We start from the raw sequence: 42,318 nt of genomic DNA on the forward strand, positions 1-42,318 counted from the left end.
TCCAGATCGGCGACGGCCGCGGCATGGCCGAATCGCTCGGCATTCCGGTGGTTTACGATTTTCGCGCGGCTGACGTCGAACAGGGCGGCCAGGGCGCGCCGTTCGTGCCGATCTATCACCGCGCGCTCGCACTCAGGGCGGGGCTGCCGCTACCCGCCGTCTTCGTGAACATCGGCGGCATATCCAACATCAGCTATATTCCCGAAGGCGGCGAAGAGGACATGATCGCCTTCGACGCGGGGCCGGGAAACTGCCTCATCGACGACTGGACGCTCCGCCATACCGGCAAGCCCTATGACGAGGATGCGAAACTCGCTCTGTCTGGAAGGGTAAACGGCGACGTGCTGCAAAGGCTGCTGCAAGACCCGTTTCTCACGAAGCCGGTGCCGAAATCGCTCGACCGGCTTTCCTTCAAGCTCACAAAGGTTGAGGGGCTTTCGCCCGCCGACGGCGCGGCTACGCTTACGGCGTTCACGGTCGCCTGCATTGCCGCCTCGCAGCATTTCCTTCCCGAGCGCGCGAAGACCTGGATCATCTGCGGCGGCGGCGCGCATAACCCGTACATCATGGCGGGGCTGCGCCGGGTGCTGGGCGCAGGCGATCCGTCGCCCCTCGTCCAGACCGCCGACCAGGCCGGGTTCAGCACAAACTTCATGGAAGCGCAGGCCTTCGCCTTCCTCGCCGTGCGCCGCCTGAAGGGCCTTCCCGCGAGTTTTCCGAAGACGACAGGCGCGAGCGGGCCTGTCGTGGGCGGCGTTGTGGCCGACCCCACGCAGCGTTGAAATGATGAACAGCCGATCTGCTCAGGAAGGCGCTGATCGCCCTTCCCTCTCGCTCCACGGCGGATTTGCAATGCGTATGTCCGGCCTGAACCGGGGACGGTCGCTTTACACGAGTTGTAGCGCGGGCACGAGATAGGCGCCGGAAAGCAACGCGGGCGCCGGCAGGTAGCCGCGCAGGAACAGCGAGAACGGTCCCGTTTCCGGCGCGGGCAACCAGTTGGCGAGCTTCGCCGGATCGCTCGGCTTGTCGCGCGAAATCCAGATGTCGAGCGAGCCGTCCGCGCCCTTGACGAGGCCCTTGGTGCGGTCGCCGATGGAATAACGATCGATCGGGTTCTTGAAGAAGAAGAACTGGTTGTCTGGCGTCGCTTCGTAGATGCTGAGCGACCAGAAGGCCCCGACCGGCGGAAGCTGCCCCGCCGGAAAACGCAGCAGCAGCGATTTGCCCGGTGCGAGTTCGGCCTGCTCCGGCGTCAGGCGCGGCTGAAGATAGATCGCCTCGCGCGGGGGCAAGGCGGCAAGCCCCGCAACCGCCACCTGCGCCCGATAAAGATAGGCTTGGTGGTAATCTCCGAGGTCGTAGCGCGGATAGCGCCAACCCTGCGCGATGCGGCCGATATCCCGCGTGTTCGTAAGTTCGACGGAAGCGGCGAAGATGCCGGACTTGATTTCATCGACCTGAGCTTGCGAGAAGCGTCCCGGATCGAACCCGCCTTTCGGAGAAAGGCCGAGTGGGGCGATGGTTCGCAGGATGGCATCGTCCGTCGCAGGCGGTGCATTGTCGCTCAGCAACGCCTGCACGGCTGAGAAATACTCGTTCCAACCCGCATTCCGCGCGACCGCGGGCGTTGTGCTGCCCTTCGCGACCGGAGCTTCGAGGCTGAAGCCGTCCTGCACGGCGTGCGCAGCGGCGAGATCGTCCGGGCCATCCACAAGCAGGCGAACGAGCAGCCACACCCAGCGCGTGGGCGCACGGATAGCGCGCGGATCATCCGTTGCCGCTTCCGGCCCGACAATCGTGAAGGTACCGCCGTCGCGCCCGGTCGACTGCGTGCCGAGGATGGCGAAATTGTTGGTATAGAAGTCCAGCAGAGCAACTGAAACGTAGCGGCTTCCCGTCTGCGGGATCGTCAGTTTGGCCGGACCGTTCTTGAGATCGAGCCACGCGACCGAATAAAGCGTGTCGTTGTTCGGCGTGGTGATGAAACGGTCGTTATAGTCGCTCAGAACACGTTTGTGCGTCAGCGTGTTGACCGGCGATTGCGACAGCGCGCGGGCGCGAGCGCGGGCGCTTTCGATGAGCGGCAGACCGTAGATGAAAGCATTTTTCGAAGCCTCTGCAAGTCCCGTCCCGGCCTTCGCTTCACCGCGCGCGACGCCGGAGCCCGCCGCGGAAAGGGCGGGCGCGACGAGCGTGGCAGCTGCCAGCCCCAGGAGGTGACGCCTGTTAACCGCGAATGGCCCTGAATTCTCTATTGTCATTGCGCCCTCTGAACGACCTCATTCCCACCAGTCGGAAAGGGTGCCCGTCGCCTGGCCGGGCGACCCTCGACTTGAAATATCATTTTATTTATAGCACTGGTCAACCTTGCATATAGAATTATTTTTCGCCTTTTTTACCAAATCGTCCACGCAATCCGCGTCGCGAAAGACCGGCGTTCCGCGCGGAGTCGAAAAGGAGGCATCCTGCGTGCCGCGGCTTGTTTCCAGCCGAAACTCCGCTAACTTCCATGGTTTCGGAGACGCTCATCATGAAACCGACACACGATTCGAAAGGCCCGTCGCAGCGCCAGCTCCGCGCGGGCGAACTGCTGCGCCATGCGCTGGCCGAGATTTTCCGGCTCGAAGACATCGAGGATGCGGAGCTTCAGGGCCAGATCATCACCGTCGCCGAGGTGCGGGTGAGCCCCGACCTCAAGCACGCCACCGTTTTCACCAGCGCGCTCGGCGGCAAGCCGGGCGATGTCATCGCCAAGGCGCTCAACCGTCATGCGCGTTTTTTGCGTGGCGAGCTTGCAAGGCGCATCGAGTTGAAATATGTCCCGGAGCTTGTATTTCGGGCCGATCACGCACTCGATGCGGCGGAGCGCATCGACGAACTGCTGCGCTCTCCTGACGTCGCCCGCGATCTCAAATAAAACTTCAAGAGAAGCGACAAAGCGATGGCGCGCCGCAACAAGGGCAACGAAATCAATGGCTGGCTTATTCTCGACAAGCCGCAGGGGCTGACATCCAATCAGGCGCTCTCGCGCCTCAAACGCCTGTTCCACCCGAAGAAGGTCGGCCATGCCGGCACGCTCGACCCGCTGGCGACCGGTGTGCTGCCCATCGCATTCGGCGAAGCGACGAAGACGGTTGCCCATGTGGTCGATTGCGAGAAGTCCTACGACTTCACCATCCGCTGGGGCATCGAGACCGACACCGACGACGCCGAGGGCAAGCCTGTCCGCACGAGCGACGCGCGTCCGACCGTGGAGCAGGTGCAGGCCGCGCTCCCGCAATTCATCGGCGACATCATGCAGACGCCGCCCTGCTATTCCGCGATCAAGGTCGACGGCGAACGCGCCTACGACCTCGCGCGCGACGGCGAAGTGGTCGAGTTGCAGCCGCGACAGATCTCCGTCTACGAGCTTGAAATCGAGGAGACGGTCTCGCCGGACCTCACGCGCCTTTACTGCGATTGCGGCAAGGGCACCTACGTGCGCTCCATCGCGCGCGATCTTGGCCGCGCGCTCGGCTGTTTCGGCCACATCGCGGCGCTGCGGCGCACGAGCGTCGGGCCATTCCATGAAGAGAATGCGATTTCGCTGGAAACGCTCGAAAACCTGAGCAATAGTGCGGATGGCTTCGGTGCTCTTCTGGGCACGATCGCTCCTGTCGAGACGGCGCTGGACGGCATCCCGGCGCTCGCCGTGAACGGAGACGATGCGGCCAGGCTGAAGCGGGGGCAGTCCATCCTCATAAGAGGGGCGACCGCACCAATCCTGAAAGGCCCGATCTTTGCGACCTCTCGCGGGGTTCTCATCGCCATTGGCGAAGTAGAGCGCGGCGAAATGCATCCGATCCGGGTTTTCAACATCCCCGCATAAGCCTTTTCAGGCACACAAAAACAAACGGAGATAACCGATGTCGATTACCGCAGAGCGCAAATCCGCGCTGATCACCGAATACGCCACGAAGCCGGGCGACACCGGTTCGCCGGAAGTTCAGATCGCCGTTCTTTCCGAGCGGATTTCGAACCTCACCGAGCACTTCAAGACCCACAAGAAGGACAACCACTCGCGCCGCGGGCTTCTGAAGCTCGTCAGCCAGCGCCGCCGGTTGCTCGACTATGTGAAGGGCAAGGACGAAGCGCGCTATCGCGACATCATCGGCCGCCTCGGCATCCGCCGCTAGGCATCCTTCGCCGAACGCTGAATTGGAATGCCGGAGCGGCCCGCCGTTCCGGCATTTTTCGTTTGAAGGAAGGGCCGCTTAAGTCGCTTCGATAAAAAGCTTGCGCCCGTTCAACGGCTGAACCGGCCGCGCGTTGTTCGGAAACAGAGCCGCAAAGCGGGCAATCTGTTCAGCACGCCAGACGGCATGATCGAGATCCCGTCGCCGGCACAGGCGGCTTCCGTTTCCTCCAATAAGCTTCTAGTTTCGCGGAGGGTCACGTCGGCGTCTTTTCCGGTCAACGAACGTTTCCGTGAGCCGAAAGCCCCGCGCAACCGGAAGCGATGCACATTTCTCCGCTAGGAGCCGGGCCAAATCTGCGGTAAGTGTGGCCTCGCGCAGAAACAAATGACGCAAATGAATATGAGCCGGGGGAAGGGCCTCCGGCTTGAGCTGTTGGAAAAGAATAAAGATGTTCGATATCTTCCGCGAAGAAGTGGAATGGGGCGGCCGCAAGCTGACGCTCGAAACGGGGCGCATTGCACGGCAGGCCGATGGCGCGGTTCTCGCGCATTATGGCGAGACGAGCGTGCTCGCAACCGTGGTCGGCGAAAAGGACGCGGACCCTTCGAAGGATTTCTTCCCCCTCACCGTCAACTATCAGGAAAAGGCCTACGCGGCCGGCAAGATTCCCGGCGGCTATTTCAAGCGCGAAGGCCGCCCGACCGAGCGCGAGACGCTCGTTTCCCGACTCATCGACCGCCCGATCCGTCCGCTTTTCGCGAACGGCTTCAAGAACGAGACGCAGGTCATCGTCACCGTGCTCAGCCATGACATGGAGAACGATCCCGATATCCTCGCCATGGTCGCCGCTTCGGCCGCGCTGACGATTTCCGGCCTCCCCTTCCTCGGCCCGATCGGCGCTTCCCGCGTCGGCTATTCGAAGGGCGAGTATATCCTCAACCCGACATCCGACCAGATCAAGGCGAGCGACCTCGACCTCGTCGTCGCCGGCACGAGCGACGCCGTGCTGATGGTCGAATCCGAGGCCAAGGAACTCTCCGAAGAAATCATGCTCGGCGCGGTGGTCTTCGGCCAGCAGGGCTATAAGCCGGTCATCGACGCCATCATCGGCCTCGCCGAACAGGCGGCGAAAGACCCGTGGACGGTCCCCGAGGCGAAGAACGAGTTCGAGTCGAAAGTGAAGAAGCTCGTCGAGAAGGACCTGAAGAAGGCCTTCCAGATCGCGGCGAAGCAGGAACGTCAGACCAAGGTCGCCGAAGCGAAGGCAAAGGCCATCGCCGAACTCGTGACCGAGGAAACGACCGCCGCCGAAAAGAACAAGATCGCCGAAGCCTTCAAGGAAATCGAGAAGCACGTCGTTCGCTCGAACATCCTGAAAACCGGCAAGCGCATCGACGGCCGCGACCTCAGGACCGTCCGTCCGATCCTGAGCCAGGTCGGCGTGATCCCGCGCACCCACGGCTCGGCGCTGTTCACGCGCGGCGAGACGCAGGCGCTCGTTGTCGCCACGCTCGGCACCGGCGAGGACGAGCAGTGGATCGACTCGCTGGAAGGCACCTACAAGGAATCCTTCCTGCTGCATTACAACTTCCCGCCCTATTCGGTCGGCGAGACGGGCCGCATGGGTTCGCCCGGCCGCCGCGAAATCGGCCACGGCAAGCTCGCCTGGCGCGCGGTGCACCCGATGATGCCGGAAAGCGACAAGTTCCCCTACACGGTGCGCGTCGTGTCCGAGATCACCGAGTCGAACGGCTCGTCTTCCATGGCGAGCGTGTGCGGCGCGTCGCTGTCGCTGATGGACGCGGGCGTGCCGATCAAGGCGCCGGTCGCGGGCATCGCGATGGGCCTCATCAAGGAAGCCGACGGCGTGGCCGTTCTCTCCGACATCATCGGCGATGAAGACCACCTCGGCGACATGGACTTCAAGGTGGCCGGTTCCGCGAATGGCGTGACCGCGCTCCAGATGGATATCAAGATCACGGGCATCACGACCGAGATCATGAAGACCGCACTGGAGCAGGCCAATGAAGGCCGCCTGCACATCCTCGGGGAGATGGCGAAGGCGCTCGGCAGCGCTCGCGGCGAGCTTGGCGAATTCGCCCCGCGCATCGAGACGATCACCATCCCGACCGACAAGATCCGCGAAGTGATCGGTTCGGGCGGCTCGGTCATCCGCTCCATCGTGGAAGAATCCGGCGCCAAGATCGACATCTCCGACGACGGCACCGTGAAGATCGCAGCCGCGAACCTCAGCTCGATTCAGGACGCGATCAACCGCATCAAGTCCATCGCGTCCGAGCCGGAAGTCGGCGCGATCTACAAGGGCAAGGTCGTGAAGATCGTGGAGTTCGGCGCGTTCGTGAACTTCTTCGGTTCGCGCGACGGCCTCGTGCACATCTCGCAGATGGCCGAACGCCGCCTGAAGCATGCGTCCGAAGTCGTCAAGGACGGCCAGGAAGTCTACGTGAAGTGCCTCGGCTTCGACGAGCGCGGCAAGGTCCGCCTCACGATGAAGGGCATCGACCAGACAACCGGCAAGGAAGTTGCCGCCGCCGCTCCGGCGGAACAGCCCGCTGGCTGAGGCTGAACGACATACGAAAACGAAAAGCCCCGGCATGCCCCGGGGCTTTTTTTGTTTGCCAAGCCATCGATACAATTTTAACTTATGGGCTTGAACGTAGCTATTGATTGAACAACGGAGTTCGTCCGTGTCTGACCGTTCTTTCGACCATGATATTCGATATTATTTCGACACCGCGTCGTTTCTTGTCAAATCTGCGGAGGATGTTGACCGTCAGTTGTCTGAAAAGATCGGCGCGAATTTCAATCTCTTCGATGTGTTTCGACTGAATTACGAAATCGACATCTCGTATATCCTCCGCAACCTCCTCGACCCGAACGGCAGCCACGGACAAGGCGCACGGTTCCTCGAAGCGTTTCTTGATCAATGCAACGAGCAAGCCCCGGCGATCAGGGGTTGGGCGGGCGATCTATCGAACGTGTCTGTTATTCCTGAATTCAGGACGCAGGCGGAGCGCAGGATCGACCTAGTGATTAAACTACCCGGCGACCGATACATCGGGATCGAGAACAAGCCCTTTTCCGCCGAGGAAAGCGAGCAACTCGACGACTACGCGACAGAACTCGACCTTCGAAGTGAAAACAATTTCTATCTCATTTATCTCTGCGGCCATGCCGGATTGCCTTCGACGCTGAAGCTCTACGCTTGGTTGAAAGACGACGGCCAAGGTGAACGTCGTTTTGTCGACATGCGTTACAATAGGCATGACGAAGGCCCCTCACTCAAACTCTGGGCAACCCGATGCGCGCAAATTGCGGACGCCGACAAGCTGCGGATATTCATGCGTGATTTTTCCGAATGGCTAAGCAAAAGATTTCGTGAATTACCGGATGGAGGTCGATGAATGTACGATGAAAAAATCAGTCCTGGAGGACTATATATTCGGTCCAGCCAAAGACAGAGCTTTGAAAATTGCTTTGCTGACGCGAGACATTCGGGGGAGTATCGAATCTCGCATAGTAAACGAATTTGTTTCTAAATTAGAATCAAACCTTTGCGATAAAGGGCTTCCTAGTATATTTTATTGTCCGACAGATTTTTCAAAAAAATATCAGAGTATTAAGTGGAGATCGCCTCAATGGGGAAAAGGATGGTATATTGGCATCGGCTTTGACTTCCCTAATTATCGGCAAGGTGGGTGGGGTTTTTGCGCTCCAAATACAAGCGCAGCTAATCACCCAAATAACACAGAAGGTTCCCATGCATTAGACGGAAGCATCCGAGAAGTAATTATTTCTGAAATTCGAAAGAGAAATTTTAGGGGCGGCTTGCCGAAAGAATGGTCTTGGTGGCCTGCGTTTTTTGAGGTTAGCGGCCTACAGAACTGGCTCGAGACCGAATGTCTGCTCAAGCTTGCCGGAGTTGAGCTTCACGACGGGATGCCTTTTGTCGACTGGCTCGCAGGTGATCTCGAATTGTTGTATCGCACCGTCGACAAAGTGCTTTCCGAACACGCCCAGTCGCAACCCTAAACCGGCAGCGGCACGCCCGTCGCCCTGAACGCCGCCTCCTGCCGCGCGCCGACTTCGTCGCGGCGGAAATCCTCGATCACCTCGTTGAAGGCGCGATAGAAATTCATCTCGGTCTGAAGGTGCAGGAACACCGCGCCAAGCCCGATCGCGGCGCGGTCCATGAACACGAACTCGCGCGGCACCTTCACCGGCCCCTTCTCGCGCAAGCCCTGATGCACGCGGAACACCTCCCGGCGGCCATATTCGTTCGGCGCGACGCCCTCCGCCACCGAACGCACGCGGTCGTCGAGCAGCGGGCCGTAGATGAAGCCCGCCCAGATATTGAGAATGTCGATGAGTTCGTTCGACAGCCCCTTGAAGCCCCACGTCTCGTAGGCGTGCACGATCAGCGCGCGGTCGTTCGTGCGCAGGCCGTTGTAAAGGTCGATCACGCCGCCGACGAATTTCGGCTTGAAGGTGCGGATGCAGCCATAGTCGAGCAGGTTGATGCCTGCCGCGCGGCCGTCGCCATCCTCGAAAATCGTGTAGTTGCCGAGATGCGGGTCGCCGTGGATCACCGCGAAATGGCTGAACGGATACCACCAGGCGCGGAAAAGCGCGCGCGCGATGGTGTTGCGCTCTTCGAGCGGGCGCGTCTTGTAGTCGAGGAGCTTGCGGCCGTCGAGCCACGTCATGGTGAGAAGCCGCTTCGTCGAGAGGTCCGGCAGAAGCTCGGGCACGCGGATGCGCTCGTCGCCCGCGAACATATGCGCGTAGAGCGCCATGTGCCGCGCTTCGAGCGTGTAGTCGAGTTCCTCGCGGAGCCGCTCGCCGATCTCTCCCACCATCTCGGTCGGGTCGATGGCCGCGTCCATGCGCTTGTAAAGCCCCATCACGATCTGAAGCTGGTTCAGGTCGGCTTCGACGGCGGATTGCATCTCGGGATACTGAAGCTTCACCGCGAGCGGACGGCCGTCGAGCGCGCGCGCCTTGTGCACTTGCCCGAGCGAGGCGGCGGCGGCGGCCTCGTGGCCGAATTCGGCGAATTTCGCCTGCCAGTCGGGGCCGAGTTCCGCGCTCATGCGGCGGCGGACGAACGGCCAGCCCATCGGCGGCGCCTGGTTCTGAAGCTGCGCGAGTTCGGCCGCGTATTCCGGCGGGATCGCGTCGGGCACGGTCGAAAGAAGCTGCGCCACCTTCATCAGCGGCCCCTTGAGGCCGCCGAGTGCCGCCGCGAGCGATTGCGCGTTCTTCTGCCGGTCCGCGCCGCCTGTGAGATACGCCGCGCCGAGCCTCGCCGCCACGCCGCCGACATTGGCGCCCACGCGCGCATAACGCTGCACGCGCTGGGTGAGCCGGTTGCCCTCGCGGTCGTCGCCGCCCGGCAGCGTCGTGTCGAGCTTCGGCAGCGTCGCCGCCTCTTTCGATGTGTCGGGCTTGTCCTGCATCGCCGCTTCTGTCGCTCCCTGAAGGCAGATAGGGCGGCCTGACAAAAAGACCAGAGCCGCCTTCGTTCTTGCGGTGATGCCGCGTCTAGATGTGCGGGCCTTCCTCCAGCGTCTCAAGCTCGGAGATCATGTCCTCGATCACCGACAGGCCCATCGACCAGAAGCCGGGGTCCGTCGCGTCGAGGCCGAACGGCGCGAGAAGCTCGGTATGGTGCTTCGTGCCGCCCGCGCGCAGCATGTCGAGATAGCGGCCCTCGAAGCCTTCAGGCGCGCGCTCGTAGGCCGCGTAAAGCGAGTTCACGAGGCAATCGCCGAACGCGTAGGCGTAGACGTAGAACGGTGAATGCACGAAGTGCGAAACGTAGGTCCAATAGGTGTCATAACCTTCGTTCATCAGGATCGCAGGCCCAAGGCTCTCGCTCTGCACCTGAAGCCAGAACGCGCCGAGCTGATCGGACGTCAGTTCGCCCTGCCGCCGCGCCTCATGCACGAGCAGCTCGAACTGGTAGAACGCGATCTGGCGCACGACGGTGTTGATCTTGTCCTCCACCTTCTGGGCGAGGAGCGCGCGCTTCTCGCGCGGATTCTCCGTCTGGTTCAGGAGCGCCTTGAAGGTCAGCATCTCGCCGAACACGCTGGCCGTCTCCGCGAGCGTCAGCGGCGTGTAGGCCATGAGCGCGCCTTGCGCATTCGCCAGCACCTGATGCACACCATGGCCAAGCTCATGCGCGAGCGTCATCACATCGCGCGGTTTGCCGAGATAATTCATCATGATGTAGGGATGCGCCGAAGGCACCGTCGGATGCGAGAACGCGCCGGGAGACTTTCCGTCGCGCACCGGTGCATCGATCCAGTTCTTCCTGAAGAAGCCGTCTGCCACCTCGGCCATCTTCGGCGAGAAGCGGCGATAGGCGGCGATAACGGTCGAATGCGCGTCTTTCCAGGCGATGACCGGTTCCGGGTCGCGGGTGATGGGGGCGTTGCGGTCCCAGTAATTCAGCGTATCCACGCCGAGCCACTTCGCCTTGAGCGCATAATAGCGGTGCGACAGGCGCGGATAGCTCGCGCGCACGGCCGCGACGAGCGCGTCAACCACTTCCGGCTCGACGCGGTTCGCGAGGTGGCGCGAGGAGGCGACATCCGGGAAGCCACGCCAGCGGTCGGAGATTTCCTTGTCCTTCGCGAGCGTGTTCATGACGAGCGTGAACAGCCGCACGTTCTCCTTCAGCACCTTGCCGATCGACTGCGCGGCGGCCGCGCGGCGCTCGGGGTTGGCGTCCGAGAGAAGATTCAGCGCGGGTTCGAGCGTCAGCGTCTCGCCGTCCACGTCGAAGCGGAGCGCGGTCAGCGTCTCGTTGAAAAGGCGGCTCCAGGCGGCGGGGCCGGTCATCGCCTTTTCGTGGAAGAGCCGCTCGATATCGTCGGCGAGCTGATAGGGACGCTCCTTGCGCAGGTCGGTGAGCCACGGGCGATAATGGCCGAGCTTTTCGTTTGCGAGCGCCCGGTCGATCACCGCGTCGTCGATGCGGTTCAACTCCAGTTCGAAGAACAGAAGCTCCGTGCCGATCACCGTGAGCTTGTCGCGCACATCGCCGAAAAGCTTGGCGCGTGTGGCGTCGCCCGTGTCGGTGACGTAGTTCAGGTAGGAATAGGAGCCGATGCGGCCCATGAGGTCGGAGAGGCTTTCATAAGCAGCGAGCGCGCCCGCGAGGGCCGCCGGGTCGCGTTGCGCGAGATCGGCGAGTTTGCCTGCGTAGGCCGCCTTGAATTCTCCGGCGCGGGTCTTGGCGGTCTCGATGTCGGATGCCAGTTTCGCCTCATCCGGATAGAGATCGCCGAGGTTCCAGCCGGGGATTTCCTCGGCCTTCTGCGGCGCGACTTCGAGAAATCCGCGATCTGCCTCCAGAGCGCCCACCGGTTGCGTTTCCATCGCCCGCAAAGTCGAAAACATGCGCCGTCCTTTCGTGACCCTTTCCCTTTCCATTTGGCCATTTGAGCGGACGGGTCAACCGTCATCGGCGCTTTCGTCACCGGAAAGAGAGCGTCGCGCCTCCCGCGCCGGATCGCCTTAAGGGTTTGTTCAGGTTTCCGTTGTGCTAACCGCAAGGGCGTGTTGTTCGGCTTCTTTTCCACATATGTGGAAATTCATCGCGACACCAATCATTTAGCTTGAGCGATGCGCAAATGTCATAACGAGTTCGCGCCGCGCCTTCTTTTTCTCTCATTTCATTCGTAACGCTTTGTTTACCAAATGGGGCTTATCTACTAAGGCGTGTGCTTTTGCTGACATCAACCCGGCGGCACCGCAGTCGAGTAGAGAACACCAGCGCTCATGGGCGCGAAACAGGGGTTCAACTGGTGAAAGTTGTTGCGTTTGGCGGCGTACGCAGCCTGTTGACGGCTGCGATGGTTTCGTTATGCGTTGCGTTCAGCTTCCTTGCGACGGGAGTTTCCGCCGAGGAACGCACGATCTCGATGTACAACATCCATACGAAGGACACGATCAAGATCACCTTCAAGAAGGATGGGCGCTACATCCCTGAAGCTCTCGAAAAGCTCAACTACTTCATGCGCGACTGGCGCCGGAACATGACCATCAAGATGGATCCGCGCCTGATCGATCTCATGTGGGAGTTGCATAACGAACTCGGCTCGAAAGAACCGATCCACCTCATTTGCGGCTATCGCTCATCCGGCACGAACGAGCTTCTGCGCCAGACGCGCGGCGGACAGGCACGCAACAGCCGCCACATCACTGGGCAAGCCGCCGACCTCATGTTCCCCGACGTGCCGCTGAAACAGCTTCGCTATTCGGCGCTGGTGAAGGAGCGCGGCGGCGTCGGATACTACCCCGAATCCGGCCTTCCCTTCGTGCATGTCGACACCGGCAATGTCCGCCACTGGCCGCGCATCACGCGCCCGGAACTCGCGGTGATCTTTCCGGGCGGCCGCTCTCAGCATGTCCCCGCCGATGGCCGCCCGCTGACGCCGCAGGATTCGCGTTTCTATCTCGCGCAATGGAAGGAAAGCGGCAAGGAACTGCCCTGGGTCATCACGCATAAGCGCGCGTCCGGCACCATGCTCGCGAGCCTCGTGCCAACCGATGCGCCGCTGCTTCGCCGTGCAAGTCTTTCGATGCCTGAAGCAGCCCCGGCCGCTCCTGCGAAGGTGGAGAAGGCCGCGCCGAAAGACGCCGAGCGTCTGCATCCATCGATCATGCGCCTCCCGCAAACGCTCGCGAAGCCTGACAGCCTCGCCCGCGATCCCGAGGAACTGCCGGAGATTGCCGAGGAAGGCGAGGAGCAGGAAGACGACATTGTCTTCGAGCCGCTTCCCTCCGACACCCTTCTGTCCGAGAAGTCGCTCGCCTACGACATTCTGAAGGGCGAGACCGCGCAGCCGCCCGTCTTCCAGAACGTGAAGCTTCTCATGACATCGCCGTCTGCGATCACGGGCGAGGATTTCGAGCACGGTCTTCAGATCGAGGCGCTTTACGAAGCACATGTATTCAAGGGCCCCGCGATTCAGGTCGCGCTGCGCAGGAGCGCGGCGAGGCTAGCCGCCGCCAATGCGGGCGTTTCGCAAGCGAGATAGGCACTCGCGGGAAACGCATTGCAGGCGGGGGCCGGCTGGAGCAGCTCCGAGAAAAGCGCGAACCGGCTTTCCGTCCGGCATCGAGCTGAAACAGCGGGTCTGTGGGCCTCCTTTTAACCGGATGCGTTGCAGCGCCGAATTTTCATCGTGCCCGCGCCGGATTTCCGACGACGGTTGCACCCTCCGCCACATCGCGTGTAACGACGCTGCCCGCCCCGATCACCGCACCGTCGCCGATGGTAACGCCCGGCAGGACGATCGCGCCCCCTCCGATCCACACATCGCGGCCGATCCGCACAGGAAGGCCGCGTTCCAGTCCGCTCGCGCGCGTTGCGGCATCGCGAGGATGGTCGGCGGCGAGAAGCTGAACGTTAGGTCCGATGAGCGTGCGCTCGCCGATCGAGACGCGCGCCACGTCGAGGATGACGCAATTGAAGTTCACGAACGCCCCCGCACCGAGGCTGATGTTCGTGCCGTAATCGCAGAAGAACGGCGGCCGAATGAACGCGCCTTCGCCGACGAAAGAAAACCTCTCGGCGAGCATTGCATGAAGCTCGGTGGAGCTTGCCGCCATGGCCGCGTTATAGCGTTGCATCCATTGCGCCGCAGCTCGCCGTTCGGCGTCGAGTTCAGGATCTGTGGGGTCATAGAGTTCACCCGCGAGCATCTTTTCCTTGTCGGTCGGCATCAACTTCCCTCTGTGGTAATGCTTTTTGCTGCGCCGCCGTACGGATTTCGGCCAGCGTTCGGCCGGGGCTGATCGCGTCGGGATCGATGCGCAATTCGAGGATCGAGGGAAGGCCCGACGCGCGCGCCATCTCGAAGGCGGCGGGAAAATCTTCCGTGCGCTCGACCACCGCGCCATGACCGCCGAACGCGCGCGCATAGGCGGCAAAGTCGGGATTCCTGAGCGACGTTCCAGACACGCGTCCCGGATAATGCCGCTCCTGATGCATGCGGATGGTTCCATACATGCCGTTGTTCACGACGATGACAATCACGGCCGCGCCATATTGCACGGCGGTGGCGAACTCCTGCCCCGTCATGAGGAAATCGCCGTCGCCCGCAAACGTGACGACCGTGCGGCCCGGATGCACGAGCTTCGCCGCGACGCCCGCGGGCACGCCGTAGCCCATCGAGCCGGAAGTCGGGGCGAGGCCGGTGCCGCACTCGCGGTAAGTGTAGAAGCGATGCACCCAGGCGGCAAAGTTGCCCGCGCCGTTCGCGATGACCGCGTTGCCCGGAAGCGTCTCGCGCAGCCAGGCCACCACTTCGGCCAGCTGGAGGGCGCCCGGCGTCTTCTCCGGCGCGACCCACGCTTCATAATCCGCGCGCGCAGCCTCGCGCCACGCGGTCCATGCAGAGCCGTCGAGCGGCTTCATGTCTTCCAGTGCATCCGCGAAGGCATGGGGTCCGGCGTTGATGGCGAGGTCGGCCTGATAGACGCGGCCCAGCTCTTCCGCACCCGCGTGGATGTGGATGAAAGGCTGCTTCGGTTTCGGGATGTCGAACAGCGTGTAGCCCTGGCTCGGCATTTCGCCGAGGCGCGGGCCGAACGCGATGATGAGGTCGCTGTCGGCGATGCGCCGTTTCAGCGCCGGGTTGAGCGACATGCCGAGATCCCCCACGTAACACGGGCTCGTGTTGTCGAGATAGCTCTGGCGGCGCAGCGATGAGGCCACGGGCAGCCCCGTGCTTTCCGCGAACGCCTTCACCTTGAGCGCGACATCCTTGTCCCAGCCTCCGCCGCCGACGATCATCAGCGGGCGCTCACAGGCAGCGAGCCGCTTGCGAAACTCCGTCATTTGCGCGGGGCCTGGCGACGCCTCCACACGGCTGTAAGGCACGGCGTCGGCCACGGAGACCCGCTCGCGCAGCACATCCTCGGGCACCGCCAATACGACCGGCCCCGGGCGCCCGCTTGTCGCGGTGGCGAACGCGCGCGCCACATATTCCGGGATGCGAGCCGCCTCCTCGATCTCCGCCACCCACTTCGACACCTCGCCGAACATGCGGCGGTAATCGATCTCCTGAAAAGCCTCGCGGTCGCGCATGGAGCGGCCGACCTGCCCTACGATCAGGATCATCGGCGTCGAGTCCTGCCGCGCCACGTGAAGCCCGGCACTCGCGTTCGTTGCTCCCGGCCCGCGTGTGACCATGCAGATGCCCGGCTCGCCCGTGAGCTTGCCATAGGCTTCGGCCATCATCGCCGCGCCGCCTTCCTGCCGACACACGATATACGGCATGTCGCGCTCGTGATCGTAAAGCGCGTCCAGCACCGCGAGATAGCTTTCACCGGGTACACCGAAAATCATCCGCGCGCCGTGCAGGCGAAGCTGATCCGCCAGAATTCGACCGCCGCTCCTCGATGTTTGCGACACGCAACCTCCGATTTCTCGCCGTTGTGTCGTATATTTCGGAGAGTATCGCGCGTTTGCAACATGGCGCCGCTAATGTGGCTAACCGCCTGGAGGCGCGCCGATCGGATATGCATAGAATATCGATCAAATCAGATGGTATTAAAAGGGGCGATGGTTCCGCCGCCTTCCGGCCCCCGGCTGGAGCTTCAGCCGTCCTTATTCCTTGCCGTCGGGCGTTAAGCGCGGGTAACAAGGCAATTAACAGAATCTAAACCACGAACCGGCTAGGTTGCGCACTTGCCTTAAGCGCGCCTTCGCCAACAGGAGGCATCCATGAAATTCTTCGTCGATACGGCCGATGTAGCCGAAATCCGCGATCTCGCCGAAAAGGGACTGCTCGACGGCGTGACGACGAACCCGTCGCTCATCGCCAAGACAGGCCGCAACTTCCTTGAAACGATCCGCGAAATCTGCGCCATCGTGTCCGGTCCCGTCAGCGCGGAAGTTTCGTCCACCGATGCCGAGACGATGATCGCCGAAGGCCGCAAGCTCGCGCGCATCGCTGAAAATGTCACCGTGAAGGTGCCGCTCACCTGGGACGGCCTCAAGGCGTGCCGCACGCTCGCGAATGAAGGCACGATGGTGAACGTGACGTTGTGCTTCTCGGCCAATCAGGCGCTGCTCGCCGCGAAAGCGGGTGCGAGCTTTGTGTCGCCGTTCGTTGGCCGCCTCGACGACATCGGTGAAGACGGCCTGGGCCTGATCCGCGATATTCGCCAGATCTACGACAACTACCCGGATTTCGGCACGGAAATCCTCGCCGCCTCGCTGCGCAGTCCGCGTCACGTGACGGAAGCGGCGCTTGCGGGCGCCGACGTTTCCACCATTCCGCCCTCCATCATGAAACAGCTCGTCAATCATCCGCTCACCGAGAAGGGTCTCGCGACCTTCGTCTCCGACTGGGCGAAGACGGGCCAGACGATCCTCAACGATGACGACCTGCGGACCGTCTGAGGCGTGTTACGAGGAGCGCTCCGCGCTTCAGCCCTCTCCCGCCGAGGGAGAGGGCGTTTTCGTGCCCGACGATCAGCACCGCGATGACGATTATGGCCCCGAAACATTCGCGGCGCCCGATGTTCGCGACGCGGTGGCCGGATGGCTCTCATATCTTCGCGATGCGCGCCGTTACGCCGACAACACGCTCGAAGCCTACGAGCGAGACGCGCGACAATTCCTCACCCATCTCGCCGGGAAGGACGCAAGACCGGTCACGCTCGCGCGGCTGAACGCGCTGACACCTCACGACTTCCGCGGCTTCCTCGCCGACCGGCGCGACGACGGCGCGCAAAGCCGCTCGCTCTCGCGCACGCTTTCGGCGCTGCGCTCGTTCTTCCGCCTGCTCGAACGCACCGGAGCGCTGCAAAACCGCGCCATCCTCGCCGTCGCCCTGCCGAAGCTGCCGCCGCGCCTGCCGAAGCCCGTCACCGAGGCGAAGGCGAAGGAGGTTGTCGACGAAGCGGCGCTCGACGGTGAGCTTTCCGCGCATCCATGGACGGGCGCGCGCAATCAGGCGGTGCTTCTTCTCCTGTACGGCTCGGGCCTTCGCATTTCCGAGGCGCTCGCCCTCAACCGCAAGGATGCGCCGCTTGGACCGCGCGACGTCCTTCGCATCAAGGGCAAGGGCGGACGCGAACGCCTCGCGCCGGTGCTTCCCGTCGCGCAGACCGCCATCGCCGATTATATCGAGCAGTGCCCGCATAATCTGGAGCCGCAAGGGCCGCTGTTCGTCGGCGTGAAGGGCGGGCGGCTCAATCCGCGCATCGTGCAGCTTCTGCTCGCGCGATTGCGCACAAACCTCGCCCTGCCCGCGACCGCGACCCCGCACGCGCTGCGGCATTCCTTCGCAACGCACCTCCTGAGCCGTGGCGCGGACCTGCGCGTGATCCAGGAATTGTTGGGGCATTCCAGCCTTTCGACTACCCAGGGTTACACGGCTGTTGACCGCGACCGCCTCTTTCAGGCTTACTCCAAAGCGCACCCGCGGGCCTAAGTTGTGTACACTTGGCTCGCGCGAACCTTAACGACACGTCTCGGCTGATCGAATCGCGTATGCGCGCCGGAGGTGTCTCGTAAAGAGAGGGCGCGATGGGCATCATACTGACGGTCGCCAACCGCAAGGGCGGCGTGGGCAAGTCGACGATCACAACCATGCTCGCGCACGGCTTCGCCGCGACGGGCGAGCAGCGCGTGCTGGTGGTGGATCTCGACACGCAGTGCAATTCGTCGATCATCCTGACCGGCGGCGAGAAATGGGATTGGGCACGGCGCGACCGTAAAACCATCGCCGACTTCGTCAATGAGCGCTACGACAGGCCGCGTCTTGTGCCGGACGAGTTCATTTTGCACGACGTCGGCGACATCGAAGCGCCGGTCGGGCAACTTTCGGTTCTTTGCGGCTCGCTCGATCTCGAAGACGTGGAAAATGAGCTGCTGCACAACCGCGCGCGCGCCGGGCAAGATCTGCACGCCGCCGAACAGGGCATCGTCTCTCGGTTCGGCGCCATGCTCGAAGAGTTCGCCGACGCGTTCGATGTCGTGATCTTCGACTGCCCGCCCGGCCTCTCGTTCTCCGCGCGGGCGGCGCTCCGGATTGCACACAAGGTCATCGTGCCGTTTCGTCCGGACTTCGTGTCGAGCTACGCCATCGACCGGATTTCGACCGTGATCGAAGAAGGCAACGATCTTCGCACCGTGTTGTCCGTTCCGAAGGAGAAGCGCCGCTATATCGGCCTCGTGAATTTCTGGCGCGACGGCAATTTCCAGCGCCTGCATTACGGCAACGTGGCCGCCGCGCATCCGGTGATGCGCACCGCGATCCCTGAGGACGACAGCATCGCCGAAGCGTTCGAGTATCGCGGCGAGCCGCTTTCCCTCGACGAGAAGTACGGTTCGGCTGCGAGCGTCGTGCGCGCGCTCTGCGGCGAAACGGTCGATTCGATTATTCTGCGTTATGAGCGCGAGGCCGCCGCATGACCGAAGTGCAGACGAATGCCCTGATCCTGAAGCTGCGCGTGCTGTTCGATACCATCGCAAAGGAAGCCGAAGCGAACCCGACTTTCGCCCGGAAGGTCGAAGCTTCGCTTCACGGCATTCTCGACCGCGCAGCGGTCGTATCCAACGCGGAAAGCATCGCCCGCCGGTTCGCGCCGTCGCGCAGCGCACCTCAGTCGCCGCCGCCGCCGTGGGCACCCCCTGCCCCGTCGTCCTGGAGCCCGCCCGCGCCGCCGTCTCGCGCCACGCCTCCGCGGTCGGCGTGGTCTCCTCCCGCTCCGCCCCCCAGAACCACGCCGGACGGCCCTTCCATGCTCGACGGCGTAACGTTCGACCCCTTGGAATGCCACATCGAGGCGGCGGTCATGGGCGGGCGCGAACAAGAGGCACGCGCCTTTCTCGGGCGGCTCGACCGTTCGCAGCTTGAAGAAGTGGTGAAGGCGCAGCGCTTGCCCGGCCAGCGCTCGCTCACGCAGGCCATTCGCGATGCGGAACAGGCGTCAGCCGTCGACGCCATTGTGGACAGCGCCGCCGAGCGCGTAAAGAGGCGGTTTTCGGCTATCGGGTGAGGCGGTATCGCTCTCCTTGTCAGGAGCGCGAAGACGCACGCGTGCCAACGAGATAGGCAAACGGCGGCGCTCGCCGCCGTTTGCCTTGCAGGCGAAGTTTTACTTCAAGGGCTCGTAGCTCGAACTGCCGCCGAGCCGATAGTTGAGGCCGATCTTGGCGGTATGGAACGACGTTTCCGGCCCTTCGATCGTATTGCCGGCGGCGCTGGACAGATCCTCCTTGCCGAAGTCGACATACTGATATTCGCCCTTCAGCGACCAGTTCTGCGAAACCTTGTATTCGATGCCGCCACCAGCGGTCCAGCCGGTGCGCGTATCGTTGTTGTCGAACAGGACGCCCGCGTAGTCGAGCTTCTGGTTTGCGCCGCCGTAGGCGAAGCCGCCCGTACCGAAGAGCAGCGTGTTGCCGAAGGCATAGCCGAGGCGTCCGCGCAACGTTCCGAACCAGTCGGTGCTTTCGCGGCTCGTATATGCGCCGCTCCCGTCGGAGCCGCTGGATTTACCGTTCAGTCGCCCGGCCTGAATGTCGGTTTCCAGACCGTAGACGAAATTTCCGCTCTGGAAATTGTAGCCGATCTGACCGCCGCCGAACCCGCCATCGACGTCGCCGCGCGCGCCCTTCTCGCCTGAAGGAAGGTTGATCGAATCGTCACCCGCTCCCCAGGCGTAGCCGCCGTTGACGCCGACATAGAAGCCCGCCCAGGTATTGGGCTGAACGACCGGCGGTGGCGGTGCGTATGTGGTGGGTGCCGGCGCGCGATACATGTCGGCGGCGTTGGCGCCAAGCGGTCCTGAGATCGCGGCGCCGATGAGCGCAAGACAGAGAGACCGATAACGAACTGTGTGCATTTCCGAAAATCCCCCTCAGCGGAGCGCGCCCGGAAGGCCGCTCCCTTGATGTCGGATGGTTAAGGGTTGCTGAAAACAACAGCCGAACTTGGGCGATGGCAAGGCACGAGCAAGGTTTCGAGACAAGGCGAGGGTTCGCGGGAACCGAAGGCGGAGCCGATGCAGCAAAAACTTTGCAGGAAAAACAGAGGCATAACTGCCGCCGACCCCTGTGTGCGCCTCGCATGGCGGGCGGCCTGTCATGCCACCCGCCCGCGCATGACGTTACGCACCTGATCCGTGCGGTGTGGCAGACGGCTCCACCGGAGCGCCGTGACGGTCGAGGGCGGCGTGAAGCTTCTCCATGTCGAGCTGACCTTCCCATCGCGCGACGACGAGTGTCGCCACCGCGTTGCCGATGAAATTCGTCAACGCGCGGCATTCGGACATGAACCGATCGATACCGAGGAGCAGCGCCACACCGGCCACCGGTATCTCCGGCACGGCCTGCAAGGTGGCCGCAAGCGTGATGAAGCCGCCGCCCGTTACCGCCGCCGCCCCCTTCGAGGTGAGCATCGCAACGCCGAGGATCAGAAGCTCGTGGGACAGCGTGATATGCGTGTTCGTCGCCTGCGCGATGAACAGCGTCGCGAGCGTCATGTAGATGTTGGTGCCGTCGAGGTTGAACGAATAGCCGGTCGGCACGACAAGCGAGACGACAGGCCGCCCCGCACCCGCCGCCTCAAGCTTCTTCATAAGGAGCGGCAGAGCGCTTTCCGACGACGACGTGCCGAGCACGATCAGCAGTTCCTCGCGGATGTAGCGAAGCAGCTTGAAGATGTTGAAGCCGACGAGCTTCGCGATGATCCCGAGCACGATCGAAACGAACAGGAAGGCCGTGAGGTAGAACGTGAAGATCAGGAAAAGAAGATTGCCGATCGACTTGACGCCATAGGCGCCGACCGTGAAGGCCATGGCGCCGAATGCGCCGATGGGCGCGAACCGCATGATGATGCCGACCATGCGGAAGACGACCTTTTCACCGTAGCGCACCGCTTCCAGAACCGGTTCGCCTTCCTTGCCGAGCGCGCTGATCGCGATGCCGGTCAGGATCGCCACGAACAGCACCTGAAGGATCTCGCCGCTCGTCAGCGCGCTGAAGACGGTTTCCGGGATGATGTGGATGATGAAATCCACCATCGAGGTGTGCGCGGCGTTGCTGGTGATCTTTGAAACGGCGTTCGTGTCGAGAGTGGCGGGGTCAATATTGAAGCCCGCCCCCGGCTGGAGGGTACGCGCCACGATAAGGCCCACGACGAGCGCGAAGGTGGACACCACCTCGAAATAGATCAGCGCCTTGCCGCCGACGCGGCCGACGCGCTTCACATCGCCCATGGCCGCGATGCCGACCACCACGGTGCAGAAGATCACCGGCGCGATGATCATCTTGACGAGTTTGATGAACCCTTCGCCGAAAGGCTTCATCGCAGCGCCGAGATTGGGGAAGAAGTAACCAAGCAAAATGCCGATGGCGACGGCGATCAGAACCTGGACGTAGAGTATCTTGTAGAAAGGTTTCTTCTGCATTGGTTTCCGACCGCGCGAACACTCGCCCGGAAATCTCGTTTCCAGGCGGCTTTGTGCCGGGCGGCTCCCGCGAAATCTGTTCGATTGCGCCGTCTGCTGACGACGCGCTACCCCGATCCCATTCAGGCGAATGGCGCGGCACCCCATACACCTATGGGCGGCGACTTAACAGCGATAAAAATGCGAATGTCGCATCTCGTTTAGTCAGCTTTTTCTTCGCGGATAAACTTAAGCCACCGAAAACGCGCGAAACAGGGTTCGGCGGTCACCATCCATGACTAAACCGCAATGGCGCATCGACTCAAACGCAATGCCCGCAGGAACCGTTCGCGTTCCAGAAGCTGCGGCTGGCGAAATCTTTCTGCGCGGCCACGCGCGACTCGAAATGAACCAATACGCATGGCGCCGCGCGCACGAAAGAAAATATCGCGGCGTCGGGCCGGGAGGCGCGGCTTCGCCACGGGCAACAAGCGTCGCCCATCGCGAAGCTGGCCGCCGCTTCGCCGTCAGGCGACGTTGGCAAGCCGTTGAAGCGCGGCTTTCAGGCGTTCGGCAGCGGCTACCGCCTCGGCGCGGCGCTCGCGGTTATCCTCCAGAACTTCTTCAGCCGCTTTCGCCACGAACTGCTCGTTCGCGAAGCGCGCGTCGATCTTGGTGATCTCGGATTCGTGCTTGCCGATTTCCTTCTTCAGCCGCTCGCGCTCGGCCGCGATGTCGATCACGCCCGCCAGCGCCAGCGCCATCGTCGCCTCGCCCAGCACGAACTGCGCGGAGCCTTGCGGCGGCACATCCGCGAAGCCGATGTCCGACAGCCGCGCCATGCGCTTCAGGAAAGCCTCATAGCGGGCCGCGCGCGCCTTCGTGTCGTCCGTCGCGCCGGTGAGCGTGAGCGGCAGGAGCGTTGCGGGCGGCACGTTCATTTCAGAGCGCAGCGAGCGGATTTCGCTGATGAGGTCGATCACCCAGTCGATCTCCGCGAGCGCTGCGGCGTCCGTGTCGCGCGCGGGGGTCGGCCACGGGGCGAGCGCCAGCAGCGACGTGCGCGCGGGGCCATCTTCGCCCGTCACCGTCCAAAGCTCCTCGGTGACGAAGGGCATGAACGGATGGAGCAGCTTCAGGATTTCGTCCAGCGCCCACGCAGCGGTGGCTTGTGTCTCGGCCTTGGCGGCTTCATCCTCGCCCATGAACACGGGCTTGGCGAATTCGAGATACCAGTCGCAGAAGCGGTTCCACACGAAGCGGTAGACCGCGCCTGCCGCGTCGTTGAAGCGGTACGCCTCGATGGCTTCGGTGACGGCGGCGGCGGTCGCCTGCGCCTCGGCATAGATCCAGCGGTTGAGCGTGAGCTTCGCGGCGGCGGGGTCGAAGCCCTCCTTCCGCACGCAGCCGTTCATCTCGCAGAAGCGCGCCGCGTTCCAGAGCTTCGTCGCGAAGTTGCGATAGCCCTCGATGCGCTGCATGGAGAGCTTCACGTCGCGGCCCTGCGCCGCCATCGCCGCCATGGTGAAGCGCAGCGCGTCGGCGCCGTAATTGTCCATGACGGAGAGCGGATCGACGACATTGCCCTTCGACTTCGACATCTTCGCGCCTTTTTCGTCGCGGACGAGCGCGTGAATGTAGACGTCGCGGAACGGCACCTCCTTCTCGAAGTGCAGCCCCAGCATCATCATGCGGGCGACCCAGAAGAAGATGATGTCGAAGCCGGTGACGAGCACCGATGTCGGGTAGTAGCGCTTGAGTTCCGGCGTCTCGTCGGGCCAGCCGAGCGTCGAGAACGGCCACAAGCCGGACGAGAACCACGTGTCGAGCACGTCTTCATCGCGCGCAAGCGTCGCGGCCTTGCCGTAGTGTTCGCGGGCAAGCGCCTGCGCCTCCGCCTCGTCATGCGCAACGAAGATATGGCCGTCAGGCCCATACCATGCCGGGATCTGATGCCCCCACCAGAGCTGGCGCGAGATGCACCACGGCTGGATGTTTTCGAGCCACTGGAAGTAGACGGTGCGCCAGTTCTCCGGCACGAAGCGCGTCCTGCCTTCGCGCACGGCGGCGAGCGCGGGCTGCGCCAGCGTCTTCGCGTCGACGTACCACTGGTCGGTCAGGTACGGCTCGATGACGACATTCGAGCGGTCGCCATAAGGCACCTTCATCAGATGCGGCTCGATCTTCTCGACGAGGCCCAGCGCCACGAGATCGGCGACGACGCGTTTGCGCGCCTCGAAGCGGTCGAGCCCCCGATACGCCTCCGGAATGGAATACACCGCCGATGGGCCAACCAATCCATCATCGTCTGAATGTATGACATTGGGATTGTTCGGATCCGGAGCGCGATGCCCCCATGAAAAATCATCGAAAACTGACGTCTTCAATGTCCCATCAGGGCGCAAGAGGTTGATCGGCTCGTCCATCCCGGTGGCGGCCTTGATCTCAGCGCGGTGCCGCTTCCACACCTCGAAGTCGTCGGTGTCGTGCGCGGGCGTGATCTTCACCGCGCCGGACCCCTGTTCCGGGTCGGCGTGCTCATCGGCGACGATGGGGATTTCGCGGCCCACCAGCGGCAGGATCACCGTCTTGCCGATATAAGGCTTCCAACGCTCGTCCTCGGGGTTCACCGCGACGGCCATATCGCCCAGCATCGTTTCGGGGCGCGTGGTGGCGACGACGACGAACTTGCGGTCGAGCTTCTCCGCGTCCTTGATCGGATATTTGAAATAGTAGAGATGGCCGCTCGGATCGCGGTCGATGACCTTGGCGAAGGCGACCGCATCGAAGGGCTTTTCCTCCGCCGTCTTTTCGGACCACGTAAAATTGCCCTTTTTCTCGACCGATATCACCTCAAGATCCGAGATCGCGGTTTGCAGCTTCGGGTCCCAGTTGACGAGCCGCTTGTCCTTGCGGATCAGGCCGTCGTTGTAGAGGTCGACGAACACCTTGACGACGGCGCGCGACAGCCCTTCGTCCATGGTGAAGCGCTCGCGCGACCAGTCGCACGACGCGCCGAGCCGCTTCAATTGGTTGACGATGGTGCCGCCGGAATGCTCCTTCCACGCCCAGACGCGGCGCAGGAATTCCTCGCGCCCGAGGTCGCGGCGCGACGGCTCCTGCTTCTCCATCAGCTGGCGCTCGACAAGGCTTTGCGTCGCGATGCCCGCATGGTCGGTGCCGGGCTGCCAGAGCACGTCGCGGCCGCGCATGCGGTAGAACCGCGCGAGCACGTCCTGAAGCGTGTTGTTCAGCGCGTGGCCCATATGCAAGGAGCCCGTCACGTTCGGCGGCGGAATTACGATCGAATACGGCTCCGCCTTCGGATTGACTTCGAGCGCTTTCCCGGCGCGGAAGGCTTCTGCGTCCTCCCAGGCTTTGGACATGCGCGGTTCGATGGCGGCGTGATCGTAAGTTTTTTCCAACATTGGCGTGAGCGCCTGATTTTATGAGCTTGAAGGTCCGGTAGATGTAGAAAAACGGCAAGCGCGCGGCAACCGCTAAAGCGGGCCGCGCCGGGTTGCCTTGTGCATCGCGAGTCGAAAGCCGCGAGGATGCGAGCGAAGGCGAGCCAGCGCTCGCCTATACCTGATCGTCCGCTTTCGGGAAAACACCGCGTGCCGCGATCTCGTCGCGGATGGCGCTTTCGAGGATGCGCGGCATGTTCTCGTTGAGCCACTGCACCAGCATCGGACGCAGCATCTCACGAACGGCGGCTTCGAGCGGTCCCGTTGCGGTCGGCGGAACCGCGGCAGCCGGAGACGGCGCGGGCGCCTGCACGTGCGCTTGTTGCGCGGGTAGCGCTTGCGATGGATAAGACGGCGACGGCTGCTCCGCGCCGATGAAGCGGGCCTGCGCGAGCGGCGGCTCCGCCTCTTCAACGACGGGTTCCGGCTCCGGTTCGGACGCAGCCGCTTCGGACGCGGGCTCACTGTCAAACGAGGTGGAAGCCAGTAGCCAAGGTGCAAAATCGGGGCGAGGACCACGCTGAACCGGGGCGTCGAAATGGTGCTCCGGCTCCTGTTCGAAATGCGCCTGGTGAAAATGCTCTTGTCCGACGCTGCGGTCATCGGGCGCGCCAGCTTCGTCGGCCTGTGCCTCCTCCGACGGCAGATCCTCGGACCGTGCCTCCCCGATCTCGCGGAAATGCTCCGTTTCGGGAGACACAGCCTGCGCGATCTCGGTCTCGGCATCCTCCGACTGCACGGGGTCGGCAGCCTCTGCCGAAGCATCGGGCGCTGCATCTTCGGTCTTCAACGGCGCTTCCTGCGCGGTCATAGGCTCGAAAGCGGCAGCTTCGCGGCCCTCTGCCTCCTGATCCTCTTCGTCGTTCACGTCGTGGCGGAAATCGTGGCGCAAGACTTCGTCGAGCAGGCTCGGAAGGGGCTGCACGGTCTTGCCAGCGCTCTGGCGCTCCATGGCGCTGGCGAAGCTTTCGGTCACCTCGGCCTTCCGGTCGTCCGCAAGCGTCTCGAAATCGACCTCGCCGGCCTGCGCGAGTTCCTCGGCGTCCATCGCCTCGACGGCGTCGCGTGCCAACCGCTCGGCGAGGACGGCCATTGCCGAATCTTCCGGCCCGGTGGCGGCATTCGCCTCCGGCTCCGGCGCGGCAGCGGCCTGGGTCTTCGGAGTTTCCTCCGCGCGCGGCTGGATATCCTGCGGAATGAGCGGCACCGGACCTGCGGCGGGAATGGGCATGTGAATGTCTTCGGCCCATCGCTTCTGCGGCCTCGGCGCGGTGGCGTCGGAGGCCGTGCGCGGTGTGACGGGTGCGGCCGGGATGGGGGTTGCGGCGGGCGCGCCAGGCAGCTCCCGCCGCGACCAGATCGAGCGCGGAGGCGCCTGCACCGGACGCGGCTGAACGTCATGCGAATCGCCCCCCGAACCGGGTGTTTCGCGACGATATGGCTCCGCGCCGGTCGTCTCGGCCCGCGGCGTTTCGAGATGCGCGGCAACGCGCTCCATTGGCGACATCGCCTGCGCGCTCACGGGATGAACCGCCGGGCGCTCTTCCCGCGCGGCAACGGGTGCTTGCGCAACGGGTTCCGCCTTCTGCGCTGGCCGGTGATTTGGCTCAGTCCCGGCCGAAACCGAAGGCGCTGCCCGCTCCACCGGAAACACAAGTTCCTCGGTGAGGTCGAGAACGTCGTCTTCGACGGGCCTGACGGGAGATCCGGCTGATGTGGGACGCCCGCTCTCGGTTGCAGACGGTTTGCCGTCCTCAGAGATAATCGAGCGGATGGAGGCGAGAATCTCCTCCATCGACGGTTCGGGAGCCTGATCTGCGCGGTTCATGCCAATCACCCTGTACGAGCGCGCCCGCCTTTGAGCGGGCACGTTTCACCTATGCCTGAATCACCGCTGGAAACCAGCCGCATCAGGCTAGTGTCATCGGAAAGGCTTCGCCACCGGTTTCACGGGATTTGCGGCAGTTTTTGGGTATAAGCAGGACCATCGGCCGAATCCTGCCCCGGAAGAAGCCCCGGATCCTCGACGGGAACGACGCGCGGATCTTCCTGACTTTCAACTGACGCACCCCAGCCATACCACGCATCCTTGACCTGGGCGTAATAGCGGGTTGGATCGTAAAGTTCCGCCTGAAGCGAGATATCGGAGGCCGTGAGGCGTCCCATGCCCGAAAGCACCGAGTACGACGCCACGACGAGGTCGCGGCGGTAGGACACGAGATTGACCTGCGCATTCAGGTTCTGCTGCTCCGAATTCAGCACGTCGAGCAGCGTGCGCTGGCCGACGCGCTCTTCTTCGCGCACGCCCTGAAGCGCGATTCTTGTCGCCTCGACCGCCGCCTCACCGGCGGCGACGTTGCCTTTCGCGGCGATCAGAAGACCCCAGGCCGAACTGACCTGCTGGCGAGCGATTTCGCGTGCTTCGTCGATCTGCTGGCGACGCTGGGACAGCGTCTCGATCTCGGCGCGGATACGGGCCGAAACCTCGCCGCCCTCGTAGATCGGAATGTTGAGACTGCCGACGATGCGCGCATCGTCATACTGGTTGATCAGCGGACTCTGCGTCTGCGCGCCCTTCGTATAGCTCGCCTCGACGGTAAGCTGGGGCAGGAGTTCGCCCTTCACCTGCTTGACCTGATGCTGCTGCGCGCGCTCGCGAAAGAGGGCGGAGAGAATGAGCGGGTTCTCGGACTGCGCGACAGCGATCGCCTCGTCGAGCGTCTTGGGAAGCAGATTGGTCGCCGGACCCGGATCGCGCAGCGTTCCCGGCGGATGGCCGATATACTGCGCGAATCGGGCCTGGTCGCCGTAAAGCGTGCCCTGAGCGATGGACAGATCCGCTTGCGACTGGGCGAGACCAGACTGGGCCTGCGCCACGTCCGTGCGCGTCACCTCGCCCACCTTGAAGCGGTCCTCGGTCGCGCGCAACTGTTCGGCCAGGACTCGGACATTGTTCTGGCGAAGGTTCACGATTGCCTGATCGCGCACCACGTCCATATAGGCGGTTGCCGCGTTCAGAAGCATCGTCTGCTCGGAATTGCGCACATCCTCGCGGCCCGCCTCTACGGAAGCCTCGGCGCCCTTGACGTTGTTGTAGGTACGAAAACCGTCGAACACGTTCTGCTGCACGGCGATCTGCGCCGTGCGGGGATTGTAGAGGCCGTTCGAAGCCTGCGAGCTATCGAACACACTGATTGGAATGCTGCCGTTCACTTTCCCATCGGTGCAATCCGTGGCGCACAAAGCAATATTTTGGTCCGCACCGAAGCCACTGCTTTGATACCGCGTGCGCGTATCGGCGCGGCCTGCCTGAAGCGTGGCGCTGACGCGAGGCCTGTACCCCGATTTGGCGCGCGCGACCTGGTTGTCCGTCGCACGCAGTTGCGCCCTCGCCGCCTTCAGCGTCGGGTTATATAGATAAGCGGCGGTCAACGCTTCCTTAAGGCTCTCGGCGCTGACAGAACCTCCCAGAGCAATGCTCAAGGCCAAGGCCGAGCAAAGCGTCCTGGAAGCTCTGACGAAACGGGAGGAAAAACTTCTTAACGGCATGGACTGCTTCCGTTGTTCGAACCCGCACCAACGCATGCACCACATCGTCAACGCGGCACAGAGCATGTGCCTGCGGAAAGCTATCCATGAGAAGGCATAAGCAAAAGTAAAATCGGCTCGTCACCAGTGCTTTTCGGAGGTTTTTGCGTGGGCCCGTTGCTAAGTTGCCGCAGCGACGATAATTCTGTGACAATACGTTACGCTCTGCGAAGATCTTGCGACGTATCCTTACAATTGCGCGGAATATCGGAACGATTCGTTAAGGGCTTGATGCCTGATTACCAACCCGCAATCCAGGTTGATTCCCAATACGCAGTCTGGTTTCGAAATGAACTGCATGGAAGGCGCCAGTTTTGCCAAAACTCACAGCGCCTTCTGATTCTCATAGCGCCTTCCGATTCCGGGAAAAAGCGTTCGCGGCCGAAAACGCGGCACCGCCGCCTTCTGATTCCATCAAAGGCGCGCTCTAATTCTGAAAGAACCGCTCCCGCTTCCGGGGGCACCCTAGAACGTGAATTGCGGCTGTGGTTCGAAGCCCGGAAGGTAGTCTGCCGACGCGTCGAAGAGCGGGCGCCCGGAGACGACGTCGCCGCTTTTCTCATAAAGCCACGCGCGGCCGAGCCAGCCCCGGCGCATAATCGCGACGAGCCGTCCGCCATCGGCAAGCTGGTCGAACAGGGCCTTCGGCTCCTCCGCCACCGCACCATTGACGACGATGAGGCTGAACGGCTTTTGCGAGGGCACACCTTTTTCGAGCGCACCCGCGTGAACGCCGACGTTGCTTGCACCCAGAAGGGAAAGGCGTTTCTTCATGGCATCGGCCAGCGCAGCCGACGTTTCGAGCGCGTCGACCTTGGCAGCGATGCGCGAGAGGATCGCCGCGCTGTAGCCCGTGGCCCCGCCGACGTCGAGCACGTGGTCTTCGCGGGAAGGCTCCACCGCCTCAAGGAGCCTTGCGAGCACCATCGGCTGCAGAAGATAGCGCGCGGGTTCATCGCCCTGGGCTTCAACGGCGAGCAAACCCTCGTCGATATAGGCGAGCTGTTGCCGATTCTCGGGAACGAACAGCTCGCGCGGCAGCGAGGCGAACGCATCCAGTATGAGAGGGTCGCGCACCCCATTGGGCCTGATTTGCGATTCGACCATGTGAAGCCGCGCCGTTGCAAAATTCATCGTCTGCCGTGCCCCGAAAGTTCCTTGCGCTGCGATGGGTAACAAAAAATGGCGCACGTGAACAGAGGCACGAAAACGCATTGCATGGACACTTTTCATGCGCCGACGATCATGCTACCAAGTCAGGCAGAGGCCACGTGGCGGAGTGGTGACGCATCGGACTGCAAATCCGCGCACCCCGGTTCGATTCCGGGCGTGGCCTCCATCTTTCGCCTCGTGCGACGGGCTTTCGCGCACCCAGCCACATCCGACAAAATCGCACCAAGCGCCATAACCGGGTTACGCCTCGGGATACTCGGTTCGTTGCGCGCCCGACAACACGGCGCGAGGGAGCGGATTGCGACTCGATCCCGGCGCTGGCGGCTCTATCGCCTTTCCCCGTACTGCAAGCCGGAACGCTTGACGCTTTGAAAGCGAGAGCCGCCAGGAATCTGGATGTCTTATGAATGCACCAGAATCGACACATTTCCGCCTAATTTGACAAAAAACTGAAGTATCTCGCGATGCGTCAGGCGACGGTCTCAGTATATACCGAAGTCAGAATCAGCGATAGTTAGCGGGTATCAATTTAGAATTATTGTATTTCTATATTATCCAGTAATTTGGAAGACTTGCCGTTTCGGCGAGTTTGCCTTAAATGCGAGGCTACACGCAGAAAAGGACACGGGAAGCCACCATGAGAAAAACTATTTTTGCCGGCGCGCTTTCAATCGCGACGATTATTTCAGGATTCGCTGCCAAGGCGCAGGAACTGACGGTGTATTCCGGTCGCGGCGAAAGCTTTGCCGGTCCCGTCTTCAGGATTTTCGAGGAGCAGACGGGAATCAAGGTCAAGGCGCGTTACGGCTCAACCGCGGAGCTGTCCGCGCTTCTGAAGGAAGAAGGCGCGAAATCGCCCGCCGATGTATTCCTCGCGCAGGATGCAGGCGCGCTGATCGAAAACCGCACGCTTTTCGCCGACGCGCCGAAGGTGCTGTCGGAAACCGCGCTGCCTGAGTTCCGCAGCAACGATCCGAAATGGCTCGCCACGTCCGGCCGCGCCCGCACGCTCGTCTACTCGAAGGAGCGCGTCAAAGCCGACCAGCTGCCGAAATCCGTGTTCGACCTGACGAAGCCGGAGTGGAAGGGCAAGGTCGGCTATTCGCCCAAGAACGCAAGCTTTCAGGCGTTCCTGACGGCGCTGCGCGTTCAGGAAGGCGAGGAAAAGGCGAAGGCTTTCGTCAAGGGGCTCGTCGATAACGGCGCGAAGACCTACGCCAACAATGTCGCCATCGTGCAGGCCGTCGCCGATGGCGAGATCGATGCGGGCCTCGTCAACTCCTATTACCTCACACGTTTCGTGGCGCGCGATGCGAAGGTTCCGGTGGCGCAGACATTCTTCGACAAGGGCGACATCGGCAATCTCCTGTTCGTGTCCGGCGCGGGTATCGTCGAGACGAGCAAGAACAAGGAGAACGCTGCAAAGCTTCTGGAGTTCTTCCTGAGCCCCGCCGTGCAGCAGCATTTCGCGAGCGCCGTCGGCGAGTATCCGGTCATCAAGGGCGTCATCCCGAACCCGACACTGACCGGCTCTCTCGCATCGCCGAAGGATTACGCGCCCAACGTTCCGCTGGAAAAGCTCGGCGACGTCAGCGCCACCAAGAAGCTCCTGACCGAACTCGGCCTCTTGTAACAATGAAACTCCGGACGGAAACGGCAAACGGGACGCGCAACACCCGCGATCAGGCGAGATGACCGCGCGGCAGCAAGCCTTCGCCGGGCGTCCGGCACCATGGATCAGGGTTTTCGGCCGTCGCGGCGCGCCCGGGCGAAAGCCACCTCTTTTTCTCATGCTGCCCGCCATCTTGGCGGGCGGCATGATGTTCATTCCGCTTGTCTATCTCGTCGTCAGGGCCGGCGCGACGGAGCGTACCGAACTTGCCGCGATCGTGCTCAGGCCCTTCACGCTGGAGGTCACGCTCAATACGCTCGCCCTCGTCGGCTCGGTGCTCGTTCTCGCGACGGCGATAGCGTTGCCGCTCGCGCTTCTCGTCACGCGCACGGACATCCCGGCGAAGCGGGCGATCACCATCCTCGCCACGCTGCCGCTTGCCATTCCGGGCTACGTGATGGCCTACGCGCTGATCGGGCTGTCCGGCTATTACGGACCGCTCAACGCGTTCTTCGGCCTGCGCCTTGCGCGCCCGGAGGGGTTGTTCGGCGCGGCGCTGGCGCTCTCGCTCTACACCTTCCCTTACGTCTTCCTGAACGTCCGCGAGGCGCTTCTCGGCCTCGATCCGGCGCTTGAGGAAACGGCTCGCAGCCTGGGCCGTTCGCCGCGCGCGGCTTTCCTGTCGGTGACGCTGCCGCACCTGCGACCCGCCCTCCTGTCGGCCTGGCTCGTCGTTGCGCTCTATACGCTCGGCGATTATGGCGCGATTGCCCTGATGCGCTACGACGTGCTCTCGTCCGCGATCTTCAGCCAGTACGCCAATGCGTTCGAGGTGAATTATGCCGCCTGGCTCGCGCTGATGCTGCTTGCGATCGCCGCAGCCTTTCTCGTGCTTGAAGGTGCCTTGAACCGGCAGCGTCGCCTCGCCCGGACCGGCACCGGAACGCGCCGGAATCCGCCCGTCTTGCTGCTGGGGCGATGGCGGTGGCTTGCGGTCGGCTTCGCAGGTCTGGTTCACCTCGTCTCGCTCGGCGTTCCGGCGCTCGTCATCGCCTTCTGGCTCTCGCGCGCCCCCGCCGATGTGGACTGGACCAAGGTGCCCGCCACGGTGCTCGGTACGCTTTCGGTGGCCCTTCCGGCCGCCGCGCTCGCCGTCGCCATCGCGGTGCCGGTGGCGCTTGTCGCAACGCGCTGGCCCTCGCGGCTGACCTACGGCATCGAGCGCATGACGTATTTCGGCTATGCCGTGCCCGCGCTTCCCTTTGCGCTCGCAACGGTTTTCTTCACGCTCGCCGTCGTGCCGGTCTTCTACCAGACGCTCGCGGTCCTTATAATTGCGCTCGCGCTGCACACCGCCGCGCTCGCCGTCGGCCCCGTGCGCGTCCGCCTCCTGCAAATCGGCCCGCGCGTCGAGGAAAGCGCGCGTTCTTTCGGCTATTCCGCGCCCGCCGCCTTTCGCCACGTCACGCTCCCGGCGCTCTCGCGAAGCGTGCTGGCCGGCGCGATCTTCGTCTTTATCGTGGTGGCGAAAGAACTGCCGATCACGCTTCTTCTCGCACCCTCCGGCTTCACTACCATGGCGATGAACGTTTTCAGCCGCACGCATGAGGGCATGCTCTACGAGGCCGCGCCCTATGCCGCGCTCATGATCGCCTTTTCCGCGGTCTCCGTTGCGCTGATGCTCCGTTCCGAAAGAAATCACCCGTGACACATCCCACGAACACCGACCGCCCCTTCCTTCGCATCGTGGGTGTTACGAAGCGCTTCGGCGATATGACGGCGCTCAAGGACGTTTCGCTCGACCTTCGCGAAGGCGAGATCCATGCTCTGATCGGGCCGTCCGGCTGCGGCAAGTCCACGCTTCTTCGCATCGTCGCCGGTTTCGAGACGGCGGACGAAGGTTCCGTTCATCTGGGGCAGCGCCGCATCGACACGCTCAAGCCCGAAGCGCGCGGCATCGGCATCGTCTTCCAGGACTATGCGTTGTTTCCGCATCTGACCGCAGCGCAAAACGTGGCATTCGCGCTGAAATATGCGAACGATACCCGTCGGGCCGCAGGGACCGCGCCCCTCCTGCGCATGGTTCGCCTCGATGGCCTCGAAAACCGCTTTCCCGACGAATTGTCGGGCGGACAGCAGCAGCGCGTTGCGCTCGCGCGGACCTTCGCGGCGGGCCCGCGCACCATCCTTCTCGACGAGCCGTTTTCCAATCTCGACGCCTCCTTGCGCGAGACGACCCGGCGCGAGATCCGCGACATCCTGAAGGCGAGCGGCCTCGGCATTCTGTTCGTCACCCACGACCGCGAGGAAGCGTTGTCCTTCGCCGACCGCATCACCGTGCTCCGCCAGGGGCGCGTCGAACAGACGGGCCTGCCGAAGGATCTTTATTTTCGCCCGGCTAACGCCTTCGTCGCGGGCTTTCTCGGTTCGACAAATCTCCTCGATGGCGTCGCGAACGGGGCGATTGCCGAAACGCCGCTCGGGCGCGTGAGCCTCGACCGGCCCGCAAGCGGCCACGTGCGGCTGTCGCTGCGCCCCGAATCGATCCGCATTGCGCCCGGGGGTGGCGAAGGCGTGCCCGCCACCGTCGCGAGCCTCGTGTTCAAGGGACACGACGCGTCGGCATTCGTACGCGTGGGCGAGACCACCTTCGAGGTGCTGACAACCGCATTGCTCGATATCGAGCCCGGGCAGTGCGTGCATGTCGCCGCGCGCTCGTGCGCCGTCGTACTGGAGGAGTAAAGCGCTTCTGGTGGGGACGAGGGCGGAGAAGCGAGCCTTCTGTCCGCCCTCGCGCTTGTCTCTTTTTACTTCTGGAAGATCTGATCGAAGACGCCGCCTTCGCCGAAGTGCTCTTTCTGTGCTTTTTCCCAGCCGCCGAGAAGCCCCTCAACCGTGAATGTTTTCAGCGCCGGGAAACGGCTCGCATGTTTCGCGGCAACCTCAGCATCGCGCGGGCGAAAATCGCGGTTCGCGATGATCTCCTGCCCCTGCGGTGAGAACAGGAATTCGAGATAGGCTGTCGCTTGCTTTCGCGTGCCGCGTCTGTCGACGACCGAATCGACGACCGCCACCGGCGGCTCGGCCTCGATGCTGATCGACGGATACACGATGTCGAACTTGTCCTCGCCGATCTCTCGGGCGAGCGCCAGGGCTTCGCTCTCGAAGGTGATCAGAACATCGCCGATCTGGTTCTGCGTGAAGGTCGTCGTCGCACCGCGTCCGCCGCCGTCGAGCACGGGCACGTTCGCAAACAGCCGCGTGACGAAATCCTTCGCGGCGGCGGCATCCCCGCCTTTCTGGAGGGAATAGCCCCATGCCGAGAGATACGTATAGCGGCCATTACCCGAAGTCTTCGGGTTCGGCACAATGACCTGAAGCCCTTTTTTCGTCAGGTCGTCCCAGTCCTTGATGGCTTTCGGGTTCCCCTTGCGCACGACGAAAACGGTGGTGGTCGTATAGGGGCTAGCCTTGAACGGGAAGCGGTCGCGCCAATCCTTGGCGATGATGCCCTTGTCGGCGATGACGTCGATGTCGGGAGACTGGTTCATGGTAACGACGTCGGCTTCGAGGCCATTGAGGACGGAAAGCGCCTGCTTGCTCGACCCGCCATGCGATTGTTTCACCGTGACAGCTTCTCCGCTCTTCGCCTTCCAGTCGGCCTCGAACGCGGGGTTGATCTCCTTGTAAAGCTCGCGCGTCACATCGTAGGAGACGTTGAAGATCGTCGTCTGCGCGAAGGTTGGTGTCGAGAAGGCGAGGACCGCAAATGCGATCACGGCAGCGAAGGGCGTTCTTGGCAAAGAATTGCTCCAGCTTTTATGGTGTCTGGCGGAATAACGGACCGGAAGGCCGGGCCACGCCCGGCGGCAACGGGTATAGATGGATTTATATGAGCGCGCGTGTCTTGCATCCAGCATATCTTTGCCAAGAAATTGGCAAACGCCGGTTTCGACATCTATCGTCATGCTAATATTTGGCTTATTTTTGGAACAGGATTCTCAGTGCAGAGCATCGGCGAGACGGACTTTTTATTCGCTCCCCTTTTCGGAAATCCGGGCTGATCGCGGAAAATTGCTTGGCACGCCCCCCTGCTGCGAGGCTGACCTTGCCGGCGCTCAGCTTCCGTTGAAATGGACCGTCCCGAAGCCGGATATGTCGTAGCCGCCGAGGTCTTCGGCTTTCGCATGGAACGCAGGAAGTGCGCAAAACTTCAGAAATTTCTGGATTCGCCGCGATGGCTGAAACAAGATCGGATTCCGACCGCTCCATCCCGACGAGGTTGAAGTCTTGCGGTCGCAGCTTTTCGCAAGCGAGCAGCTGACTGAAAATCAGCTCGCTTCCCGCTTCCGGCTGGCGGCAAAGAAGTCGGAGCCCCTTCGCGTCGCGCAATGAGCGCGGCTTCCTCGCAAGATCGGTCCGCATGACAAGCCCGCGCGTGCGGCGCGCCCATTCGATCAACACCCACGGTTCCTTGCCGAAGCGATCTGCGACCGAGGCGACATTCCAGCCGGACGCTTCCGGAATATGCAATCCGGCGGCGACGCACTCGCCGGCCGCCGCGCGGTCGAGACCGTCGAGCGCACCGTCGAGAAACGTCGCGATGCCCGAGCGCGATTCCCGTAATGCCCATTCCAGCAGAGGATCGTGGCTGCCGACAACCACAGCGGGCCTGGCGGATTCCCTGCCATTGACCGAAGCCACGACGGGGGTCTCGCCGCTTCTGGTGCCGAGCCATGTTTCTATTTCCTCGCGCGGAAACAGGAGCTTTCCGGTCACGCGCCGGACCGGCAGCGTTCCAGCGGCCGCAAGCTCGTAAACCTTGCGCTCTTTCACCCGCAGCAGCACGGCGAGTTCACGGGTGGTCAGAAAGTCGGACATGGCTTTGGTGCGAAAATTTCGGATGCGGAAAATAATACCGCAGAATGCGCGATTCCGCAGGGCGAAACATTCCGGCTTCCCTTCAGGCCATCACGTCTCTTTGTGCGTGCACCGCCCTCGGACGGACTGATCGCATTTTACCAGCAGAAACAGGGCCTTGTCGGCACTTAAAGCGGAAAGCACCCTCCCGATGAAACTTCCGGTTCAATGGAATGTTGAATTCGCCTGCCGCCTGATGCGAACGATTGATGAAACGCGCTGAATTTTGATCTTCTTTGCCGTTTCTTCCGGACGCCGTGGAATACGCACTATTTTCGTATATTGCTGAAGCGGTGCCAAATATCATATCAACCCAGGCAAAGCAAAAGTGGAAATACATAAAAACTACGAAAAGGCACCCCAATGGCCAATACGACATCAGAGCTTGAGACGCTCCTCATGCAGCGCTCGCTGACAGATCCGGACCTTCTGTCTGCGGCGGAGAAGGCGGCAGATTACCGGATTCTGCCCGAAGCCACCGTGATCAAGATCGGCGGTCAGAGCGTCATCGACCGGGGCCGCTCGGCGGTCTATCCGCTTGTCGAAGAAATCGTGGCCGTCCGCAAGGCGCACAAACTGCTGATCGGCACCGGCGCCGGCACGCGCGCCCGACACCTCTATTCGATCGCGGCGGGGCTCAACCTTCCGGCTGGCGTGCTTTCACAGCTCGGCGCATCGGTCGCGAGCCAGAACGCCGAAATGATCGGGCAGCTGCTCGCCAAGCATGGCATTTCCACGGTCAGCAACGCGGGGCTCTCGGCTGTGCCGCTCTACCTGGCCGAGGTGAACGCCGTGGTTTTCTCCGGCATGCCGCCCTACGGACTATGGGTGCGCCCTGCCGCCGATACCGTCATTCCGCCGTATCGCACCGACGCAGGTTGCTTCCTCGTTGCCGAGCAGTTCGGAACGAAAGCGATGATCTTCGTTAAGGACGAAAACGGCCTCTACACCGAAAACCCGAAGACTTCGAAGAACGCCACCTTCATCCCGAAGATATCGGTCGACGAGATGAAGGCCAAGGGGCTGCACGACTCGATCCTCGAATTCCCGATGCTCGACCTGCTCAAATCGGCGAAGCACGTTCGCGAGGTACAGGTCATCAACGGCCTCGTCGCCGGCAACCTGACGCGCGCCCTCGCCGGCGAACACGTCGGCACCATCATCACTGCGAGCTAAGGGATCACCGAAATGTCTGCCAACACCATCAAACACGTCGCCTCGCCGCTCGCACGCCAGACGCTCCTCGACGGCCAGCTTACCGCCCCCGTCGCGGGCGTGCGCCCCATCCGCATCCTGCCGTGGCTGCAGGTCGTCAAGATCGGCGGCCGCTCTATCCTGGACCGCGGCCACGAGGCGATCCTGCCCATCGTGGACGAGTTGCGGAAACTGCTGCCGGAGCATCGTCTCCTAATCCTGACCGGCGCCGGTATCCGCGCGCGCCATCTCTATGGCGTGGGGCTGGACCTCGGTCTTCCCGTCGGCTCTCTTGCGCCACTCGCCGCAAGCGAGGCGGGCCAGAACGGCCACATCCTCGCGTCGCTGCTCGCGCCTGAGGGCGTCTCCTATATCGAGCATCCGACCATGGCAGACCAGCTCGCCATCCACCTTTCGGCCGCCCGTGCCGTGGTGGGCAGCGCCTTCCCGCCCTATCATAACCACGAGTTTCCGGGCTCGCGCATTCCGCCCCATCGGGCCGACACGGGCGCGTTCCTGCTCGCCGACGCGCTCGGCGCGGCTGGCCTCACGATCGTGGAGGATGTGGACGGGGTTTACACCACCGACCCGAACGGCCCCGACGGGAAAAGGGCGAAGCTCCTGAAGGAGACGAGCGCCGCCGATCTCGCAAAGCACGAGGGCACACTTCCGTTCGACCGCGCGCTGCTTGAGGTGATGGCCACCGCGCGTCACATCGAGCGCGTGCAGATCGTGAACGGGCTCGTGCCGGGGCGGCTCACCGCAGCGCTGCGCGGCGAGCATGTCGGTACCATCGTTCGCACCGGCGCGCATCCGGCGTAGCCGCACTCAGAATGGGGCGCCTTTATCGAAACGGAGGCGCTCCACTATCTCCCTTCACCGAACGTCGACGCGAAAAAAACGCTTCAGGCATCCCTCGACGCGATGCGCCGAAGCAGCAGCATCAATCCCCAAGCACCGCCAATGAGCGCCGCCGTCAGGCCCGCAGCAGCAAGCGCGGTCGGCGCATGGCGAGGAATGGCGCCTAGTTCGGGCCAGACGACATCCGCCGTATTGTAAGGCTCGCCGGACCATTGGCAGAGCGCGCCGGTTCCATCGAGCAGCAGATCGCGCTCGACCGCCGCTGCGAGCGCCTTCGTTTCCGCGCGCGCGCCGTCCCGGCTCGCCATATGCGAGAGGAGGGCCATGGTCGCCGCGAGATAGGCGTGGCTGCATTCGTTGAAGGGGCTTTCCTCGTCGGTGAGAGCCGACGGTGCGAGCCCCCACAGGCAGGCTGTAAACTGGATTTCCGCATAGTTGCGCAGACGCCAGAGCTTTTCGTCGGGCTTCACCTGAGCGTCGGCGAGCGCGAAAATCGCGGCGCGATGACGCGCGATCACAGCCATCTGCCCATGCGGGATGCTCTCGATGGAGATGCCCCCGGTCGGTCCGATGCTTTTTCTATGGGCCTCGGCGACCGGCGCGACCGCGAGAAAGACAATGGCCGGGACGAGCCCGGCCATCAGAAGCGCCCCGTAATCGGCGATGCGCCTCATGCAGCCACGGGCTTCGCCGCGATGCGTCTGGCAACGGTGCGTTCGGCGAAAAGCCCGAAAAACGCGCCGATCAACGTCCAGACGAGTGCCTGCGTTCCTATCGACGCGGCCCGGAACTGCCACAGCGTCTGCGCCGAGAAGTTTTCCGGCACTTCCTGGATAGTGGGAAGCGCTTCCAGAGCAACGATGACGGCCAGCGCGTAGACGCCAAGGCCGACAAGCGCACCGTTCCACGCTCCGAGGCGATGGGCGAAGATCTTGCCGAGGCTCAGAGAGGCAAACGCCACTGCGAGCGAGAGTGCCATCATGCCGAAATAGAGCGCGGTGCGAATACCGATCGTTTCCGGCGAACCCACGGCGGGCGGGTTGGCGGGATATTTCATCTGCGGCACGAGATAGAGCACGATAAAGCCTGCCAGCGCGAGGAATGCCGCCGTCGCGCGCGGGCTGAGCCGCCCCAGACGGCCCTGAGCGAAGGCGTTGGCGATGCCGAACAGCCCGCCGAGCGCGGTTCCGAACACGACGAGGCCGGTGAGAAGCCCTGCCGTACTCTGGACCTTGCGGCTCACGAGTTCGGGTTCTTCTGCGGCAGCAGGCTCACCGCGTGCCTCTTTGGCGGCCGCCTCGGCCTTGGCGGTCTGTTCTTCAAAGGCAATGGCCTGATCGACCGGCGGCTCGCCGACCGTATAGGCAAAAAGGAAAGTGACGAGCGCGGCGAGAAGCCCGGCGAGCATGCCGCGCGCGAGATAGGAACCAGCCATGTGATTTTCGCTCCGACGTCAGTGGCAGGGGAAACCAAGCAGATGGCGGGCGTCATGGACGGCTTCATGCACCATCATGCCGTCGAAGATCGCCACCGCGCCCTGTTCGGCGCCTACGAAATAGATCGCAAGGAGCGCGATCAGGCCGCCGAAGATGGCCCACGGAAGAATGCTGCTGAGCGGAATGACAAGGTTCGGCACGTCAGCGACGTCGTGCCGGTGGGCGATGTCGGTCATGATATCTCCTTGGGATTGCGCGTCCCGTTCGAGTTATGACGCCGAGAAATTTGAGGGTCTGACTCACGGCTCGGGGACCGTTAACAGTGGCGCGACCGCGCCGGAATTTCACCGGCTTCCTCATCTCGGGCGAGCGGATGATGAACCCCGTGTCGACCGCCGTCAACTCGCTAGATACCGAGCGCGTTGCGAGGAAGTGCCCGGAATGCTCGGACAGGATTGCGCGCCAATAGCAAATGTGTAATCCAGACCGAAGCGCGGCCTTCACGGGATTGCCGTCGCGGTCCGGCAGACCGAGCCGGAAAAGCCGGGGGCTGCATTTTGCAAGTAGCGCATGGATTGGCGGGCCTTGCCACGCTTCTGGCCGTGGCCTGGTGCCTTAGCGAAGATCGCTGGCGTCTTCCCCTCCGCATCGTCGCGGGCGGCATAGCGCTTCAAACAGCCCTCGCCGTGCTGTGCATCGAGTTTCCGCCGGCGACAGCCGTTTTCGCGACCTTGAACGACGCCGTCGGAACTCTCCAGACCGCGACCGACGCCGGGACCGCGCTCGTTTTCGGCTATCTCGGCGGCGCGCCCCTGCCCTTCAGCGAAGTGACGCCGGGCGCGAGTTTCGTTCTGGCTTTCAAGGCGTTTCCCCTCGTGCTCGTCATCAGCGCGCTTGCGAGCCTCATGCTCTACCTCGGCATCCTCCAGCGTATCGTCGGCGGCTTCGCCTTTATCCTGCGAAACACGCTCGGCATCGGCGGCGCGCTCGGTCTCGGCGCGGCGGTCCACATTTTCGTCGGCATGGTGGAAGCGCCGCTTCTGGTGCGCGCCTATCTCAACCGGATGTCGCGCGGCGAGCTTTTTGCGCTCATGAGTTGCGGCATGGCGGGCGTGGCCGGCACCATGATGGTGATCTATGCCTCGCTTCTCGGCCCCGTCATTCCGGGCGCGCTCGGCAACATCCTCATCGCCTCCGTGATTTCGACGCCCGCCGCGCTCGCCATCGCCGCGATCATGGTGCCGTTCGATGCGGGCGCGCGCGAGCCTGCGGTGCTCGAACAGAGCGACCCGCCGTCGAGCGCCCTCGAATCGATCACGCGCGGCACGACCGACGGCATTTTCCTCGTCGCCAGTATCATCGCGATGCTGATCGTCTTCGTGGCGCTCGTTCATCTCGTCAATGCCGGGCTGGGCCTCATTCCCTCTCCGGGCGGCGGAGCGATTACGCTGCAACAGCTTTTCGGGCTCGTATTCAAACCGCTGCTGTGGGCCATCGGTATCGGTGCGAACGAACTCGACACGGCGGCGGGCCTGATGGCGACAAAGACCGTCGTGAACGAGTTCGCCGCCTATCTCGACCTCGCGCGGTTGCCTCCCGACGCGCTGAGCCCGCGCTCGAAGATGATCATGACCTATGCGCTGTGCGGTTTCGCCAATTTCGGCAGCGCCGGGATCATGATCGGCGGCATGACTGTGATGGCGCCCGAAAGGCGCTCGGAAATCGTGGAACTTGCGCCGAGATCGATCGTGTCGGGCACGCTTGCGACGATGTCGAGCGGGGCTGTTGCCGGCATGCTGGCCTAGGGGCCGGCTGAATCGCAATCAGATCGCGGTGAAAGGGTTTGTTTTTCAGGTTTTGGCCAGGCTGCGCCACGACGCTTACGGCGCGCCTTCGAAACGGGGCAGCACTCACTCGACAACTCGAACCGCAACGCGTCGAGCTTGAGGAGAGTTTCGCACAAGAGGCGGCCGAACATGCGGCGCCGCAGATCAGTCGAACGCGAAGCCGGAAGCGCCGCGTTTGGCAAGGGAGGTTGCCGGCGGAACTGCTGCACAAGCGATTCGCATCCAGCGTCGTCCCAATGCTCCTGCCGGACGGGCTTTTGCGCAAGCTTGGCGAACCCGCCGCCGCCCCGCTTGAGCGCGACGCCGAAGAAATCCGACAGCGACGCCCAGACGAAACGCCCGCCGATGTTGAAGGCGGAAAGCAGTCCCGCGAAGCCCGCTGCGATCGCGGCGATCTGCGTCTTCTGCGCCAACCGCAGCAATTTGCCTGCGAAGATCACCTGAAGCATCGGCGACGCCATGCCGATGACGCCGATGCCGGCCAAGAAAGCCAGAACTTGGGGCGGCTTTTTCGGCAAGCGGTTGCAGGAACGCAAAAAGCCCCGCTGGGGGCGAGGCTTTTTTGTGTATAGGGGATTTGGTTTGATATCC

34 protein-coding genes, 1 tRNA gene, 2 pseudogenes and 1 riboswitch (1 of these 38 running past the window's edge) are annotated in these 42,318 nt (G+C 62.9%); of the genes and pseudogenes, 19 read left to right on the plus strand and 18 right to left on the minus strand.

The window, feature by feature from the left end; genetic code table 11:
- Positions 1-782: the 3' portion of an anhydro-N-acetylmuramic acid kinase gene (locus EK416_RS07050; protein ID WP_127076802.1), read on the plus strand. It extends 343 nt beyond the left edge of the window; the window shows 782 of its 1,125 coding nt (coding positions 344-1,125); its start codon lies beyond the left edge, outside the window; it ends in the stop codon at positions 780-782.
- 105 nt (positions 783-887) lie between these two features.
- Here the strand turns inward: EK416_RS07050 and EK416_RS07055 are convergent, their stop codons facing one another.
- Positions 888-2,264 carry a DUF1254 domain-containing protein gene (locus EK416_RS07055; RefSeq protein WP_127076803.1) on the minus strand — a complete coding sequence of 459 codons (1,377 nt, stop codon included), beginning with the start codon at positions 2,262-2,264 and terminating at the stop codon, positions 888-890.
- Positions 2,265-2,533: 269 nt separating this feature from the next.
- Here EK416_RS07055 and rbfA point away from each other — a divergent pair, with 269 nt between their 5' ends.
- The 6 genes from rbfA (at position 2,534) to EK416_RS07090 (ending at position 8,234) form a co-directional block, all read left to right on the plus strand.
- Positions 2,534-2,920, plus strand: a complete 387-nt coding sequence (gene rbfA, locus EK416_RS07060) for a 30S ribosome-binding factor RbfA (protein ID WP_127076804.1) — start codon at positions 2,534-2,536, stop codon at positions 2,918-2,920.
- A 24-nt stretch (positions 2,921-2,944) separates the two neighbouring features.
- Positions 2,945-3,871 (plus strand): tRNA pseudouridine(55) synthase TruB, encoded by a 927-nt coding sequence (gene truB, locus EK416_RS07065; RefSeq protein ID WP_127076805.1) that lies wholly within the window; start codon positions 2,945-2,947, stop codon positions 3,869-3,871.
- 37 nt (positions 3,872-3,908) lie between these two features.
- Positions 3,909-4,178, plus strand: coding sequence for a 30S ribosomal protein S15 (rpsO, locus tag EK416_RS07070; protein WP_127076806.1), 270 nt, complete (start codon positions 3,909-3,911; stop codon positions 4,176-4,178).
- A gap of 451 nt (positions 4,179-4,629) precedes the next feature.
- Positions 4,630-6,762, plus strand: coding sequence for a polyribonucleotide nucleotidyltransferase (gene pnp, locus EK416_RS07080; protein WP_127076807.1), 2,133 nt, complete (start codon positions 4,630-4,632; stop codon positions 6,760-6,762).
- Positions 6,763-6,889: 127 nt separating this feature from the next.
- Complete coding sequence (locus EK416_RS07085; protein ID WP_164729903.1) at positions 6,890-7,606, plus strand: PDDEXK-like family protein; 717 nt, start codon at positions 6,890-6,892, stop codon at positions 7,604-7,606.
- 7 nt (positions 7,607-7,613) lie between these two features.
- Positions 7,614-8,234, plus strand: coding sequence for a hypothetical protein (locus EK416_RS07090; RefSeq protein ID WP_127076809.1), 621 nt, complete (start codon positions 7,614-7,616; stop codon positions 8,232-8,234).
- Here EK416_RS07090 and EK416_RS07095 read toward each other — a convergent pair.
- Positions 8,231-9,661: an ABC1 kinase family protein gene (locus EK416_RS07095; protein ID WP_245433972.1), complete on the minus strand. Its 1,431-nt coding sequence runs from the start codon at positions 9,659-9,661 to the stop codon at positions 8,231-8,233. The two genes, EK416_RS07090 and EK416_RS07095, sit on opposite strands and share 4 nt — an antisense overlap.
- An 85-nt stretch (positions 9,662-9,746) precedes the next feature.
- Entirely contained in the window at positions 9,747-11,612 is a 1,866-nt protein-coding gene (locus EK416_RS07100) for a M3 family oligoendopeptidase (protein WP_127076810.1), read from the minus strand.
- A 407-nt stretch (positions 11,613-12,019) separates the two neighbouring features.
- Between EK416_RS07100 and mepK the strand changes: the two genes are divergently transcribed.
- Positions 12,020-13,255 (plus strand): peptidoglycan L,D-endopeptidase MepK, encoded by a 1,236-nt coding sequence (gene mepK / locus EK416_RS07105; protein WP_245433974.1) that lies wholly within the window; start codon positions 12,020-12,022, stop codon positions 13,253-13,255.
- Positions 13,256-13,397: 142 nt separating this feature from the next.
- Here the strand turns inward: mepK and EK416_RS07110 are convergent, their stop codons facing one another.
- Both EK416_RS07110 and EK416_RS07115 read right to left on the minus strand, forming a co-directional pair.
- Positions 13,398-13,946: a sugar O-acetyltransferase gene (locus EK416_RS07110; protein WP_210210982.1), complete on the minus strand. Its 549-nt coding sequence runs from the start codon at positions 13,944-13,946 to the stop codon at positions 13,398-13,400.
- Positions 13,909-15,636 (minus strand): thiamine pyrophosphate-binding protein, encoded by a 1,728-nt coding sequence (locus EK416_RS07115; RefSeq protein WP_127076813.1) that lies wholly within the window; start codon positions 15,634-15,636, stop codon positions 13,909-13,911. The genes EK416_RS07110 and EK416_RS07115 overlap by 38 nt, the downstream gene beginning before the upstream one ends.
- Positions 15,637-15,948: 312 nt before the next feature.
- On the opposite strand from EK416_RS07115, the gene fsa reads away from it, so the two are divergent.
- The 4 genes from fsa to EK416_RS17695 all read left to right on the plus strand — a co-directional run bounded on the left by fsa (position 15,949) and on the right by EK416_RS17695 (position 19,235).
- Positions 15,949-16,629 carry a fructose-6-phosphate aldolase gene (gene fsa, locus EK416_RS07120; protein WP_127076814.1) on the plus strand — a complete coding sequence of 227 codons (681 nt, stop codon included), beginning with the start codon at positions 15,949-15,951 and terminating at the stop codon, positions 16,627-16,629.
- Positions 16,607-17,665 carry a tyrosine recombinase XerC gene (locus EK416_RS07125; RefSeq protein WP_181952125.1) on the plus strand — a complete coding sequence of 353 codons (1,059 nt, stop codon included), beginning with the start codon at positions 16,607-16,609 and terminating at the stop codon, positions 17,663-17,665. Before fsa ends, EK416_RS07125 begins: the two co-directional genes overlap by 23 nt.
- Before the next feature lie 95 nt (positions 17,666-17,760).
- A complete protein-coding gene (locus EK416_RS07130) occupies positions 17,761-18,648 on the plus strand; it encodes a ParA family protein (RefSeq protein ID WP_127076815.1) in 888 nt (295 codons plus the stop codon).
- Positions 18,645-19,235, plus strand: coding sequence for a hypothetical protein (locus EK416_RS17695; protein WP_164729904.1), 591 nt, complete (start codon positions 18,645-18,647; stop codon positions 19,233-19,235). The genes EK416_RS07130 and EK416_RS17695 overlap by 4 nt, the downstream gene beginning before the upstream one ends.
- Before the next feature lie 99 nt (positions 19,236-19,334).
- Here EK416_RS17695 and EK416_RS07145 read toward each other — a convergent pair whose 3' ends face one another.
- The 6 genes from EK416_RS07145 to EK416_RS07170 form a co-directional block, all read right to left on the minus strand.
- Positions 19,335-20,084, minus strand: a complete 750-nt coding sequence (locus EK416_RS07145) for an outer membrane protein (RefSeq protein WP_127076818.1) — start codon at positions 20,082-20,084, stop codon at positions 19,335-19,337.
- Positions 20,085-20,348: 264 nt separating this feature from the next.
- Positions 20,349-21,650: a dicarboxylate/amino acid:cation symporter gene (locus EK416_RS07150; RefSeq protein WP_127076819.1), complete on the minus strand. Its 1,302-nt coding sequence runs from the start codon at positions 21,648-21,650 to the stop codon at positions 20,349-20,351.
- Positions 21,651-22,156: 506 nt separating this feature from the next.
- Entirely contained in the window at positions 22,157-25,057 is a 2,901-nt protein-coding gene (locus EK416_RS07155; protein ID WP_127076820.1) for a valine--tRNA ligase, read from the minus strand.
- A 154-nt stretch (positions 25,058-25,211) separates the two neighbouring features.
- Complete coding sequence (locus EK416_RS07160; RefSeq protein WP_127076821.1) at positions 25,212-26,924, minus strand: DUF2497 domain-containing protein; 1,713 nt, start codon at positions 26,922-26,924, stop codon at positions 25,212-25,214.
- A 119-nt stretch (positions 26,925-27,043) separates the two neighbouring features.
- Entirely contained in the window at positions 27,044-28,711 is a 1,668-nt protein-coding gene (locus EK416_RS07165; RefSeq protein WP_127076822.1) for a TolC family outer membrane protein, read from the minus strand.
- Positions 28,712-29,149: 438 nt separating this feature from the next.
- The gene (locus EK416_RS07170; protein ID WP_210210983.1) at positions 29,150-29,818 is read right to left on the minus strand and encodes a protein-L-isoaspartate O-methyltransferase family protein; all 669 of its coding nucleotides are present in this window, start codon (positions 29,816-29,818) and stop codon (positions 29,150-29,152) included.
- A 131-nt stretch (positions 29,819-29,949) separates the two neighbouring features.
- Between EK416_RS07170 and EK416_RS07175 the strand changes: the two genes are divergently transcribed.
- The 4 genes from EK416_RS07175 (at position 29,950) to EK416_RS07190 (ending at position 34,211) form a co-directional block, all read left to right on the plus strand.
- Positions 29,950-30,023, plus strand: a tRNA-Cys gene (locus EK416_RS07175).
- A gap of 471 nt (positions 30,024-30,494) precedes the next feature.
- Complete coding sequence (locus EK416_RS07180; RefSeq protein ID WP_127076824.1) at positions 30,495-31,490, plus strand: iron ABC transporter substrate-binding protein; 996 nt, start codon at positions 30,495-30,497, stop codon at positions 31,488-31,490.
- A 184-nt stretch (positions 31,491-31,674) separates the two neighbouring features.
- A complete protein-coding gene (locus EK416_RS07185; RefSeq protein ID WP_245433976.1) occupies positions 31,675-33,177 on the plus strand; it encodes an ABC transporter permease in 1,503 nt (500 codons plus the stop codon).
- The gene (locus EK416_RS07190) at positions 33,174-34,211 is read left to right on the plus strand and encodes an ABC transporter ATP-binding protein (protein ID WP_245433977.1); all 1,038 of its coding nucleotides are present in this window, start codon (positions 33,174-33,176) and stop codon (positions 34,209-34,211) included. Before EK416_RS07185 ends, EK416_RS07190 begins: the two co-directional genes overlap by 4 nt.
- A 65-nt stretch (positions 34,212-34,276) precedes the next feature.
- On the opposite strand, the gene EK416_RS07195 is transcribed toward EK416_RS07190, so the two are convergent.
- From EK416_RS07195 to EK416_RS18175, 3 genes and pseudogenes are all read right to left on the minus strand, one after another.
- A complete protein-coding gene (locus tag EK416_RS07195) occupies positions 34,277-35,272 on the minus strand; it encodes a sulfate ABC transporter substrate-binding protein (RefSeq protein WP_245433978.1) in 996 nt (331 codons plus the stop codon).
- A gap of 178 nt (positions 35,273-35,450) precedes the next feature.
- Positions 35,451-36,134, minus strand: coding sequence for a substrate-binding domain-containing protein (locus tag EK416_RS07200; RefSeq protein WP_342634624.1), 684 nt, complete (start codon positions 36,132-36,134; stop codon positions 35,451-35,453).
- Positions 36,135-36,254: 120 nt separating this feature from the next.
- Positions 36,255-36,350 (minus strand): annotated as a pseudogene (locus EK416_RS18175) (helix-turn-helix domain-containing protein); the annotation flags it as partial.
- 402 nt (positions 36,351-36,752) lie between these two features.
- On the opposite strand from EK416_RS18175, the gene EK416_RS07205 reads away from it, so the two are divergent.
- Both EK416_RS07205 and EK416_RS07210 read left to right on the plus strand, forming a co-directional pair.
- The gene (locus EK416_RS07205; protein ID WP_127076826.1) at positions 36,753-37,565 is read left to right on the plus strand and encodes an amino acid kinase family protein; all 813 of its coding nucleotides are present in this window, start codon (positions 36,753-36,755) and stop codon (positions 37,563-37,565) included.
- 12 nt (positions 37,566-37,577) lie between these two features.
- Positions 37,578-38,405: an amino acid kinase family protein gene (locus EK416_RS07210; RefSeq protein WP_127076827.1), complete on the plus strand. Its 828-nt coding sequence runs from the start codon at positions 37,578-37,580 to the stop codon at positions 38,403-38,405.
- An 83-nt stretch (positions 38,406-38,488) separates the two neighbouring features.
- Here EK416_RS07210 and EK416_RS07215 read toward each other — a convergent pair whose 3' ends face one another.
- From EK416_RS07215 to EK416_RS07225, 3 genes are read right to left on the minus strand one after another with little or no spacing between them, the layout of a single operon-like run.
- Positions 38,489-39,118, minus strand: coding sequence for a hypothetical protein (locus EK416_RS07215; RefSeq protein ID WP_127076828.1), 630 nt, complete (start codon positions 39,116-39,118; stop codon positions 38,489-38,491).
- The gene (locus EK416_RS07220) at positions 39,115-39,879 is read right to left on the minus strand and encodes a CbtA family protein (RefSeq protein ID WP_127076829.1); all 765 of its coding nucleotides are present in this window, start codon (positions 39,877-39,879) and stop codon (positions 39,115-39,117) included. Before EK416_RS07220 ends, EK416_RS07215 begins: the two co-directional genes overlap by 4 nt.
- Before the next feature lie 18 nt (positions 39,880-39,897).
- On the minus strand, positions 39,898-40,116 hold the full coding sequence (locus EK416_RS07225; protein ID WP_127076830.1) for a CbtB domain-containing protein: 219 nt from the start codon (positions 40,114-40,116) through the stop codon (positions 39,898-39,900).
- Between the two features lie 38 nt (positions 40,117-40,154).
- Positions 40,155-40,295, minus strand: a riboswitch (cobalamin riboswitch).
- Between the two features lie 139 nt (positions 40,296-40,434).
- On the opposite strand from EK416_RS07225, the gene EK416_RS07230 reads away from it, so the two are divergent.
- Positions 40,435-41,685 (plus strand): NupC/NupG family nucleoside CNT transporter, encoded by a 1,251-nt coding sequence (locus EK416_RS07230; protein ID WP_425376112.1) that lies wholly within the window; start codon positions 40,435-40,437, stop codon positions 41,683-41,685.
- A gap of 344 nt (positions 41,686-42,029) precedes the next feature.
- Here the strand turns inward: EK416_RS07230 and EK416_RS17970 are convergent.
- Positions 42,030-42,209 (minus strand): annotated as a pseudogene (locus EK416_RS17970) (MFS transporter); the annotation flags it as partial.
- Positions 42,210-42,318: the final 109 nt, after the last annotated feature.

This window comes from Rhodomicrobium lacus (assembly GCF_003992725.1).
Lineage (GTDB): Bacteria > Pseudomonadota > Alphaproteobacteria > Rhizobiales > Rhodomicrobiaceae > Rhodomicrobium > Rhodomicrobium lacus.

Bases quoted from the DNA above. Each gene is read 5' to 3' on its own strand.
- EK416_RS07155 (WP_127076820.1), bottom strand. From the start codon at position 25,057: ATGTTGGAAAAAACTTACGATCACGCCGCCATCGAACCGCGCATGTCC.
- EK416_RS07225 (WP_127076830.1), bottom strand. From the start codon at position 40,116: ATGACCGACATCGCCCACCGGCACGACGTCGCTGACGTGCCGAACCTT.
- EK416_RS07165 (WP_127076822.1), bottom strand. From the start codon at position 28,711: ATGCTCTGTGCCGCGTTGACGATGTGGTGCATGCGTTGGTGCGGGTTC.
- EK416_RS07130 (WP_127076815.1), top strand. From the start codon at position 17,761: ATGGGCATCATACTGACGGTCGCCAACCGCAAGGGCGGCGTGGGCAAG.
- pnp (WP_127076807.1), top strand. From the start codon at position 4,630: ATGTTCGATATCTTCCGCGAAGAAGTGGAATGGGGCGGCCGCAAGCTG.
- EK416_RS17695 (WP_164729904.1), top strand. From the start codon at position 18,645: ATGACCGAAGTGCAGACGAATGCCCTGATCCTGAAGCTGCGCGTGCTG.
- EK416_RS07145 (WP_127076818.1), bottom strand. From the start codon at position 20,084: ATGCACACAGTTCGTTATCGGTCTCTCTGTCTTGCGCTCATCGGCGCC.
- EK416_RS07100 (WP_127076810.1), bottom strand. From the start codon at position 11,612: ATGTTTTCGACTTTGCGGGCGATGGAAACGCAACCGGTGGGCGCTCTG.
- rpsO (WP_127076806.1), top strand. From the start codon at position 3,909: ATGTCGATTACCGCAGAGCGCAAATCCGCGCTGATCACCGAATACGCC.
- EK416_RS07150 (WP_127076819.1), bottom strand. From the start codon at position 21,650: ATGCAGAAGAAACCTTTCTACAAGATACTCTACGTCCAGGTTCTGATC.
- EK416_RS07125 (WP_181952125.1), top strand. From the start codon at position 16,607: ATGACGACCTGCGGACCGTCTGAGGCGTGTTACGAGGAGCGCTCCGCG.
- EK416_RS07220 (WP_127076829.1), bottom strand. From the start codon at position 39,879: ATGGCTGGTTCCTATCTCGCGCGCGGCATGCTCGCCGGGCTTCTCGCC.
- EK416_RS07205 (WP_127076826.1), top strand. From the start codon at position 36,753: ATGGCCAATACGACATCAGAGCTTGAGACGCTCCTCATGCAGCGCTCG.
- EK416_RS07170 (WP_210210983.1), bottom strand. From the start codon at position 29,818: ATGAATTTTGCAACGGCGCGGCTTCACATGGTCGAATCGCAAATCAGG.
- EK416_RS07090 (WP_127076809.1), top strand. From the start codon at position 7,614: ATGAAAAAATCAGTCCTGGAGGACTATATATTCGGTCCAGCCAAAGAC.
- EK416_RS07210 (WP_127076827.1), top strand. From the start codon at position 37,578: ATGTCTGCCAACACCATCAAACACGTCGCCTCGCCGCTCGCACGCCAG.
- EK416_RS07180 (WP_127076824.1), top strand. From the start codon at position 30,495: ATGAGAAAAACTATTTTTGCCGGCGCGCTTTCAATCGCGACGATTATT.
- rbfA (WP_127076804.1), top strand. From the start codon at position 2,534: ATGAAACCGACACACGATTCGAAAGGCCCGTCGCAGCGCCAGCTCCGC.
- EK416_RS07095 (WP_245433972.1), bottom strand. From the start codon at position 9,661: ATGCAGGACAAGCCCGACACATCGAAAGAGGCGGCGACGCTGCCGAAG.
- EK416_RS07160 (WP_127076821.1), bottom strand. From the start codon at position 26,924: ATGAACCGCGCAGATCAGGCTCCCGAACCGTCGATGGAGGAGATTCTC.
- EK416_RS07185 (WP_245433976.1), top strand. From the start codon at position 31,675: ATGATGTTCATTCCGCTTGTCTATCTCGTCGTCAGGGCCGGCGCGACG.
- EK416_RS07055 (WP_127076803.1), bottom strand. From the start codon at position 2,264: ATGACAATAGAGAATTCAGGGCCATTCGCGGTTAACAGGCGTCACCTC.
- truB (WP_127076805.1), top strand. From the start codon at position 2,945: ATGGCGCGCCGCAACAAGGGCAACGAAATCAATGGCTGGCTTATTCTC.
- EK416_RS07215 (WP_127076828.1), bottom strand. From the start codon at position 39,118: ATGAGGCGCATCGCCGATTACGGGGCGCTTCTGATGGCCGGGCTCGTC.
- fsa (WP_127076814.1), top strand. From the start codon at position 15,949: ATGAAATTCTTCGTCGATACGGCCGATGTAGCCGAAATCCGCGATCTC.